Source organism: Xenorhabdus entomophaga, from assembly GCF_037996725.1.
GTDB lineage: Bacteria > Pseudomonadota > Gammaproteobacteria > Enterobacterales > Enterobacteriaceae > Xenorhabdus > Xenorhabdus khoisanae.
This window is the reverse complement of the sequence record NZ_JBBMXH010000024.1, coordinates 1-47,809: the sequence shown is the minus strand read 5'-3', so window position 1 is coordinate 47,809 and position 47,809 is coordinate 1. Positions and strand designations below refer to the sequence as shown.

The window sequence follows — 47,809 nt, the reverse complement described above, 5'->3', positions numbered from 1 at the left end:
AAAGTATCGATACTCATAAGAATACTTCCCGAAAAAAGAAGTATGAAATTATATTTTTTCTTATTCGTCAAACCTGAAATTTTTTAACAAAAAGTTCACGCTCTCGCCCTGGTCTCCCGAATGACACCGAAAAAATACGCCACATTTTCCGCGTTAATACTCGGATATTCACGAATAATGGTTTCTTCAATACATTGTAAATTGAAGGCTCCCATCAGGTTGATACGGGTGAGGCTGCCGGTAGTTTCGACCACTTTGACGTGCTTTTTCCCTGATTTCATCCAGCCGTAGCTTAATTTTGTGAATTGTGAGGGATGCACTGCATCAATAAACAGAATAGGCTCATTCTGACCAGATTGGTCTTTCAGGGCGTGGTAGGCCTTAATAAATTGTTGCTGTTTATTCGCATCGAGTTTATGAGGAACCCCGTCGGCTTTTTATAGCTGAAACCCTGACGGTGAAGCCATTTCGTCATCCCGGCCACGGTGAACGCAACCTGCCAGCGCGCCCAGACATAAACCACAATTTGTGCGGTGGTATGCATCAGATTAACCGTCAAATAATCAACCAGTTCAGCTGTATGCTCGGCAGACAAATGGCTTTCAGAACCGCCATTTCCAGGGGCGAGCTTTTCCTGGCTGAAGTAATCATTTCAAATGACGACTGACAGTGCTTTCATGAATACGCAAGGCCTGAGCAATATCTGTGCAGTCCAGCTCTCGGAAGCCAAAAAAGCCGTTTTGATGCGGTCGCGAACGCGTCCATCACAAGTGGTATCATGCATTAATTTGAGGACACGTTTTTGATCTGACGTCAAATGAATTTTCATGGTTGTTAACATGATCTAATTTGAGTGAAAAATCGAGCATCTTCAATGACTATGGGTATAGAATTGATGCGATTCTCAGTCACATAAAATCCGCTCTAAATCATCATCATGTTAATATGTTTAAATCGCAATAGAGTTATGCTGAAATAATTATCATTTTTTTTAAAAAAAAAGCGTCTAATTTTAAATCGTTTTTAAAATAAATATGTTTATAAAGAACCCATGGTTGTTTACTATAATAATAAATAAACACCCATGCTCTCTTTTTTTATCCAAAATAGGATGTGAATTTATTTTTGAATAATTTTAAAAGGGAGTCTCCAAAAAAATCATCTGGTTCGAGAATATTTCCTTCAGCCCATTCATTCCAAGATTTTATAACAATAAGGTCAATATTGCTTTTTATAACGTGAGATAATACATGATCTAAATGTTTTTCAAAATTAATTTCGTTGAAATTTTTAAGTATAGTACCACGTATTCCATGACGAGGAGTTGTGTCCCAACCAGTAAAGATTACTGGACTCTCACAAGTATCAAAGTTATCTTTACATGACACCATTTTTTCGTAGTCATAGACTAAAGGACCGATAAAGTTGAGTCCTAACCTTCTTATTAATTGTTCTTTTATAAATTCAACAGGATGTATTTTTTTTCTTTTTGAAAAATATGTTGAACTATTTACTATTGTATCAAATTTTGTAGAAAAAACATCGGAAACAGAGGTGTTTTCAGCTACCCAATATATTCCATCAAAACCATGAACTGTAGCTATTTCATTAAAAATATTTATAAATTCATTCAGGTCTGGTATATCATTAGGCATGAAAATACCAAAAACAGGGCGGTTATCTATTTTTATATAATTATCTTTTTTAAAATGAGTCATGCAATCTAGACAATATCTCTTATAATCTTGAATTCCTAGATATTCTTGCCGAATTAGCAGCTTACCAATTGCTTTATTATACCAGCTATGATTTGCCCATATAAGTGCGTATGGAAATGATAGATTGTTATCTCGAATATATTCCTTAGGTTTATTTAGCAAAGTTTTTCCTTTACCAAACCAATAATCCCATATAAAAAATCCGTCAATATTATGAGACAAAGCTACTTCAGCCTGCCATTCCATGATATTTTTATTTGGTAATTCATACTGAAAAAATGGTGTTGTTGGTTTTCTAATATTTTGTGTAAGAATATAATTTTTCGCGTTATTTAACGCTGTCCATTCAGTAAATCCATCTCCCCACCATTGACTATTTTCTTTAATAACATGAAATTGAGGAAGATAATATGCGAGTACTTTGGGCTTATTCATATTAAAAATTCAGTTTGAAGATTGAATGACTTTTGCTGGAATACCTACAGCAATAGAATAGGGTGGAATATCTTTTGTTACTACAGAATTAGATCCAATAATAGATCCTCTACCTATTTTCACATTTGGTAAAACGACAACTCCATCTCCAAGCCATACATTTTCATCAATAAAAACTGGGCCTTTGGAATAGAGTTGTCTATCATTAGGAGATAGAGAGTGTACAGATATATTTGTAGTCTTACCATGAAAGTGGTCAGTAATAAATACTTTACTTCCCATCAGACATCCGGAAGAAATTGTTACTCTATCTAGAGCAGCAATATGAACCCAGTCAGCAATAATTACATTATCACCAATTATTAATTTGGAATTATTATTAACAGCTTCTAACCAACAGCTTCTTCCGGTTTGAAAATTATTGCCAATTTCCATACGGAAATGATTTATTACCTTTATATTAGACCAGTAAAATGATACATTTTTCTTGTATACATATTTATAAAAGGAATTAAATATCTTATTTATAGCCCTAGAGCGAATTTTGTATATGAAGAAGACTAATCCATCACTTTTAAAGTGTGATTTTATTTTATTAAAAAGACTCATATTTCACCAGTAAATTAGAAGCTATTACTTAAAATAATTTAGGGTTTAGTTAGATCAAAATGGGAAGTAGTGTATTCGGTGCGTTAAGTCGAAATTAAAGTCATAGAAATAGATTAATGTAATACTTAGAGAATATTTATGAAATCAGTTTTCGTATCGAGAGAGATAGTTTGCAAGATTTCTTTTTTTTAGTTCATGATTTTTTTTATCTTTACTCATCATAATGAAATCGCTGGCTCGTAACATAGTTAAGGTTTGATTTCTATCATACACACCATTTCCCACCAAATTATATTCTTCTGCATTATATTTCAACCAAAAAAGATCAACAGTTTCTTTATCTATCAAATAGAAAAATTTAGTTATGAAATCATAATAGCTACTATGATCAATACCATCACATACACCAATATTCTTAGCTAAATTTCTATGAACGAATATTTCAGCTACATTTTCCTCAACTATGTCCCGAACTTTATACTTGGTTTGGGCAAATTCATATGCCGTTTGGGTTCTTTTATCATCAGGGAATGACCACATCTTAATCAAATCATCTGTCAACCCAAACTGAAACATATCACACATTGACCAAGGACGAAACTTACATACGGACATTGTAAGTTCGATTATTCTATTTTCTATAAAATTATTTGGGTATGGAGGATTATTAACAAGAATTTTTTTAAAAAATGATAGGGTTGTCCAAGAATAAAATCTTTGATCTGTTCTAGTCTTGAGAGCATACTTACACTTCAATTTTCTGGCTTGCATCAAACCTTCGAGTGTTGTTTTTTTTTGTAAGTTTATATTATGTGAGCCACTTATTTTAGGTTTTTCGTTTAAGATAACATAGGATTCATTCTGTAACTTACAAATAATATCTGTATTGGAATCATTCCAAGTTGATACAATTATATTTATATTTTTATAAAATTTTTTATAAAGTAGTACAGTCTCGTATGTGAAGTCTCGTTCAGAAGCTATTGGGCCTTGAATTATAATAGCGAAATCCGAAAAATCGACATTATCGGTATCCCATATATGTTCTACTGGAACATCTTTAGCTTTAACCGGTCTTTTATGATGAGAAAAAAAATATTTAGATTTTGATCTTTTATTAACAGAATAGATAACGAAATTTTGAAGTTTATCCAGAAAGAAAACAATTAACGGAGAGAAAAAACAAATAATAACTTCTAAAGATTTTTTAATATTTTGTTTTGTCTCGTATTTAATTTTCATTATATCTTTTACCTAGTGAATATAAACCAGAAATATAAGAAGTGGCAATGTATATAAGTAATGCTATACAGATTATAAATGCTTTATAAAAAGTGTTTGTAACAATTTCATATCTACTATCATCTAAAATAATAAATAAAAATGATGAAATAAAAATGATTCCTCCTCCAAGAGGGAGTAATTTAAAGATAAACCACTTATTGAATCTAAAAAACGTTAGTGCTCTCTTGATATTAAAAATTTCACAGGTTATTGATTGAGATAAGAGAACTCCGCCTATAGCACCCTCTAAACCATATAATTTAGCACCTAAAAAACTAAACAATACTGAGAATACACCAGCAATAGCTGTAATTTTAATATAATTTGTTTCTCGACAACTAAAACAAGCTGAAGTCAAAGTTGCTTGTATAGATTCAATATAGATGAGAATTGAAAATAATAGGAAGCAAATAAATCCAATAGTGCTGATATTAGGTTTTATAAAATGTATAATCTCATTGCCAAATGCATTTAAAGATAAACATCCCATTAGGGCTATAATAGACACTTCAAAAATAACGCTCATTATTTCTTTGTTAAATGAACCGACCCCATTTCTTGCAAAATTTTGAGACCATTTCGGTGAGTTCAGCTGTATAGGTATGTTACATACAGCGAGTATGCCAAAGAATAGTTGATAAATTATAGAATATTTTACAACATCCTCTGCTGCTAGCGAAAATGATATGACATAGATTGTCGAACTAAATACAAAAAGTGAAGGTATATAGGTCAATGTCCAATCTCGTAAATTTGGAAAAATTCTTTTTATGATTTTTTTGTTATAATGGTGATTACATGCTTGGTATAAATCTTTTTTACTTATAAAGCAACTTAAAACTATAATAATTATAGATTGCGAAAGAATAGAGAGATGCAGAGAGTAGATATTAAATTTTAAATATAAAAATGCATATATGCTGGATAGAAATATTAATGAAGACAGCAGCCTAATTGTCCTTTCTATTAAAGGACCTATATTGACAAATACGAGCGCTAAAAGAGAGTTTGAAAATATTCTTAAACAAGCTGAAGCTATAAATAGACACGTTATTGTGATTATTTTAGTAACGTCTATTAACCCTATTATTAGCAAGGGTACTGCAAGTAGAAGAATGACTGAACCTGAAAATGTAAGTAATGTTCTAACTAGAGTATACTCGTGGTTTTTTGGCTTAGATTCTTTACTCTTTTTCGCAATTGAAACCTCCCGAATGATAGCTTGTGATATACCAAAATCAAATATAGATATATAGGGTATTAACGCAGCAAGCAATACCCAAGTTTTCATCTCTGATATATTGAGAAATTGAGCTGCAATTTTTATTGTTAATATTCCCTGTAGTGCTTGAATAGCAATACACAGAAGAGACACAATGCGAGTTAACAATTTCTTTTACCTTATCGGTGAGACAAAAAATTGTAATACTCACTTGGTGTACCACAGAAAATAACTTTTTCTCGTTCAATTATATTGAATTTTATTTTTTTTCCTTCTTTTATTAAACAATTATACATAGGTGCAATATAAAGCTCGTTATTTATCCATTCTTGAGGATCTAAACTCGCCATGAATTCAAAAGCATTAATATAATCTGTCGCTTTAGAAAAATAGTATAATCCTGTTGAACATAGATTAGAAACAGGAATTTTTTCTGTTGTTCGCTCAACGAATTCAGATTCATTGTAAGATTTTACATATGACCAATTGTTACCACTACCTATGAAAACTTCAAGATAGCCATCTGCATCCAATTTATTCTTAGGATAAATGAAATTAGGCCTAAATGTGTCTATATTAAATATAGTAATTGAATCATTTAGATGGTGATTTGGTAAATTTTTAAGTGCTAATGCTACTGTTTCTGCTTGTCCTCTTGTTTCGTGTTTCAACACATGAATATAATAGTCTTTTATGCCAAGATATTTAACTTTATTGGTTACAAATTGAATAGTATCATATATGTCACGAACGATAAAAACGAACTTTTTTGACCCGAAGTAATTAGTAAAACTTAGGACAGAATGTTCAAAAAGCGTTTTACCATGAGCATCCAACATATATTTTGGTTTATCAAAGCCAGCTGAAAAAAAACGCGAGCTTAAACCAGCCATAGGGATTATTATCATATTTATGCCTTATCAAACTCTTTGAATAATCTAAATGCATTTGCCAAAAGTGCATATTGTCTTTTTTGATCATCATTATGTAGTGGTAACATAGATATAAAAAGATGAACTTGCATGGCACAAAGTGCTTTATAAGAAATATTATATTTTTTCTTTACTAAAGAAACAAAATTACTTTGTATTTGACTAACATCTTTATTTAGATTTATTTCAAAATCAATGATTCCGGACTCAATATCTACATTCAAATCATAAAGCCCTGAAATAATCCAATCATATAAACCAATAATTGAATGTGCTAATTTTGCTATATCATAATATATGTTTCCATATATTGTCAGATTACCTTTTGCGTCTACGCCTCTTGGGTCAAGAACTTTTATTCTATCGGTTCTAAAATCATATAGAATATTACTGAAGCAAAAATCTCCATGGATAACGGTTTCATTTTCAACTTGAATACTATCAATAAAAGCTTCTGTTTTATTGATTATTGTTTCTAATGATATTGAATCACCTAAATTTAGACTCCATCTTTTATCGATCAAAAATTGTTGTTCTTCTAGAAATATGTTTATTCTTGAACGAGTTTTATCGGAGAACAGGCTTTTTAAGCAAGTAAGATCTGAGATTTTTTTTTCAAATTCACGGCAATCGTCTATGAATGTAAGACATTTTATTATGATTTTATTCCAAATTGTAGGCTCGACTTCTGAGAAAATATACAATTCATTTAACGGAGTATTGTATAAATATTCTAGTTGATATGAATAATTACCAAGTTCATCAATATTATCACCTAGATATTGAGGTGTATATATTCTCAATTTAGGGGGGAGTGAGGAAAACCAATTAGCTTCTGCTTTAATTTTTAGGTTATTACTGCTTTTTTTTTCAATCCAATCTTTATTAATCTTTAAATCATTGAAAGCTCTCTGAGTGGTGAATTCGGCTTTTGATTTATAATAATTATTTATATGTCCGAAATCATACCAATCTAAATTATTTGCTATTTTTAGTGCTTTATTTTTATTATATATTTTTATTCCTTCAACAAAATTCCATCTTGCCTTTATTATCGATCTAACAAGTAATCCTGGATCAGATATGGAAAAATATCCTGCTATTATACTTTCATTCTCTTCATAGGCTCCCCATGAATATCCATCATTTTTTTCTGAAGTAGCAATAACATCTTCACCTGAGGGTATAGGTTTTATTAAAGTATCACCAAATAGTATTTTGAGAGATTTAGAATCTTTAAAAATCATACTGTTAATCGCAGTAACTAAGGATTCTCCTAAAGTTATACCATCAGGCAGGTAGATTACCTCTATATTATTTTTAATAAGCCACATTTTATCATCATGTGATAATTTATAACTTTCAGGAAGAGATATATAAATATTTTCATTCTTTTTTGCAAGTTTAATTTGATACTTATAGAGTCTCTTATTGCCAAGTGGTAATAGACAAGGAGGAATATCACCAAACTCAGCTTTTAGATCTTGCCCAACATAGGCTGCTGACATAATTAATAACATTTTAAAGTTCAATTAGCTTAGATATTTCACTTTCAGAAAGTTTAACAAACTCATCTGGTCTTATTGCTTTATCATCTACATAGAACCCATCAGTTCCACACCATGGTTTTCCTACGACAATTTCATCATATGGAACATTATGTTTGTCTAACCATTCTGTGATTATGGGTATTGTATGAATATTTATCTTTCCAATGTTACCAGCAAAAGAGTTCATATTTCTAGCTGTATGAATAACTATATAATATCCAAGTTTTTTAAAACTTATGAGCCTTTCAATTACATCAAATCTAGGTGAGACAGTACGATAGTCCTTTGTGTCAGCATTTGTTAATGTACCATCTAGATCAATTATAATTTTCTTCATATTACTACGAGACATAGTGCCCTCAAATTTGTGATAATTAGATATGGTTTGTTTAACTAAAAATCAAAATAAATCTGCTAAATTAAATGGAGAAGCCTTTTCGTCTTTTGAAGAAAGTTTTAATTTAGAGCTTTCTGGCCAGACGATAGATAATAAATGATCATTCCAGATGATACTTCTTTCATGGCTAGGAGTATAATAATTTGTTGTTTTATAAAGAAACTCAGCTGTGTTGCTGAGTGTTAAGAAACCATGTGCAAATCCTTCAGGGATCCAAAAATGGCGTTTATTGTCTGCACTCAAATGAACACCAACCCACTGACCAAACGTGGAAGAATTTTTGCGAATATCGACAGCCACGTCAAAAACCTCACCAGCAATACAGCGTACCAACTTTCCTTGAGTGTATGGAGCTAATTGATAATGAAGCCCACGCAATACACCTTTACTAGATTTAGAGTGGTTATCTTGAACAAATGTTACAGAACGACCAATAGCTTCTTCAAAGACTTTTTGATTGAAGCTTTCGAAGAAGAAACCGCGTTCGTCTCCAAATACCTTAGGTTCGAATATTAATACATCAGGAATTGCTGTTTTAATTACATTCATCGGGTAGCTCTTTAGATATAAGGACTGGAAAGAATTTTATTATTGATAATTTACTGATGATCTCTTTCCACCATTTTTAGCAGATATTGACCATAGTCATTCTTAGCCAGTGGAGCAGCCAGTTCTTTGAGCTGAGAAGCATTAATAAACTTTTTGCGATAGGCAATTTCTTCAGGGCAGGCAACTTTTAGCCCCTGACGTATCTCGATAGTTTGGATAAAGTTACTTGCCTCTATCAAGCTTTGGTGGGTACCCGTGTCTAGCCAGGCATAACCACGCCCCATCATAGCTACTGATAATTCGTCTTGTTCAAGGTAGAGACGGTTAATATCAGTGATTTCAAGCTCACCGCGTTTGGAAGGGGTTAGACCTTTAGCCATTTCTACCACACGATTGTCATAAAAATAGAGCCCGGTAACCGCATAGTTACTCTTGGGTTTCAGCGGCTTCTCTTCCAGAGAGATAGCTTTTCCTTCGGTATTAAACTCTACTACGCCATAACGTTCAGGATCATGTACATGATAAGCAAAAACTGTTGCACCATTGGTTTTTTCAGCAGCCTGTTCTAACTGCTTTTGCAGATCATGACCATAGAAAATATTATCTCCCAATACAAGAGCGCAGTTGTCTTCACCAATAAACTCTTCAGCAAGGATAAAGGCTTGCGCTAGACCATCAGGGCTTGGTTGTACTTTGTATTGAAGATTGAGTCCCCATTGAGAGCCATTCCCCAGTAATTGCTCAAATCGGGGAGTATCCTGAGGTGTACTGATAATAAGAATGTCTCTAATCCCAGCTAGCATTAGTGTGCTTAAAGGGTAGTAGATCATGGGCTTATCATAGATAGGGAGTAATTGTTTACTTACCGCCATGGTGACAGGATAAAGGCGAGTACCAGATCCTCCTGCCAGAATAATACCTTTACGTGTTGTCATTTTGTTTAATTTACGAGTGTAAAATGAAAATCGAGTTGAGTTCTAACTTATCGCCCCAGAATTTCGGCTAGCATGCGATCTACTCCAATTTTCCAATCAGGAAGTATTAGATCAAAAGATTTTTGAAATTTGTTGGTATTGAGCCGAGAATTGTATGGACGTGGTGCTGGGGTAGGGAATGCAGAAGTTGGCACTGGTTTAATCTCTTTGACAGCTAGTTCAGAACCCGCTTGTTGTGCCCGTTCAAATATGTATTGAGCATATTTGAACCAAGTGGTTTCACCTGACGCAATTAAATGATAGAGCCCAGCTAATTCTGGTTTCTGCTGCGCTACTCGGATCGCATGGGCTGTGCAATCAGCTAGTAACTCAGCTCCAGTCGGTGCACCAAATTGATCATTGATGATGGAAAGTGTTTCTCGTTCTTTGCCTAGTTTCAGCATTGTTTTGGCAAAGTTATCCCCACGTGCTGCATAAACCCAACTAGTTCGGAAGATAAGATGTTTTTCACAATGAGTTTGTACTGCAATTTCACCAGCTAGCTTAGTCTCTCCATAGACATTGAGGGGAGCAGGAAAATCATTTTCATGCCAAGGTTTCTCTCCGCTACCATCAAATACATAGTCAGTAGAGTAATGTACTAACCAAACCCCTAGTTTTTGGGCTTCTTTGGCAATAGCTTCTACACTGCGAGAATTTAACAGTTCGGCTAATTCTCGCTCTGATTCTGCTTTATCCACTGCCGTATGTGCAGCTGCGTTTACGATTACATCAGGCTTGAGTAACTGGACAGCTTTTGCAACGCCCTCTGGATTGCTGAAATCACCGCAGTAATCACTCGAAGTGAAGTCGAGTGCTGTAACTTTTCCCAAAGGTGCCAATGCACGTTGCAACTCCCATCCTACCTGTCCATTTTTACCAAACAAGAGAATATGCATTATTTGTTTTCTCCATACTGTTGGTTAACCCAAGACTTGTAAGCACCACTTTTCACATTTTGAACCCAAGCCTGATTATCTAAATACCAATGGATGGTTTTACGGATACCTTCTTCAAAGGTTTCTTGTGGCAGCCAACCTAAATCCCCGTTAATTTTGCTGACATCAATAGCATAACGACGGTCATGACCTGGGCGATCTGCTACATATGTAATCTGATCTTGGTAAGAGCCTTGAGATTTTGGCTTGAGTTCATCAAGGAGTTTGCAAATGGTATTTACTACTTCAATGTTCTTTTTCTCGTTGTGACCGCCTATATTGTAAGTTTTGCCAATTTTTCCCATAGTAACTACCTTGTAGAGCGCTTGAGCGTGATCTTCAACATATAACCAATCCCGAATTTGGTCTCCTTTTCCATAGATTGGTAAAGGCTTTCCTTCTAATGCATTCAGAATAACAAGAGGAATCAACTTTTCTGGAAAATGATAAGGACCATAATTGTTAGAGCAATTAGTTACTACAGTCGGTAGTCCATAAGTTCTGTGCCATGCTCTGACTAAGTGATCGCTGGATGCTTTTGATGCCGAATACGGGCTACTTGGAGCATAGGCCGTTTTTTCGGTAAATAAAGGAAGAGTAGCACTATCTTGGGATTGATCGGGGTGAGGCAAATCACCATATACTTCATCAGTTGAAATATGGTGAAAAACGAATTTGTTTTTTTTGTCTTCGGGTAGTTGTTGCCAATAATTTCTTGTGGCTTCCAGGAGAGTGTAAGTACCAATAATATTGGTCTCAATAAAATCACTAGGGCCACTGATTGATCGGTCTACGTGGCTTTCAGCAGCTAAATGCATTACTGCATCAGGTTGGTATTGTTCTAATATATTATCTAACCTATTTTGATCACAAATATCTGCTTTTTCAAAAGAATAACGTGGACTATTGTCAATTTCTTTAAGTGACTCTAGGTTGCCTGCATAAGTAAGTTTATCAACATTTATAACGTTATCATTTGTATGGTTGATAATATATCGAATTAATGCAGAGCCAATAAAGCCTGCACCACCAGTAACCAGAATTTTCATTTTGAGTTTTTCAGTTGATTTTATGATTGATGCAAAATTGGAAAGGGAGTTTTGTGGAATATTATGTTGCAACGCTTGATCAAAGCTACCGCACTAGGTTACGGCTCCCAGAGTGCCTGTTGTGTGTAACAAATTTGACTTATCCAATTAATATAAAAGGAATTTTATGCTTAACAAAAATTATCATATCAACGATTTGTGTTAAGCAGCGACGAGATTAGTCCCTTGATGCTTCTAGGTCAAGTAGAATAGCGTTTTTCTTTAATTGTTACAGTTCGTAACTAACTAAATCTCAAGGCGAAAGTTATTTATCTTCCATGCAACGGTAACCAAATCACCAACCGCAATCCGCCCAAGGGACTATCTTCTGCTTTCACCCAACCTCGGTGCTGACTTACTGCCGTTTCAACTATCGCCAACCCCAATCCAGTTCCGCCAGACTCTCTATCTCTTGCCTCATCTGTCCGATAAAAAGGCCGGAATATATGTTCACGATCTTCAGGGCTGACTCCTGGCCCATCGTCATCAACGGTAATCGTTACTCCTTGGTTATCTGCCTTAAATGCAACTGCAATATGGTTACTGGAGTAGCGAAGGGCGTTACGGACGATGTTTTCTAATGCGCTGCCAAGTGCTGCTGGATTGCAGTAAATGACCCAGTTTCCGGGAGGCGACACGATATCCAGTGTTTTGTTCATTTGTTCGACTTCGAATTTGGCATTCTCTAAAATGTCATGCCATATATCGTAGGCTTTGATATTTTCGCGCAGTAATTCGTTTTTATGTTGATTACGGGAAAGCACTAGCAGGTCATTAATCATTCCGTCCAAACGCTGAGTCTCTGTTTCGATGCGTTCCAGTTCTTTGCTTTCACCATGACGCCGGCGCAGTAGGGCGGTCGCTAATTGTAAACGGGTAAGTGGCGTGCGCAGTTCGTGGGAGATATCGGAAATCAGCCGTTGTTGGGCGGTCACCATTGTTTCAAGTGCGCTAATCATCTGGTTGAAGCTACTACCCGCCGCTAAAAACTCTTGTGGGCCGGATTCCAGTTCTGGGTGTTGCCGTAAGTTTCCTTTTGCGACTTCATCTGCTGCATTTTTTAATTTACGGGCGGGTTTTGCCAAACTCCATGCCAGCCATAGTAGTAATGGGGCGCTGATTAACATGGTTGCCGCAGGAAGTAAAAACGGCCGGTCAAACATTAAATTAATAAAGTCTGATTGTGGGCTGCCTGCAGGCCTAACAAGGTAGAGTTGATAATGATCCCCACCATCCCGGATAGAGAAAGGGCCAAGGATTTCGGAGCGGCCATATTTTTTCTTTTTAGGATGATCTGCGTTATCGGATTGTCCGATAAAGTTACGGACAACTTGTACCTGACGAGTTGGCGTATCAATGTCAATGATGCGTCCTTCACTGGTGACAAGGAGCAGGCGTTGGCCCGGTGGCGTTAATTGGACGAGCGCGCGATCTAATCGTAGCCACCAGAATAGATCATTGGTCGGGTAGCTTATTAGTTCTTCTTCTATCTGCTTTGCCAGATTCTTTCCTTGCTGATACTCACTGTCCAGAAGTGGGGTCAATTGCCGTGAATCCAGTTTGGGGGCCATTAAGGCCACCATCAGGACAAGTGCAAGAGTGAACCAGAAAATGGCGAATATGCGAGCTGTCAGGCTGTTTATCATTTTGCTGAGACCATTAAATATCCACGACCACGTAATGTTTTGAACCACGGAAGATCGTCAGTTCGGTTTGGTAATTTACGCCGTAAATTAGAAATGTGCATATCAATGGCGCGATCAAAAGGTGTTAAGCGTTTTCCTAATACTTCCTGGCTTAAATGTTCACGGGAAACAACTTGTCCTAAATGTTGCGCTAGTAAATATAGCAGAGTGAACTCCGTGCCGGTTAGATCCAAAATGGTACCGTCAAAGCTGGCTTCCTGACGCCCTGGGTTGAGTTGTAGTTTATCGATCTCAAGTATCGGTGTCCCAGCATCGGCTTGTTGCTCGCTCCAGTTGGAACGACGCAAGATTGCACGTATGCGGGCAACCAGTTCCCGGTCGTTAAAAGGTTTAGGGAGATAGTCATCCGCTCCCAGTTCTAATCCCAAAACGCGGTCTAAATCGCTCCCACGTGCCGTTAACATGATAACGGGGGTCTGATGGTATTGCCGTAGTTCTTTAAGCGTTTCAATGCCGTTTTTGCGTGGCATCATAATGTCCAGCAATAACAAATCAATTGAAGAATCGATATATTGTAAAGCCTGCTCACCATCGTAGGCGATAACAACATTGAATCCTTCCATCTCGAGCAATTCTTTTAATAGCGATGTCAGCTCGCGGTCATCATCAACTAATAAGATTTTATGCATTAATTCTTCCTCCAAGAGCAAAATACGATAACAAACTTTGCTATTCCATGACTTTACGTTCTTTTACATGCTCTGACGCTAGTTTGCAGCCGCAGGGTTATAGTTACCCTCACTGAATCGAATGGTTCTGTTCGAGAAAGCGGGGAATTTTAATGCGTAACATAGCAATATTGGCTTTAGCGTCAATGGTTGTTCTTGGAACAACGGTGGCTTTAGCTGAATCTGCTGATACGGATGATGCTCCTGAGACTGCAAGTTCCCTGCCGCACTGTATGCCATATGATCATCAGAGAGATTTTAGTCATTACCGCCATGATGAACATAATTACAACTATAGTTATGTCTTTGGTGGAATAACATTAACTGAGTACCAACGCCAGCAGATGTGGGATTTGGTGAAGATGCAGCATCTGCATGAGCAATCGCTGGTCGATATGCTAATTGAGCGCCGGAAGATGTTTGGGCTCCTGATAGCTAAAGATTTTGATGAAGCTGCGGTTCGGTCGCAGCTTGAAACAATAGCAAAAAAGAATGTTGAATTGGGTGTGGAAATTGCGCGTATTCGCAACCAGATGTACCAATTGTTAACGCCAGAGCAGAGAACGCTATTACAGAAACGTTATGAAAAGCGTATAGCTCTAGGAATGGACTAATTTTTTGCTAGTACTTTGATGCACAAATAGCATCAATAACGGTTTTCCTTGCCATAGACACCATCCCTGTCTTTCAGCCCCCTTGAGGGGCTTTTTTTTGTGTGTAAATTATAGCTCGCTTGCATAAATTGTTTTTTTTTTATCTAATTTCGGGAATGATTCTTACCGATTGCCTCTCTCATGAAAAAATTTGTTTTTGTTGCTCCTGAATTTCACTCCATCCCCCCAAACTACGCTGCTGCTGTAGAATGGTGGATTTATAATGTTGCTAAGATCAGTCAGGCTAATAATTTAATTGTCTGTAAAGGAGAAAAAACAGAGAAAACAGTAGAGAAAATCGGTGAGTACGCCACAATTCACAGGATCTACACCAGTGCGGTGTATAAACGTTTTTTCAGAAAATGGTCTCGTTTAGATCCTTATCCTTATGCCAAAAGAGTTATTGATACTGTTATGCGTTATCAACGTCAGGATGGTGATAAACCTGTCTTGATTATTCAAAACTCTATTCCACTCTATAGCGCAGTGAAGCAATTTTATCCCGAACAATTGATGGTGCTTCACTTACATAATAAACATGGAGCAACCAATTTAGGGGCAGGAACAAAGCTGATTACCCCCAGTCATTTTTTAGCCGATTTTTTTCGTTCTGAAGCAAAAGTTGAGAATATCAAAGTAGTGCCAAATGGCATTGATAAAGCACTGTATATACAACAAAGTCATTGGAAAAGAGAACGCTTCGACCTAAAAGAGGACGAAACTGTAATTTTGTATGCTGGTCGGTTAGATCAGGGCAAAGGTGTTATTGAACTCATGGATGCAGTCACTTTGCTGCGCAAAAAAGGCCAAAATATAAAGTTGTTTTTGATTGGGGATTATACAACGCTTAAAAAAGGTGACCGTGAGATTTACCGGAAAAGAGTGTTGGATAAAGCTGCTATCATGGCAGGTAGTTGTATTTTAGCGGGAAGTTTGCCTCCGGCAGATATGCATCAGGTATATTCACTGGCTGATTTAACTGTCGTTTCTTCATTAGGGGAGGAAGCCTTTTGTATGGTCGCCTTAGAATCGATGGCGTGTGGAGTGCCTGTTTTGGTCAGCCCAAGAGGAGGGATAAAAGAGTTTGTCATTCCTGAAAGTACGGGTTTCCTACTGCAAGAACCGTTGTCCCCAGAAAGTATAGCCCAAGATATCTCAGATACGCTGTTGAATGGTAAATTGAAAGCTATTGCCGAGCATGGCAGAGAAATGGCAATAAACCAATATGATTGGAGTCATGTCAGTACCTCCCTGTCCAAAGCATTGGATGAGTGGTTTTAGTCATTGATGGGCATGGGCTATCCAAACATGTTGAATAGCCCTTTGGATGGTTAATTCCCTGTTTCGGTTAATTGCTTTCTTTCATGCCATCTTTGTTGGCACAATGCAGCCAGTAAGCCAAGGTATATGCCTAATATGTTCAAATGAACACTTTCAAAGTTTCCTCTGACAATAAAATAGCCAAAGAAAGAGATAAGTAAGATTAATGCAGCTTGCTTATGGCTGTTAGCACTTGCGTTCCACTCCTGAGCTGATTGTTTCAGGTAAGAGAGCATTAATAATAAAAAGGCACCGAATCCCAATATTCCAGCAGAGAACCAAACTGTTAGGAAAATATTATGGGGACCAAGTGACGTTTTAAATGTCCAATCAGGGTGATTTTTGACATTATCGTTATAAATTTGGTCATAGATTTTATTGCCGGCACCATAACCTTTGATTGGATTTTCTAAAATTAAGGTGAGTGCGGTGCCTTGCGTTCCATTGCTATATCGATGACTGCTATCTGTTTGCTCTAACTTATAAGCCAAAGCAGAGCCTTTAATAAGGTAGTCAGATTTGATGGCAAATATGGTAGCGCAGATAATAACGATACTGGCAATTAAGGTTTTCCAATTTTTGTTCATGATTATCATCATGAAAAACATCACAAAAACGGCGAGCCAAGCCCCTCTGGAAAGAGTGCCAAGTAGTACAAATAATACGGATAAAATCAGCAAAATGGTCAGTGTTAAACGAACATAATTTTTGGCATTTTGAAAATGCCAGAGGGCAACGAGTGCCGGGAAGAAGAAAACAATGCCATCTGATACACTACGGTGGTTATAGTTGGTGAATGGCATGATATTGTTCTGATAATCCTGATAAAACAGGTACATTTCTTTCAGCGTGATGAATGACAATCCAAGCAGAAATGAACCGATGATCATTTTCTGGATTTTAATTGTACTTGTATGACTTAACGCTAAAGTGATGAGGATACTGGAAAGAACGACATCCCTAAAAAAAGGTGTTTTGATTTCACTGAAACTGAGTTTAGGATCAGGTGAAATAACAATCGAATAGAGGTAGGTTAACGTTAATATTCCTAAAGCCAGTATGATATTGTTTTTCAGCGCGGAAAGGCATCCTTTGGGGTTTTTAATAATGAAGTAGAGAGCAGTTAACGCTATTAGGGCAAAAAATAAGTTTTTATAGCGTGTGATGCCTGTTACGTAGACAAGCGCGATATAACCACCGACGAAAAAAGTACTCCAGGATAAATGATTTTTAATGGCTTCTTTAAACATGGCCTTACCAGAATGGGAAGTGGATTTCTGGTTGGTATTTTGTACCATTTTCGTGAGACAGGCACGAATAAAAATATGCTGTTATAACTTGATATACATTCCTGAGAATTTTTTCTTTTATCCTATAAAATCTAACGCCCCGTATCTGAACTCATAAAAATCTCTCTTACCCATTAATTCCCTCCCAACCTGTTGTTATCTTGACCAATCTTGATTATCTTACGCTCTGTCACGCCGTTACTTAAAAAGTCTTATCACTGTCATTCCACATCAAAGGGATAAGGATACCCAACATGGTTAACCCTCATAAAATCAGCCTATTGGCGAAAGGCATGGGTGCTACGCTATCCGGTTTATGCCGTCTTTTAACTGGTATACAGGCTCGATGGATTGGTTGTGAACCATCAATTGCAAGTCGTATTTATTATGCGAATCATTCCAGCCATCTTGATGGGTTGGTGATTTGGTCAGGGCTTCCGCCTAAGTTGCGTCACCTGGTTCATCCTGTCGCTGCCCGTGATTATTGGGGTAAAACCAAGCTGCGTCGTTATCTCATTCATAAGGTATTTCGGGCAGTTTTAGTTGAGCGCAATGGAGAAAATAGTTCGAAAGAAAGGGTTCTTGCACCATTGGAGACGGTTTTGGCGCAACAGGAATCTTTGATTATTTTTCCGGAAGGAACCCGGGGGAATGGGGAGCAAATCAATCCGTTCAAAAGTGGGTTGTATCATTTGGTGCGTAAATATCCTGATGCGGAAGTCGTGCCGGTTTATCTTGAAAATTTGAACCGTGCTTTGCCTAAGGGTAAGAAATTGCCGATACCCATTATTTGTTCCGTCACATTCGGTAAGCCGTTGGATAAATTAGGTGAGAATGAAAGTAATGACGAGTTCCTGCAACGTGCCCGGTCTGCATTAGAGGAGTTAGTGCTATGACGAATATGGATCATGATTTGATGTTGCTGCTGGGTGGGGTCTTTGGGATATTGATTATCGCCAGTGTGATGGGGGGCATTTTGGCCCTTTGGTATTCGGGAGAAAGGCGCAGCGCCACCATTGATAACCTGAATGCCCGAATCCGTGGCTGGTGGATGATGTGTATCATCTGTGTAGTCGCTATTGTTGTTGGGCCTGTGGGGTCAGTGATTTTGTTTGCGGTGATGTCATTTTTTGCCTTGCGCGAATTTATCACGCTAACGCCCACTCGCCGCAGTGATCATGAAGCCTTGTTTTGGTGTTTCTTTGTTTTTATGCCTGTGCAGTATGCCTTGGTTGGTGTGCAATGGTATGGGTTATTCTCGGTATTTATTCCTGTGTATGTATTCTTGTTTTTACCTGCCCGTATTGCTTTGGTGGGGGATACTACGCATTTTCTGGAGAGAACCGCCAAGATCCAGTGGGGGATGTTGGTGACGGTATTTGCCATCAGCCATGCGCCCGCTTTGTTGATGTTGGATATCCCGGAATATGAAGGGCAAAATATTAAGTTATTGCTGTTCCTGATGATTGTGGTGCAAATGTCTGATGTTTTGCAGTATGTATTCGGTAAATTATTTGGCAGGCACCCGATTGTGCCAAAACTCAGCCCCAATAAAACGGTTGAGGGGTTTGTTGGTGGAATTTTAGCTTCTGTGCTGTTGGGAATGTCGTTATTTTGGGTTACGCCATTTTCGCTGTGGGAAGCGGGCTTGATGTCGTTGGCTATCACTTTGATGGGGTTTATCGGCGGGTTGTGTATGTCGGCGATTAAACGGGACAGCGGAGTGAAGGATTTTGGTGGGATCATTGAAGGTCATGGTGGAATGCTGGATAGAATTGACTCGCTTTGTTTCGCTGCGCCTATATTTTTCCACCTTACGCGCTATTTTTATACCTGAGACTAACTCAATAACCAAAGGGTGGCAGTCAATGAGTATAAATTATGGGCGATGGGTCAGTACCGCTGCGTTGGCGGCAACGGTACTGGCGAGTGTGTTGCTGATTGTGAAAATTTTTGCATGGTGGTTTACGGGCTCGGTGAGCTTATTGGCGGCGCTGGTGGATTCTCTGGTCGATTTGGCGGCCTCTCTGACCAATTTTTTTGTCGTGCGTTATTCACTTCAACCTGCTGATAAAGAGCATACTTTTGGACATGGTAAGGCCGAATCACTGGCGGCTTTGGCACAAAGTATGTTTATTTCCGGTTCGGCTATTTTTCTGTTTTTGACGGGCTTTCAGCATCTGTTTTCCCCTAAGCCATTGGAACATGCGACAGTCGGTATTTGGGTCATTATTATTGCTCTGATTTCCACGCTGTGTCTGGTGACGTTTCAGAAGTGGGTGATTAATAAAACCCAAAGTCAGGCGATTCGGGCGGATATGCTGCATTATAAGTCTGACTTATTGATGAATGGCACAATTTTGGTGGCACTGCTTTTGAGCCTGTATGGCTTTAAACGTGCAGATGCGCTATTTGCTTTGGGGATTGGGATTTATATCCTCTATAGCGCGTTACGAATGGGGTATGATGCCGTACAATCTTTGCTTGATCGTGCCTTACCGGATACAGAACGGCAGGAGATTATTGCGGTTATCCAGAGTTATCCGGGGATCGCTGGTGGCCATGATCTGCGAACCCGTCAATCAGGGCCGACGCGTTTTATCCAGTTCCATCTGGAGATAAATGAAAATCTGCCGTTGGTACAGGCTCATGCTTTGGCTGAGGGAATTGAAAATAAATTGCGGAGTCGATTTCCGGATGCCGATATTATTATTCACCAAGATCCTTGCTCTGTTGTGTCCGAGGGGCACAAAAATCGTTGGGATTGGTGATGAATTTATTCATAATCAAAAGATCGTCAAAAAATAGACATAATCTTAATGCAGGCTGAGTGTTTTTCCGTATGATAGGTTCTGTTGAATCAATTCAGCAAATGCAGTGACAATCGGGTTTCTAAAAGTTGCCATCAATATTTCCCATTAGGAAAGCAGTCAGCAGATTGGCAAATACTTATACCTACAAATAACATACCTACAAATAATATATCTACAAGTCAGAGGTCATCATGATCAACAAGATTAAAAGAATCGGAGTCTTAACGAGTGGCGGTGATGCGCCTGGCATGAACGCCGCTATTCGTGGTGTTGTTCGTGCCGCTTTAACCGAAGGGTTGGAAGTTTACGGCATCTATGATGGCTATCTGGGGTTGTATGAAAACCGCATGAAGAAGCTCGACCGTTTTAGCGTTTCCGACATGATTAACCGCGGTGGTACGTTTTTGGGATCAGCCCGTTTCCCTGAATTCAGGGATGATAAAGTTCGGGAAACTGCCATTGAAAATATGCGCAAAAATGAGATTGATGCGCTGGTGGTGATTGGCGGTGACGGTTCTTATTTAGGGGCGAAGAAGTTAACTGAAGCGGGTTTCCCTTGTATTGGCCTGCCGGGAACGATTGACAATGATGTGGCGGGTACGGATTACACCATCGGTTATTTCACTGCGCTGGAAACGGTGGTAGAGGCGATTGATCGTCTGCGTGATACCTCAACTTCCCATAAGCGTATTTCTATTGTTGAAGTGATGGGACGTTATTGCGGTGACTTGACCTTATCGGCGGCAATTGCGGGTGGATGTGAGTTTATTGTTCTGCCTGAGAGTGAAACGCCATTCAGTCGTGAAGAGTTGTTGTCTGAAATTCAGGCGGGTATTCAAAAAGGCAAGCGCCACGCGATTGTTGCCATTACTGAGCATGTTTGTGATGTTGATGAGCTGGCGAAATATATTGAAGCAGAAACTCGCCATGAAACCCGTGCAACGGTATTAGGCCATATTCAGCGTGGCGGTGCGCCAGTGGCTTATGACCGTATTCTTGCTTCCCGCATGGGGGCTTATTCTGTCCAACTCCTGTTGGAAGGACACGGTGGCCGGTGTGTTGGTATCCAGAATGAGAAACTTGTTCATCACGATATCATTGATGCAGTACAAAATATGCAGCGTGTCTTTAAGAAAGACTGGCTGGAAACGGCGAAGAAGCTCTACTAATCCTGCCTTCTGATCTTGTCTTTTCTGCAAAATCCTCCTTCATAGGCAGTCACTTTATGTGGCTGTCTTATTTCTCATATTCTTCTTACGCATAAGCAGAAATTTTAAATTATTTCTGCGTCATAACGCTTTCTGTCAGTTTTTATGGTGAAAAATCATCGTAGTTTCTGGAAATAGTTTATGGGAGCATGGCACAGTGATTATGAATGCAATGATTAAAAATACAAAAGTAGTGAAATCAGGCGCAAGATGGGCAGTGGCGAGTGTTTATGCCGTGTTGTCAGCAGTTCTGATGTTATTGTTGGCAAACAGTGCATGGGCGAAAGAGGTTCAAATCTTAAATGTATCCTATGATCCGACTCGTGAGTTATACCAACAGTACGATAAAGCATTCAGCGAGTACTGGCATCAAAAAACGGGAGATGATGTGAAGATCCGCCAATCACATGGTGGCTCAGGCAAGCAGGCAACTTCTGTGATTAATGGTCTTCAGGCGGATGTCGTCACTCTGGCGCTGGCCTATGATGTGGATGCTATTGCAGAGCGTGGCCGGATTGATAAGCATTGGATTAAACGTCTGGCGGATAATTCGGCTCCTTATACATCAACGATTGTTTTTCTGGTAAGGAAAGGCAATCCCAAGCAGATAAAAGATTGGCCGGATTTAATCCGTCCTGATGTTTCTGTGGTAACACCGAATCCGAAAACTTCCGGTGGTGCGCGTTGGAATTATCTGGCTGCCTGGGGATATGGACTGGCAAGTCATCATCAGGATCAGGTTAAAGCCAAAGAATTCGTGAAAGCACTTTATAAGAATGTCGAAGTACTGGATTCCGGTGCGCGGGGTGCAACTAATACTTTTGTGGAGCGCGGGATTGGTGATGTACTGATTGCATGGGAAAATGAAGCGCTGCTGGCGATTAATACTTTGGATAAAGACAAATTTGAAGTCGTCACACCGAGCATTTCTATTCTGGCAGAACCCACAGTAGCTGTCGTTGATAAGGTGGTTGATAAACGGGGGACGCGCGAACTGGCCACGGAATATCTTAAGTATCTTTATTCCCCGGCAGGGCAGGAAATTGCAGCCAAAAATTATTATCGCCCGCGCGATAAGGTTGTTGCAGAAAAATACCACGCTATTTTCCCCGATCTGAAACTCTTTACGATTGATGAAGTTTTTGCTGGTTGGGATAAAGCACAGAAAGAACATTTTGCCACAGGCGGGACTTTTGATGAAATTATCCGCCGTTAATCATTGAGAAAAACCGCCGCGGGTATATTCCGTGGCGGTTAAGTCATTTTTGTTTGCAATCTATTGGGTATAAAAGATTACAAATTACGCTTTTTTCGCTTCGGCGGCGGCTTTTACAATCACAGCAAAAGCATCTGCTTTCAGTGATGCGCCACCGACCAATGCACCGTCGATATCCGGCTGAGTAAACAGTTCTGCTGCATTGCTGGCGTTAACGGAACCGCCGTATTGAATAATGACCTGTTCAGCGATAGCGGCATCCTGTTTCGCGATATGATCACGGATAAATTTATGAACAGCCTGTGCTTGTGCAGGAGTCGCTGATTTACCCGTACCGATTGCCCAAACAGGCTCGTAAGCAATAACTGTATCTTTGAATGCTTCGGCGCCTAGCGTGTTCAGAACCGCATCGATTTGTCGTGCACAAACCGCTTCGGTTTGACCCGCTTCGTTTTCCTGCTCGGTTTCACCAATGCACAGAACTGGGATCAGACCTTGCTCTTTCAGGATGGCAAATTTTCTGGCAATCAGTTCGTCGCTCTCTTTGTGATAAGTACGACGTTCAGAGTGGCCGATAATGATGTACTTCGCGCCAGCGTCTTTCAGCATTTCTGCGGAAGTTTCGCCAGTGAATGCGCCATAAAGGTTAACGCCAACATCTTGTGCACCCAGTGCGATGCGGCTGCCAGCCAGGGCATTGTTTGCCAGAGAAACATAAACTGTTGGTGGTGCAATAGCGACGCCACAGCCGTCAACGTTGCTCAGTTCTTTACGCAGACCTGCAATCAGGTCGTTAACCATGTGGGTACTGCCATTTAATTTCCAGTTACCCATAACTAATGGATGTCGCATGTTTTTCCCTCCAACCAGAAAATAATCAAATTGCGAACTGAATGAATATTCTTTCTTTGAATGACATCAATCGGATGTCATTCCCTGTAAGCGGAATCCCGACAGTATAAAGATCATCAGCGCGAATAGCTCTGCGCTGTGTCACTAATTTTCATTTGCTGAGGTGTCAGATAGCGATAGCTTAATCGGTTCAATTGCGAAGGTCATTATATTTTCGCTGCTGTTCACGATGATATAGCGTGTTGCTCCCATTTTCTGGCTGAAAGCAGGGTGTTTTTCCGCCGCTTGTAATAGTTTTTCTAATTGAGTTTTGGCCTGATCAGGGGAAAGAGTCGGCTCGAATTGGCCGATCAGCGCGGTGATATACTGTTTTACCAGAATGAAATTCTGCTCATCTTCTTGCCCATCTTGTGATGGTAATAGCGTAATTTGCAGGCTCTTAATCTTTTCGCTACCCCGCTCCAGCACTGCCGAAGAGTATATTTTTTCATTGATTTTACTGGCTGCGCGAATGAAAGGCAGAGAAATATCTTTGCTTGCAATTACCTTATATTCGTACAGGGGAATTTCAGGGTGTTTTTTGTTGTATTTTTCACGGAAGATAGGGATTGTATCTTCGAAAGTCGGCGAATTTGGCAGCAGATACATCAACTGTGGGGCCATTTCTGGTATGACGGCAGGCTTACCCGCAACGGCAGATAATGGCAAACTGATGCCAAAAGCGATTAATATTGTCACCAAAAGTTTATTCATGCCTGTTTTCATTTTGCTACTCACTGAGTTAAATACTGAAAAAACAGCATTCAAAATTTGGAAAAGAATACATGACATTACAACAATGGGGATTCTCATTCAAAGGCCGAATTGGACGTCGGGAATTCTGGATTGGCATTGGCATCTGCTTTGCCTTGATCTTTATGCTCCTGACACTGCATGGAATGAATGTCCTCCCCATAAATTATGCAGCAGTTGGGGTTGCCTTGCTACTGTACCCAACCGTTGCGATTTTTTCTAAGCGCCTGCATGATCGGAATAAACGTGGCGGCTGGGTATTACTGTTCGCATTGGCTTGGGTATTATTGTCCCTTGACTGGAGTGCAATGGCCCCAATATGGCAATGGGGTATTGGTCGTTTTGTCCCGACACTGATTTTCGTTATGGTGATGCTTGATTGTGGCGTATTCCGTGGTACGGAAGGGGCTAATCGCTTCGGGGAAACGGCAGAAATGGTTGATTACATTTCTGCCAAGTAATTTCTGCCAAATGGCCTGCTCTAAAACGTGTATAAGTTGATGAGGAACGCTGTGAATATCAATATGTTGATTACCAATATTGCTCACTGGTGATATGGCCTGGTTTACGGCGCAAGTGTTTTACCATGTTGCGCTGCTCTTTCAGCAGTTGTTGGGTATCCCTGACCATTTGGGGGTTCCCACACAACATAACATGACTGTTTTCCGCCTGTATGGGTAGGCCAACAGCCGATTCCAGTTCTCCGCTCTCAATTAGTGCGGGAATTCTTCCCATCAGTGAGTCGGGGTATTTTTCTCGACTAACGATGGTTTGTATTCTCAGCTTGCCTTGAAGCTTCTTCTCTAATTGCTGCATCATTGGCAAATAGCTCAAATCTTGCCCCCACCTCACTGCATGAACCAGCACGATGTTTTCAAATCTTTCCAGATTAACCCCCTGCTGGAGTATGGAAAGATAAGGCCCAATGGCAGTGCCGGTTGAAAGCATCCAAAGTGTTTGGCAATCAGGGATTTCATCAAGAACAAAAAAGCCTGCCGCTTGTTCTGTAACGAGCAGTTCATCTCCGGTTTTTAATGTTACCAGCCGAGAGCTAAGTTTACCTTCCGGCACGGTCACTAAATAAAACTCCAGATTATTGTCATCAGGGGAGTTGACGTAAGAGTATGCGCGTTGAATGCGCTCACCTTCAATTTCCAGTGCAAGTTTTGCAAATTGCCCGGCGGTAAATTTTTCTATCGGCGCATGTACCTTGATGCTAAAGAGTGAGCCTGTCCAATTGGTTATGTCGGTAACTTTTCCTGTAACCCAGTTTGCCATTACGATTAACCTCTCTACACAATATGATGCTAATTAATTTGATGGGAATAAATACTGCGTGAATTGGCGATTTTTTGTAACGATTCTACGTGATTACCTGAAATAGCATTATCGATTACGTGTTACAGTTCAATTAACTGTATTTTTGCCAATAATATGGATTGATATGTACATTTTTATTGACATATATGGATAATTTAACTGTAATTTTTTATTCATGCGAAATTGTATACTGCAATGAAAAAATATAGCTTTGTCAAGCGAGTCACTTTCAATGAAGTCAGTATCTTATAACGAATGACTGTTTGATAACGAATAATTGTATGTAAATGCGATGAGAAAAATAGAACACTTTAATTTATTGTTGATGCTGATTGCTTTGGCTGCTGTCGGGCAGATGACACAGACAATCTATGTTCCAGTTATTGCGGATATAGCGAGTGATTTTAGTGAACCCGCCGGTGAGGTTCAGCGGGTTATGGCGGCATATTTATTTTCTTATGGGCTTTCGCAGCTCTTTTATGGACCGTTATCCGATAAGGTGGGGCGTCGTCCAGTCATTTTGGCGGGAATGTCCATTTTTCTGGTGGCGACGACATGTGCACTGTTTGCCCCTAATTTGCTGATACTGGTTATTGCCAGTGCGTTTCAGGGGTTGGGTACGGGCGTTGCCGGTGTGATGATACGTACCATGCCACGGGATTTATACACGGGTACAACGCTGCGCTATGCTAATAGCTTACTGAATATGGCGGTATTGGTCAGCCCTTTGGCTGCCCCTATGATTGGCGGTCTGGTGGCTCATTATTTTGGGTGGCGTGCCTGCTATTGGTTTTTATTAATATTGGGCGCGATAGTGGTTTTCTTCCTGTTCCGGCATCTGCCGGAAACTCGCCCTACGCAGACTGAACATCGCACGATGTTGGTTGTTTTCCACCAGTTACTCTCTCATGGTTCTTTTGTGGCTTACTTGCTGATGTTGGTAGGTGGTCTGGCTGGGGTTGCTGTTTTTGAAGCAAGTAGCGGTGTGTTGATGGGCGCTGTTTTGGGGTTAGATAGCTTAACGGTTAGTATCCTGTTTATTTTGCCCATTCCTGCGGCGTTCTTTGGTGCATGGTATGCGGGACGCGAAGGTAAAACATTTTACCGGCTGATGTGGCATTCTGTGATTTGTTGCTTATTGGCCGGGGCCTTGATGTGGCTCCCCGGCTGGTTTGGCATCATGAATATCTGGACGTTGCTGATACCTGCCGCACTCTTCTTTTTTGGTGCAGGCATGTTGTTTTCTTTGGCGACCACAGGAGCGATGGAACCTTTTCCTTATCTGGCAGGCGCGGCAGGTGCTCTGGTAGGGGGATTTCAGAACGTGGGTTCGGGGGTAGCGACATGGCTGTCAGCAATGTTACCGCAAAATAGCCAATTCAGTGTCGGTCTTTTGATGTTTTCCATGGCCCTGTTGATTCTGTTTTGCTGGTTGCCGATTTCCCAACGGATCCAACGTCAGGAGCCGACGGCCTTATAAAGTCTTGACTGGTTAAAATCGAAGAAAACCGGAGCATCAGATAAAAATGCTCTGACATTGCTGTAATATTACATTACTACGATGCCAGAGCTTTTGGTTATCCGGTGGTTCGCGATTAAGCGCGATCTTCCCACTCTTGAGCACGGGCAACGGCTTTCTTCCAGCCATTGTATCTATGATTGCGCTCAGTCGTTTCGATACCTGGGCGGAATTCTTTTTCGATGACGGCCTTACTCTTCACTTCATCCAGATCTCGCCAGAACCCGACGGCTAAACCGGCAAGGAAAGCGGCTCCCAACGCGGTGCTTTCACGTACTTCCGGGCGTTCTACGCGCGTGCCGAGAATGTCGGATTGGAACTGCATCAGGAAGTTATTGGCAACAGCACCGCCATCTACACGCAAAGCTTGCAGGCGCGTACCCGAATCAGCTTGCATCGCATCCAATACATCACGGGTTTGGTAAGCGATGGATTCCAGCGTGGCGCGAATAATATGGTTGCTATTTGCACCACGGGTCAGGCCGAAAATAGCACCACGAGCATAAGGGTCCCAGTATGGTGCGCCAAGGCCGGTAAACGCCGGCACGACATAAACGCCATTGCTGTCTTTGACTTTCGTTGCGAAATATTCCGAATCTGTCGCATCGGCAATGAGTTTCAGCTCATCACGCAGCCATTGAATGGAAGCCCCGCCAACGAATACGGCACCTTCCAGTGCATAGTTGACTTCTCCGCGTGGGCCACAGGCGATGGTTGTCAGTAGGCCATGGCTGGAGCGAACGGCATCTTTGCCTGTGTTCATCAGCAGGAAGCAGCCGGTGCCGTAAGTATTTTTAGCCATGCCGGGATGGACACATAATTGTCCGTACAGGGCGGCCTGCTGGTCTCCTGCGATACCCGCGATAGGAATACGAGTGCCACCTTTGCCACCGATATTGGTTTGACCATAGACCTCTGAGGAAGCTGCGACTTTTGGCAGCATAACGCGAGGTATGCCCAATTCATCGAGAATCTTTTGATCCCATTCCAGATTATGAATATTGAACAACATGGTACGGGAAGCATTGGTATAGTCGGTCACATGTACACGTCCCTGAGTCATTTTCCAGACTAACCACGTATCGACTGTACCGAATAAAAGCTCTCCGTTTTCAGCGCGCTGACGAACGCCTTCAATGTTATCCAAAATCCATTTTATTTTTGTGCCGGAGAAATAGGGATCAACGACTAAGCCTGTATTGTGGCGGATATACTCTTCCAAACCATCTTTTTGTTTCAGTTTAGTACAGATATCTGCTGTCCGGCGGCATTGCCATACAATCGCGTTATAAACGGGTTTACCGGTTTCTTTTTCCCAGACAATGGTTGTTTCCCGTTGGTTAGTAATACCAATACTGGCAATTTGATCGGAACTGATATCTGCTTTTGCCAGTACTTCAACCAGTGTAGAACTCTGGCTTGCCCAGATTTCCATTGGGTCGTGCTCTACCCAACCTGGTTTAGGGTAAATTTGAGGAAATTCGCGTTGTGAGATGCAAACAATATTGGCATCGTGATCAAGCACAACAGCCCGTGAACTGGTTGTGCCCTGATCCAGAGCGACGATATATTTTTTTTCAGTGATATTTTCTGTTGTCATAACTATAACCTGGTTTCAATGACTCATTTTTTATTGTTTTATTGGATTGCCATCACTTAAGTATGGCAAGTTTAAATCTCGCGTGGTAAATGGCGAGCAATCAGTTTGCGGTAGCCAAAAGCGCCTAAAATCGCGCCAACGACAGGAGCTACCAAAGGAACAAGGCAATAAGGAATATCTCGGCCGCCTGTCAGGGCAATATCTCCCCAACCTGCTAAATAAGCAACCAATTTGGGGCCGAAGTCACGGGCCGGGTTCAGGGCAAATCCGGTCAGGGGGCCGAATGAACCACCGATAACCGCAATGAGGATACCAATCAGCAGAGGGGCTAAAGGCCCGCGTGGGATGCCATTGCCATCATCTGTCAGAGCCAGAATCAGACACAGCAGAACGGCGGCGATAATAACTTCGACGATAAATGCCTGTAGTACGGAGAGCTGTGCAGCAGGGTAAGTAGAGAAAACACCTGCCGTGAAGAGACTTTCCTGTGAACCACGAACCGTGTTGTGAACTTGTTCATAATCCAGGAAAAGATTGTAATACATCATATAGATGATGAGGGCTGCAACAAAGCCCCCGAGCATCTGGGCAATGATGTAAGGCAGCACTTTTTTTCTGTCAAAGTTAGCGAATAAACATAGTGCAATGGTGACTGCGGGATTGAGGTGTGCCCCTGAGATCCCTGCGGTCAGGTAAACTGCCAAGGCAACACCAAGGCCCCAGATAATACTGATTTCCCATAAACCCAGTTGTGCCCCTGCAAGCCGGGCGGCAGCAACACAGCCTAAGCCAAAGAAAACGAGTAATGCAGTACCCAGAAATTCTGAAATGCATTGACCTGATAATGTTGGATTAGTGGTTTGGCTCATTTCTATATCCTATAAAAAAAGTACAGGGGAAGATTAATGATTAGTCATTTCTTATATATTAAGAGAAAAGTGCCTGTGAATTTATCGTTAATGCGCGTAAACGAGAAATAGCGAAATTGAAATATGCGTGTTGCGTCAACAAAATGAGCGAATTCGCATTTGATTATGGCTTTCTTCCGCTTGGAAATGTGATCTTGTATACATTTTGCTTTAGTCGCTATATTTCTCGTTATAACGCACATTGAAAGGATGAAACTAGACAGGCGTTGATAGGCTAAATACAATCAAGAGATTGCTTACAAGAGGGCCCGAGAATGTCATTTGAAGTTTTTGAAAAGCTAGAATCTAAAGTTCAGCAGGCGATTGATACCATCACTTTGCTGCAAATGGAAATTGAAGAATTAAAAGAACAGAATGCGGCGTTATCTCAGAATGTTCAGAATGTGACAGACAACCGTGATTCACTGGCACGTGAAAATGAGCAGCTCAAACAAGAACAATCTGCATGGCAAGAGCGCTTACGTACCCTGTTGGGTAAGATGGAAGATGTACAATAGGTATCTAAAGGCTTAGCTGAAAAAGGGCGATGATTGCGCCCTTTTTTTTACACCCAATAAAGATAATGGTATTACACTTCATCATCGTCACTGTCTTCGTCAATATCCAGTGGTACATCTGATAACACAATGCCGGTATTGTCTGCGTAGAGATAATCACCAGAGAAGAAAGTTACGCCACCGAAGTTCACTCTGATATCACTTTCACCCACGCCTTCGCTATTGGAACCGGCAGGGATGGCGGCCATTGCCTGAATACCAATATCAAGTTCGGCAAGGTGATCAACCTGACGTACCGCGCCATAGACGACAATGCCTTCCCACTCATTATTGGCGGCAAGTTGAGCCAGTTCGGCGTCAACGAGTGCCTTGCGTACCGATCCACCACCATCGACGAGCAGAATACGGCCAAGCCCATTTTCTTCAAGTAAATCATAAAGCAGGCCATTGTCTTCAAAGCATTTCACCGTGATGATCTGACCACCAAATGAAGTACGCCCACCAAAGTTGGAAAATAGTGGTTCTACCACGTTTATATCTTCTTGATAGATATCACAAAGTTCGGAAGTATCATATTTCATGGGATTTACGTCTGGTTTATGCAAGGAACGGACAGTATATCCTTTTAAAGCCAATGTTGGCAAAATCATCAATCTTAAAACTTATGTATAAAATTGATGCTTACTCGCTTAATTAAGTACCAACCCGATGGAAAACAGCACATTGGTCAGTAATGCCGCTTTGACCATTTGTACCAGCTTAGGGCGCATACCTTCAGGTGTCGGATCACGCAGTACTTGCAACATGTGTTTCAATAATAGAGGAAAGGCAAGTAAAAATAGCCAGCTAGTCCAGCTGGTTAGATACTGGAGCGTAAAGGTGATAAGGCAAGACATGGCACCTATTATCAGGGCAGCATGGTAGTAACGTGCTTTTTTTCCACCCAATCTGACAGCCAGTGTATTTTTGCCGTTTTGCCGATCATTTTCGATATCGCGCAAATTATTAATATTCAAAACTGCAACGGAAAGTAAACCACAGGCGGTTGCAGGCAGGATCGTATTCAGGGAAAAGGTATTGGCTTGCAGGTAATAGGTACCAAGAACACTCAACCAGCCAAAGAAAATCAGGACAGAAATATCACCCAGCCCAAGATAGCCGTAAGGTTTGGCTCCCACGGTATATGTGATAGCCGCGATAATCGCCAATAATCCCAGAACCAGGAAACCGATAACATCGCTCAGGCTATTACAGGCCACGACGATGAGAGAAATACCTGACAGGCAAGAGAGCAGCACCGTGATCTTCAATGCGTTTTTCATCTGCTTTGCCGTAATCAAACCTTTTTGCATGCCACGCATTGGGCCGATACGTTTTTCTGCATCACTGCCTTTGGCAACATCGCCATAGTCATTGGCGAGATTGGAAAGAATTTGCAGTATGGCGGCAGTTAATAAAGCCAGCAACGCCACAGGCCATTTGAAATGTCCCGTCCATGATGCAAGGGCTGAACCAGTTATGACGGCCGCTATGGCCAAAGGTAACGTTTTGGGGCGTAAGCTTTCCAGCCATGCCTGTATCTGACTGATAGACGTTGTTGAGCTCATATTGTCACTATTTGTCATTACGTGATTATACCCGTCGCCTTTCAAGTTGCCTCTTTGTTGGCTGCGCTCGCTCACCCCCGATCACATAGTCATCTATGCTCCCGGGGATTCACTCTCTTGCCGCCGCGATGCATCTTGAAATTCATAGGGTATAGTGGATGATAAATTTTATATCATCGAAAATAGAGAAATGGGAGGCTAAAAGCCTCCCATTTTACGATTTCTTTCACTGTCTTCGCGTTTTTCTTCACATTGAATTGCTTGCGTGAATAAGACCGGCGAACCAGATTAAATCAGGTCAATATTACCGATTATAAAATAAACCGGCTCAGGTCTTCATCCGCAACCAGCTCATCTAAATGTTCTTTGACATAATCGGCATTGATTTCAACCGACTGTCCTTGGCTCTCGCTGGCGTCGAAAGAGATATCTTCCATCATACGCTCAAGCACGGTATGAAGACGACGGGCACCGATGTTTTCGGTGGTTTCATTCACTTTCCATGCTGCTTCCGCGATTTTGCGGATACCATCAGTAGTGAATTCAATACCCATACCTTCGGTCGCCATCAGAGCCTTATACTGTTCAGTCAGTGAGGCATTAGGTTCAGTCAGAATACGTTCAAAGTCTTCAGTTGTCAGTGCCTGTAATTCAACGCGGATTGGCAAACGGCCCTGAAGTTCAGGGATCAGATCGGAAGGGCTGGAAACCTGGAAAGCGCCGGAGGCGATGAACAGAATGTGATCGGTTTTGACCATGCCGTGTTTGGTGGAAACGGTACAGCCTTCTACCAGTGGCAGCAGATCGCGCTGAACACCTTCACGTGAAACATCCGGGCCGGAAGTCTGGCCGCGTTTACAGATTTTATCGATCTCATCAATGAAGACGATACCGTGCTGTTCAACCGCATCAATCGCCTGCTGCTTCAATTCTTCAGGATTAACCAGTTTTGCGGCTTCTTCTTCTACCAGCAGCTTGAACGCATCTTTGATTTTCATTTTGCGGTTTTTCTGGCGCTGGCCTGCCAGATTCTGGAACATGGATTGCAACTGATTAGTCATCTCTTCCATGCCCGGAGGTGCCATGATTTCAACGCCAACTGGCGCGGCTGAAACTTCGATTTCAATTTCTTTGTCGTCTAACTGGCCTTCACGCAGTTTTTTGCGGAATGCCTGACGGGTTGAAGATGGCTCGGACTGAGTTTCTGCCTGTCCCCAGTTATTTTTGGCCGGTGGCAGCAGGACATCCAGAATACGCTCTTCTGCCAGCTCTTCGGCGCGATAGCGGTTTTTCTCAATGGATTGCAGACGAACCATTTTCACTGCGGCATCAGTCAGATCACGGATAATGGAATCAACTTCTTTGCCAACATAACCCACTTCGGTGAATTTGGTTGCTTCAACCTTGATAAAGGGAGCGTTAGCCAGCTTTGCCAGACGACGGGCGATTTCGGTTTTACCTACACCGGTTGGGCCTATCATCAAAATATTTTTTGGCGTGACTTCTTGACGCAGTGATTCATCCAACTGCATACGACGCCAGCGGTTGCGCAGAGCAATGGCAACAGCGCGTTTTGCTTTGTCTTGACCGATGATGTGATTGTCGAGTTCGCTGACAATTTCGCGAGGAGTCATTTCAGACATACTATCTATCCTTACGCTTTCGAAGGCAGTTCTTCGAAGTTGTGATTATGGTTGGTGTAGATGCAGATATCGCCAGCGATGGACAGGGCGCGTTCGGTAATTTCTCTGGCACCGAGTTCCGTGGTTTCCAGCATTGCACGGGCGGCAGCCTGGGCGTATGAGCCTCCGGAACCAATGGCAATAAGATCATTCTCTGGCTGAATCACATCACCGTTACCTGTAATAATCAGAGAAGCATTCTCATCTGCAACTGCAAGCAGGGCTTCCAGCTTGCGTAGCATGCGATCTGTTCGCCAGTCTTTGGCCAGTTCAACAGCCGCTTTGGTCAGATGCCCTTGATGCATTTCGAGTTTACGTTCAAACAGTTCGAACAGTGTGAAGGCATCGGCAGTACCGCCGGCAAAACCCGCGATGACTTTGTCATTGTAAAGGCGGCGCACTTTGCGGACATTGCCTTTCATCACGGTATGACCCATGGTTGCTTGTCCATCACCACCGATGACGACTTTGCCATTACGGCGAACACTTACGATTGTAGTCACGAGTTAGCCCCTGGTTACAAAATAGAAGATGGTACACACGGGATGTTGGCTGGTTATTCTGCAATTGCCTGTGGTATTGCTGATAAAAGCACCGTGCGTATGTTATTAACGACTAAGATGGGGGAATTTTCTGACTTTTCAACCCCCAATCGGGCGAGGAATACAGTCAGATACACCTGCACCAGCAACCTTTTCACGCATTTTTTCAGCACTGGCCTTATTTTTATAAGGACCGAGTACAACACGGTTCCAATTGTCTTTCGTGGTAATCTGGCTTTCAATGCCTGCGAATGCAAGGCTGGCACGGACAGATTCAGCTTGCTCCATCGTGCGGAAGGAGCCGCATTGTAGCATCAATCTGGTGTCATTTGTTGCAGGTTTTGGTTTAGTTTCTCCGGAATATTGGGAGGAAGCTGATGACTTGCTTTCCTGAGCAACCGTTGTTTTTTGCTCTGGTGAATATTGCTGAGATTGCTGCTGCATATATTCTTCTGAAGGTGGATTGATCACAACGCGCGTACGTGGAACAGGCTCACTATTATAGGGAACTTCTTTCAACGAGATAGGAGGCTGGCGCATATCCGCCTGCATTTGTTCAAGCAACTGCTTCTGTTCTGGTGTCAATTGAGGGGCACGGTTTAGCGGTTGATTCAATATGGCCGTGGGGTCCTGTATTGAAGATTCATTAACAGGCCGGTTTTCCAACTCTTTGATGTAGCTCCAGCGCTCTTCTGGTTTCGGGGGCAGGCCATGACTTTTGGTTTGGTGAGAAGGCTGGGTGGCATTTTGTACACTTTCTTTTTTGTTGTGCACGATGAAATAAAGGCCACCAATAAACATGACCACTAAGGCCACAGCAACGGCTAATGTAGTTTTGGGTAATCCTTGAGACTGGTTTTTCTTTTTACCAGTACTTTTCCGACGGGGATTGCTCTGCCCGCGACTCACATAATCTCGTTGTGCCACTGTTTAATTCGCTGATTTATTAAAAATTAAGGAATAGATAACCAATGTTACTTAACCTACTGTTATTTGGCTAGCTTTTAGGCGAACAAGTACTCGAGCGAATGATCAGTTCTGCATCCAGTAACCTTGAGCCTTTGGAAACCCATCGGCCTTGAAGCTGTTCCAGCAACAAAAGCATAGAATGGCGCCCAATCTCATAACGAGGTTGTTTCACTGTGGTTAGAGCCGGTTCACTGTATTGAGCCAGATTCAAATTATCGAAACCAATAACAGAGAGTTCTTCTGGTAATTTTAACCCCATTTTCTTGGCTTGCCACATTGCGCCCAAGGCCATGACATCGCTATGGCAGAAAATCGCACTCGGAGGCTCCGGTAGAGTCAGTAGGATTTCCGCCAATTCAGCGCCGCTTTCATGGGTAAAATCGCCCTGGACAATATATTCTTCCAGAATTTCTCCTCCTGTGCGCCGCAGGGCTTGAATGTACCCCTGCAATCGGTAGTGGCACAGTGGCATGTTATCCGGCCCTGTAATGCAGGCAATGCGTTTGTGCCCCAGTTTTTGCAGATGATGGGTGGCATTGAATGCGGCTGTCAGGTTATCAATATGGACAGTCGGAAGTTCCAGCTCCGGGGCGAACTCATTAGCCATGACCATTGGCGGCAGGTTTTTTTGCTCTTCTTTGGAAACATCGAAAGGAATATTGGAACCCAACAGCACCATGCCATCAATGCGTTTGGTGATCAGCAGATTGATAAACGCATGCTCCTGTTGCTGCTGGTGTTTACAGTCACCAATCAGAACCAGATAGCCATGTTCGGCTGCGGTTTCTTCAATGCCACGAATGACTTCGGTGAAGAAAGGATCGCTGATATTGGGTACAATAACTAAAATCGCCCTGGATTCATTGCGTCGTAGATTTTTGGCAAGATTGTGCGGATAGTAACCCACTTCCAGTACGGCATTTTCTACTTTTTGACGTGTACGAGCAGAAACCTTATCAGGATTCATAAGTGTTCTTGATACAGTTGCAGTAGAAACACCAGCCACTTTGGCAACATCTTTCATGGTTGCCAATGTGCAATTCTTTTTTTCCATAGCTCACTCCTCGCTTTCTACAGGCAGCAAAACGATTGCTCTCAATCTGCTAAAAAACGCCGGTTATTCCTAAGAAAGAAGTTCTGGCGGATCGTTTTCTACAGTCATATTAATAAGTTCATTTTAAACTGATTAATAAGCCAATCCGTTACTTTGTTTGCATAAAAAGTGTGATATGAATCATTTCTTAGAGATACTTCGCAAATTAAGGAAATAATTACCTCTATTTCTGTTATTGGTTAATGATTTTCTGTTATCAACCTTCGGTCGGGTCAACGTCAATGTTCCATTTCACCTTCCGTGCCTGTGGCAGCGCAGTGATTTGCGGATAAATCCCTGCCATCATTTTCTGTAGGAAGATACGTGAAGGATGCTGAACCATTAATTGCCAGCGATAACGACCGCCGCGTTTGGCTTGTAATGCCGGTACAGGGCCCATGATCCATAGTTGGTTATCATACAGTGGATGATGTTCAAGCAATTGACGCATTTGCTGCAAAAAAGCGGGCGCTTGTTGATTGTCATGATCTTCTGAGCGGAGCAAGATGTGGCTGGCAAAAGGTGGCAGATGCACTTGTTGCCGTTCTTCCATCGCTTGCTGCGCAAAGGCATCGTAGCCCTTTTCCAGTAATACCTGTAATAGCGGGTGCTCAGGATGGTGGGTTTGCAGGACAACTTCACCTCGCTTGCCCGCTCGTCCTGCCCGACCGGAGACTTGAGTATACAGTTGGGCAAAACGCTCTGCTGCCCGAAAATCGGCAGAGAACAGGGCTCCATCAACATCAAGTAAGGAAACCAAAGTCACGTCGGGGAAGTGATGGCCTTTCGCCAGCATTTGAGTACCAATCAGAATACGGGCCCCGCCTTGATGTACTTCAGCCAGTTGTTGTTCCAATGCCCCTTTGCGGCTGGTGGTATCACGATCAATGCGGGTGACAGGAATATTGGGAAACAGTTGAGTGATGCCATCTTCAAGCTGTTCCGTGCCCATCCCGACAGGGATTAGGTTAGTGGAACCACATTGTGGGCATTGGCGTGGGATCGGTCGTTGGCTGTCACAGTGGTGGCAACGTAGGTGGCGGTGGTTTTGGTGCAGCGTGTAATAATGATCACAGCGCTGGCATTCCGCTATCCAGCCGCATTCATGGCAAAGCAGGGCGGGAGAATAGCCACGACGGTTCAAAAACAGGATAACCTGATTGTCCGCCTTGAGGTGCTCTTTGATGCGGTTGATGAGCGGTTGTGATAACCCGACAGTCAACGGTAATCCTTTCAAATCCAGCAAATGCTGAGTCGCTGGCTGGGCATGGCCCGCTCGTTTAGTTAATGTGAGTTGGCGGTATTTCCCCTGTTGAACGTTATATAGTGTTTCCAGTGCTGGCGTGGCGGTTCCCATAATGATCGGAATCCGCTCTTTTTTGGCACGAAACACCGCCAAATCACGGGCATGATAGCGCCAGCCTTCCTGTTGTTTGTAGGAACTGTCATGCTCTTCATCAATAATGATGACTCCCAAGTGGGCAAAGGGAGTAAACAAGGCAGAGCGTGTACCGATGACGATAGCATTTTCTCCCCGCTTCGCCCGCAGCCAAACGGTTAATCGTTCGCTGTCATTCAATGCTGAGTGAAGGATATCAACAGGCGCATCGAAACGTTCCCGGAATCGGCGAATAGTTTGTGGTGTCAGCCCAATTTCAGGTACCAAAATCAGCGCTTGTTTACCTTGCTCAAGAATGTTTTCCAATACGCTGAGATAGACTTCCGTTTTACCTGAACCCGTGATACCTGCAAGCAGCCATGGGGAGAAAGTGTTATCTTCTGCGCGAATGGCGCCTATAGCGGTGGCCTGTTCTGTATTCAGCTTTAGCCGTTCCCCGATGATTTTAAAATCTTCATGCCAATTTTCAGCTTCCGGCTGTATTGGACAAAGCTCAATCAGTGACTTCTTTTTCAGTGATTGCAATGCGTTTTCACTTAATTCCAATTCAGCGACTTGATGGCGGTAAACAGGTTTTTGGCGCAAAGTGGCTAGAGCCTGCTGCTGTTTGGTAGAACGCTTGAGTTGTTCGAGTGGGAGCCCGCGTCCAGTCTCAGTGACATGCCATTGCCAGAGTGGAGAAAACTCTGCTGGTTTTCCCTGCCGTAGCAAAACGGGCAGAGCATGGAACAAAACCTCCCCCAGCGGATGGTGATAATAGCTGGCTGACCACAAGAGCAATTGCCAAAGGTCGTCGGGAAAAAGTGGCTGGACATCAAGAATGCCGGAAATAGACTTGAGCTGTTCGGGAGAGAATTCGCTGTTGTCTGTAATGCCTGTGACTATGCCTATTGCATTACGTTTGCCAAACGGCACGTTTACGCGAACACCGATAGCCGGCAAAGGTAGCCCTTCGGGTAATAGATAATCAAAAGCGCGGGTTAAGGGGACAGGCAACACAACCTGAACAACTGTCATAAGGCGTTTCCGGATAATTAATGACCAGACAAAAGAAAGTATAGCGATAAGGGTATCATAGCAAATCAGCAGATTTCATTGCGTGATGAGCAGATTTTCTGTATGATCCGCCGCCTTTGGTATAGAAATTACCGATACTGATTTTTATCAACACGACATTTTTATCAACATGACGTGTGGTGTCTGGCGGCAACAGGGCTGGATAGCGACACGGCCTGAACAGAGGTTTCCCATGAAACAAGGTATCCATCCTAAGTACGAAGAAATTACTGCATCTTGCTCTTGCGGTAACGTTATCAAAATCAACTCTACCGTAGGTCACAACCTGAACCTGGACGTTTGTGGTGCATGCCACCCATTCTACACTGGTAAGCAGCGTGACGTTGCGACCGGTGGTCGTGTTGATCGCTTTAACAAACGTTTCAGCGTTCCAGGTGCTAAGAAGTAATGACTTTTTCCTGTCTGTATTCAATACAGGCAGAATAGTTGAAACAAAAACGCCCGATGTTCTGCATCGGGCGTTTTTGTTATCAATATTCCCATGTTTCAGGATCAATACCGAGCTCACGCATCATGATTTTCGCCGCTTCAGGGATTTCATCATGACGTTCTTTGCGCAAATCATCATCATCAGGCAGAGGCTGTCCAGTGAACGCATGGAGAAAAGCTTCACACAGCAATTCGCTATTTGTTGCATGACGCAGATTGTTCACCTGACGACGGGTACGCTCATCAGTCAGGATTTTCAGCACCTTTAACGGGATTGAAACCGTAATTTTTTTGACCTGTTCACTTTTTTTGCCATGTTCAGCATAAGGGCTGACATACTCACCATTCCACTCAGCCATGAGATACCTTAAATAATTTTTAAATCAAGTAATTGAAATCAGAAGTTGGAGGGTACTTCTGATCTGTTTTCATGTCGGTAATTCGGTAGTCTAGCATAATTCGCTTATCGACTATATCGCTCCAGTCTCACTGACTTATAAAGTATAACCAGAAGAAATATAAAGCATAAGAATAATCGCCTAATTGTAGTATTAGACCGTCGTATTTAACCGCAAATGATTTTGGATGTCTAGATGTGTTGACGTCTATGCTTCCGATCGTTATCCTTGCATGACGCCAATAATAACAATGATGGGTAAAGTTTATGGGATGTAAGCAAGCGACAGTTGCGGTTCATAGTGGCTTAAATATTGATGAACAATATGGCTGTGTGGTTCCACCTATTTATCTTTCCAGCACATATAACTTTACTGGTTTCAACGAACCCAGAACGCATGATTATTCCCGACGTGGTAATCCAGGTCGCGATGTTGTCCAACAGGTTTTGGCAGAGCTGGAAAGTGGTGCCGGTGCAGTAATGACCAGCAGCGGTATGTCAGCCATTCATCTGTTATGCACTGTATTTCTGAAACCGGGAGATTTATTAGTGGCTCCCCATGATTGTTATGGTGGAAGTTACCGTCTGTTTGATAGCTTGAGCAAACGTGGTGCATATAATGTGCTCTTTGTTGATCAGTCAGATGATCAGGCTCTGAAACAGGCATTGGCACAAAAGCCTAAACTGGTGTTGATTGAAACGCCGAGCAATCCTCTGTTGCGAATTGTCGATATTCAATATATTTGCGAGCTGGCCCATGAGGTAGGGGCATTGGCTATCGTAGATAACACCTTCCTGAGTCCTGTACTGCAAAAGCCATTGGATTTGGGGGCGGACTTAGTGGTGCATTCCTGCACGAAATATCTGAATGGGCATTCTGACCTGATTGCAGGGGCGATCATTGCCAAAGATCCGGAAATTGCCAAAGATTTGGCATGGTGGGCGAACAATATCGGCGTGACAGGGGCCGCTTTTGACAGCTATTTGTTGCTGCGCGGCATTCGTACCTTATCTGCCCGTGTGCTGCTTCAACAGAATAATGCTGCTGTTATTGCAGATTATTTACAACAGCAGCGACAAGTGAAAAAGCTTTATTATCCTGCGCTGAAAAGCCATCCCGGACATGAAATTGCCGTTAAACAGCAAAAGGGTTTTGGGGCGATGCTGAGTTTCGAATTGGATGGTGATGAATTCACCATGCGTCGCTTTTTATCTGCATTAAAATTATTTACTCTGGCTGAATCTCTCGGTGGTGTGGAATCGTTGATTTCTCATACCGCAACAATGACACACGCGGGAATGTCGGCAGAAGCAAGGGCTCAGGCAGGGATTACGGATTTGCTTCTTCGTGTCTCTGTAGGAATTGAAGATAGTCAGGATTTAATTGCTGATCTGGACAGCGCGTTTCAGGCAGCGGCAACGAGGTAATCATTAATCATGAGTGCACTGGCAACAGCGGGGGCGGAATCTGGCCGCCAATTACATAAATTTGGCGGCAGCAGCCTGGCCGATGTGAAGTGTTATCAGCGGGTTGCAGACATTATGGCGAACTATAGCCAGCCGGGTGATTTAATGGTGGTATCGGCGGCAGGGAGCACAACGAATCAGCTTATTGATTGGCTGAAATTGAGCCAGAGTGACCGGATATCAGCGCATCAAGTCCAGCAATCGCTACGGCGCTATCAGCAAGAGTTGATCCGTGGTTTGTTGCCTGAAGTGGTAGCAGAAGAGCTGGTCACAAAGTTTATCGCTGATCTGGAGAGATTGAGTGCACTGTTAGATAAGCCCGTTACAGATATCACCTATGCAGAAGTTGTCGGTCATGGTGAGATTTGGTCTGCACGTTTGATGGCGGCATTACTTGAGCATCAGGGTCTCCCCAGTGCATGGCTGGATGCACGCCAATTTCTGCGGGCAGAACGAGCGGCTCAGCCACAGGTTGATGTGAGTCTGTCCCAACCCTTGCTCAGCCAGTTATTGATCCAAAACCCTCATAAGCGTTTGGTTGTCACGGGGTTCATCTCCAGTAACCAAAATGGTGAAACCGTCCTGTTGGGGCGCAATGGCAGTGACTATTCTGCCACACAGGTTGGTGCATTGGCGGGAACCCAAAAAGTCACTATATGGAGTGATGTTGCAGGGGTTTATAGTGCCGATCCGCGTAAAGTCAAAGATGCGTGCCTGCTACCTTTGCTGCGCTTGGATGAAGCCAGTGAATTGGCCCGTTTGGCGGCACCTGTGCTTCATACCCGCACATTGCAGCCTGTGTCCACCAGCGATATTGATCTGCAATTGCGTTGCAGCTACCAGCCTGAGCAAGGTTCGACTCGCATTGAACGGGTTCTGGCAACAGGGACTGGAGCGAAAATTGTTACCAGTCATGATGATGTTTGCCTGATTGAATTGCATGTATCGTCAGCCCACGATTTTAAGCAAATCTACAAAGATATTGATTCATTGTTGAAACGCGCCCAAATTCGGCCGTTGGCGACAGGGCTGCATGCGGATTGTAACCTTATTCAGCTTTGCTATACCTCTGAGATTGTGAACAGTGCCCTTGATGTTTTGCAGGATGCTGTTTTGCCCGGAAAACTTTCCCTGCGTGAAGGCCTGGCGCTGGTGGCATTGGTGGGGGCTGGTGTCTGTAAAAATCCGCTGCATAGCCATCGTTTCTATCAACAACTAAAAGATCAGCCTGTTGAATTTGTCTGGCATGCGGAAGATGGCATTAGCCTTGTTGCTGTTCTGCGCCTGAACCAAACTTCGCATCTGATTCAGGGTTTGCACCAAAGTCTGTTTCGGGCAGAAAAGCGTATCGGTTTGGTGCTGTTTGGCAAAGGGAACATTGGCTCACGTTGGTTAGAACTCTTTGCTCGTGAACAGAAGAATATTTCAGCCCGCAGTGATTTTGAGTTTATTCTGGCGGGCGTTGTGGATAGTTGCCGAAGTTTACTGAATTATCAAGGGATTGATGCCAGCCGTGCGTTGGCGTTCTTTGATGATGAAGCGACGAAACATGAAGACGATGCACTGTTTTTATGGATGAGAGCACATCCTTATGATGATTTGGTGGTACTGGATGTGACGGCAAGTGAAGAGCTGGCCAAAGAATATATCGATTTTGCCAGCTATGGATTTCACGTTATCAGTGCCAACAAAGTTGCCGGTTCTTCCGATAGCAACACTTATCGTATGATCCGCGATGCCTTTGCAAAAACGGGCCGCCACTGGTTATACAACGCCACAGTTGGCGCTGGACTGCCGATTAATCACTCGGTCAGGGATTTACGGGAAAGTGGAGATACCATTTTGTCCATCAGCGGGATTTTTTCCGGAACGTTATCATGGCTATTCCTGCAATTTGATGGTTCTGTCCCTTTCAGTGACTTGGTCGAACAGGCATGGCAGCAAGGATTGACGGAACCTGATCCGCGTATCGATCTTTCTGGTCAGGATGTGATGCGTAAGCTGGTTATTTTAGCCAGAGAAGCGGGTTACGAGATAGAACCTGATCAAGTGCGTGTTGAATCACTGGTGCCGGAAGAGGCACGAATCGGTTCCATTGAAGAATTTTTTGAAAACAGTGCTGCTATTAATGCCCAGATGCTTCAACGATTGGAAGCGGCACGGGAAATGGGTATGGTACTGCGGTATGTCGCGCGCTTTGATGCCAGTGGTAAAGCTAAAGTGGGGGTGGAAGCAGTACGTAATGACCATCCGATGGCTTCATTGCTGCCGGCGGATAACGTATTTGCGATAGAAAGCCGTTGGTATCGCGATAATCCTCTGGTGATCCGTGGCCCAGGCGCCGGGCGGGATGTTACCGCAGGAGCAATCCAATCAGATTTAAATCGCCTCTCACAGCTTCTCTAATTTAAGGTTTTTGGCAGGGATATGATGAACTATCCCTGCCTGTATCATCATCCCGCCAATCAAAAGCATCTTATTACTCTCTATATTGAAAAAACAATTTATTGAAAATAACAAGTTTATTGAGAACAAACAAGGCAAGCCATCGGATTGTCTTATAAAAAAGAAATCTTGATTAAATTTCATAAAATCCGCCCAAATTGTTTGTTTTCTGATATGAATAGAGCGTTAGAGATAAACAAAAGAACAGCTCTAATCTTGACAGATACAGGGTAGATGCCGATTGAACCAGCCATCTGGTGAAATGGGTGACATACAGCAACACAGGGCCAGAAACCACATGAATCAACAATATTCCGCAATGCGAAGTAATGTCAGTATGCTCGGTAAGTTGCTGGGCGACACGATTAAAGAGGCTTTGGGAGAAGACATTCTTGATAAGGTTGAAATGATCAGGAAACTATCCAAATCATCCCGCGCAGGTAACGAGGCTCATCGTCAGCAGCTTTTATCGACACTGGAAAATTTATCCAATGATGAATTACTCCCTGTCGCTCGTGCCTTTAACCAGTTTTTAAATCTGGCTAACGTTGCCGAACAATATCACAGCATTTCGCCTCATGGTGAAGCTGCGAGTAATCCGGTAGCGCTGGCAGCATTATTCAATCGTCTGAAAGATAAACAATTCAGTAATGATGATTTGATCAAAGCAGTGAATGACTTAGCGATTGAACTAGTCTTGACGGCACACCCGACAGAAATTGCCCGCCGAACATTGATTCATAAACTCGTTGAAGTGAATGGTTGTTTGGCACAGCTTGACCATGATGATTTGGCCGATTATGAGCGCAATAATATCATGCGTCGCCTGCGCCAGTTGATTGCCCAATCATGGCATACCGATGAAATTCGCAAAATCCGCCCAACGCCAATTGATGAAGCAAAATGGGGGTTTGCGGTAGTTGAAAACAGTCTGTGGGAAGGTGTGCCAGCGTTCCTGCGTGAATTCAATGAACAACTGGAAGAATCCATCGGATATAGCTTGCCAGTGGAAGCCGTGCCAGTTCGTTTCACTTCCTGGATGGGAGGAGATCGTGATGGTAACCCTAATGTTACCGCCGAAATTACCCGCCATGTCCTGTTGCTCAGCCGTTGGAAGGCCGCAGATCTGTTTTTGAAAGATATTCAGATTCTCGTTTCTGAACTCTCCATGTCGGAATGTACACCTGAACTGCGCCAAATGGCGGGTGGTGAGCATGTTTTAGAGCCTTACCGTGAAATTGCCAAACAATTGCGAACGCAATTAAGCAACACTCTGGCTTATTTGGAGAAATGTCTTAAAGGTGAACAAGCCTTGCCACCAGCGGATTTGTTGCTGCATAACGAACAGCTATGGCAACCCTTGTATGCTTGTTATCAATCCCTGAAAGCCTGCGGGATGGAGATTATCGCCAATGGGCAATTGTTGGATACTCTGCGCCGAATTCGCTGCTTTGGTCTCTCTTTGGTACGTATCGATGTTCGTCAGGAAAGTACCCGCCATACTGACGCCATTGCGGAGTTAACGCAATATTTGGAAATGGGAGATTATGCGAGCTGGCCTGAGGCCGAGAAACAGGCATTTCTGCTGCGTGAATTAAACTCAAAACGGCCTCTGATCCCGCGTGACTGGCAGCCAAGTGCCGACACCCAAGAGGTTTTTGCAACTTGCAAAGTCATTGCCGAATCGCCACAAGATGCGATTGCCGCTTATGTTATTTCCATGGCGAAAGTGCCTTCTGATGTGTTGGCTGTGAAATTATTGCTGAAAGAGGCAGGTTGTTCATTGTCATTACCCGTAGCGCCGTTGTTCGAAACCCTTGATGACCTGAATAACGCAGAAAGTGTGATTCGGCAATTGTTGGGAATAACCTGGTATCGCGATCTGATTAAGAATAAACAGATGGTGATGATCGGTTATTCAGATTCAGCGAAAGATGCCGGGGTGATGGCGGCATCTTGGGCACAATACCGGGCACAGGATGCGTTGATCAAATTGTGTGAACAAGAAGGTGTGACATTAACCTTGTTCCACGGACGCGGCGGCACGATTGGTCGTGGTGGTGCGCCAGCACACTCAGCTCTGCTCTCTCAGCCACCGGGCAGTCTGAAAGGGGGATTGCGTGTCACCGAGCAGGGAGAAATGATCCGCTTTAAGTTCGGCTTGCCGCAAGTGACGATCAGCAGTCTGGCTTTGTATGCCAGTGCGATACTGGAAGCAAACTTATTGCCACCGCCGGAACCCAAACCAGAATGGCATCAGATCATGGATACGCTCTCGGATGTTTCCTGCGATATGTATCGTGATTATGTGCGTGAACAACCGGAGTTTGTGCCTTATTTCAGGGCAGCAACGCCTGAGCAAGAATTAGCAAAATTACCGTTGGGTTCGCGACCGGCTAAACGTCGTCCGACTGGCGGTGTAGAAAGTCTGCGAGCTATACCGTGGATATTCGCATGGACACAGAACCGCCTGATGTTGCCGGCATGGTTGGGAGCGGGCGCAGCACTGCAATGCATCATCGATGAAGGAAAACTATCGGTTTTAACGGATATGTGCCGCGACTGGCCATTCTTCAATACACGTATCGCCATGTTGGAGATGGTGTTTGCCAAAGCGGATTTATGGCTGGCGGAGTATTACGACCAACGTTTGGTGGAGCCAAAACTGTGGCCTTTGGGAGTAAAGTTGCGCAATCAGCTTGCAGAGAATATCAAAACGGTACTCGCCATTGCGCAGGATGAGCAATTGATGGCGGATTTACCGTGGATTGCAGAATCCATCGCTTTGCGTAACGTATATACCGATCCATTGAACGTACTACAAGCGGAATTGCTCCAACGCTCCCGTCAGCAGGAAACTCCTGATCCGCATCTTGAACAGGCGCTGATGGTGACCATTGCAGGTGTTGCGGCAGGAATGCGCAATACGGGATAGTTTTTTAAGAATTTTCAAATCATCAAAGCCGAATGGGGAACCGTTCGGCTTTAATTTGAAATCATTAAGAAGGCCGGACGCCTAGCGTATGGCAAATGGCATAACTCAGCTCTGCCCGGTTCAGGGTATAAAAATGAAAATCTTTCACTCCTTCACGACTGAGAATTTTCACCATGTCCATTGCGATAGAAGCACCGACTAAGTTGCGACTTTCCGGATCATCCTCCAGCCCTTCAAACATTCTTGTCATCCAACTTGGGATACGAACATTGGTTATGGTGGCAAATCGTTGTAACTGACGGAAGTTCGATACAGGCAAAATGCCCGGTACAATTTCTACATCAATTCCCGTTGCGACGCAGCGATCGCGAAAACGCAGGTAACTTTCCACATCAAAAAAGAATTGGGTAATGGCACGATTGGCTCCCGCGTCAATTTTGCGCTTTAGATTAATCAGATCAGCCTGCGCGCTTTTTGCTTCTGGATGTACTTCCGGGTAAGCAGCCACAGAGATATCAAAATCGGCCTCTTTTTTTAAAAGCTCTACTAAATCAGCGCCATACATTTCTGGTTTGCCGCTGTCATTAGGCAAATCGCCACGTAATGCCACGATATGGCGAATGCCATTTTGCCAATAATCATGGGCAATGTCGCGTAGCTCTTCACGGCTGGCATCAATGCAGGTCAGGTGTGGTGCTGCATCCAACCCCGTTTTTTCTTTGATTCCCTTGATGATGCTATGGGTACGATTACGTTCACCTGAGTTGGCCCCATAAGTGACGGAGACAAATTTGGGTTTCAGCTTGCTCAAACGGTCAATGGATTTCCACAGGGTTTGTTCCATCTCAGGAGTACTGGGTGGAAAGAATTCAAAGGAAACTCGAATTTGCCCATCAAGCTCAGCTAAATTCTGATTCAGCGCTTCTCGCTGATTAGCGTGAAAAAAACTCATACCCTGTGCCCTCTTGAACAAGCGGAGTTTTTGGCTATATCCGCTTATTTTTGGATGTTTAAATGTTTATATGTCTATCCGTTTAGATGTCTAAATAGAATGGGCGAAGCGGGATTTTTAGTCAATTGAGAAATAGCTTATTTCCGATGAGTAATATTCAAAGTGATCAGGAAATAAATTCATGTTTGGGGGGGGAACTGGATGATTTAGTGAATTTTATTTTTTATTGGTTATTTTTGCGTGATTAACTAATGGACTTATCATTAATCCCACTATTAAACAGTAGGATTAATTAATGACGATATATCAAATCATAGAGCGAAAACGTAAACGAATATCGGTGTCGACTTGAATATGTTCGACTAGTCTGAGGAATGGAGAAAGTTCCAAAGATTCTGAATGTATATTGGCCATCATAGGACGAGCTTGCTCACCAAGTAGTCTTGGAGATACATAAACAAGTAGTTCATCAATTAACCCTTCTTTTAATAGCGCTCCAGTCAAAATGGGGCCAGCTTCGACAAAAATATCATTTAACCCTCTATTCCCTAATTCTTCTAATAATGTTTTTAGATTGATTTGATTATTACTAGCATTAACGCTCATTCTATTGATATAGGGTGGTAATTTTAACGCGATGCTCGACTTTAACATCCTATGACGTTGGCTTGTTGAAGCCAGTCGCGTTGACTTTTACCTTGTTTAAAATTGGCAAAAATGCCCAACGTATGAGAAAG

At 42.6% G+C, this 47,809-nt stretch carries 45 protein-coding genes; 14 read left to right on the top strand and 31 right to left on the bottom strand.

Translation table 11 applies throughout. The features are described 5' to 3' along the window. Positions 1–95: 95 nt before the first annotated feature. The 15 genes from AAC854_RS07300 to cpxR all read right to left on the bottom strand — a co-directional run bounded on the left by AAC854_RS07300 (position 96) and on the right by cpxR (position 14,031). Complete coding sequence (locus AAC854_RS07300) at positions 96–281, bottom strand: hypothetical protein (RefSeq protein ID WP_340616515.1); 186 nt, start codon at positions 279–281, stop codon at positions 96–98. A gap of 83 nt (positions 282–364) precedes the next feature. Beyond that, positions 365–544, bottom strand: a complete 180-nt coding sequence (locus AAC854_RS07295; RefSeq protein WP_340616519.1) for a helix-turn-helix domain-containing protein — start codon at positions 542–544, stop codon at positions 365–367. Between the two features lie 553 nt (positions 545–1,097). Further along, the gene (locus tag AAC854_RS07290) at positions 1,098–2,153 is read right to left on the bottom strand and encodes a glycosyltransferase WbsX family protein (RefSeq protein ID WP_340616514.1); all 1,056 of its coding nucleotides are present in this window, start codon (positions 2,151–2,153) and stop codon (positions 1,098–1,100) included. Positions 2,154–2,162: 9 nt separating this feature from the next. Next, positions 2,163–2,762, bottom strand: coding sequence for an acyltransferase (locus AAC854_RS07285; RefSeq protein ID WP_340616513.1), 600 nt, complete (start codon positions 2,760–2,762; stop codon positions 2,163–2,165). 144 nt (positions 2,763–2,906) lie between these two features. Beyond that, entirely contained in the window at positions 2,907–4,004 is a 1,098-nt protein-coding gene (locus AAC854_RS07280) for a WavE lipopolysaccharide synthesis family protein (RefSeq protein ID WP_340616512.1), read from the bottom strand. Then, positions 3,994–5,436 (bottom strand): lipopolysaccharide biosynthesis protein, encoded by a 1,443-nt coding sequence (locus AAC854_RS07275; RefSeq protein ID WP_340616511.1) that lies wholly within the window; start codon positions 5,434–5,436, stop codon positions 3,994–3,996. The genes AAC854_RS07280 and AAC854_RS07275 overlap by 11 nt, the downstream gene beginning before the upstream one ends. An 11-nt stretch (positions 5,437–5,447) precedes the next feature. Beyond that, positions 5,448–6,161 (bottom strand): glycosyltransferase family 2 protein, encoded by a 714-nt coding sequence (locus tag AAC854_RS07270; protein WP_340616510.1) that lies wholly within the window; start codon positions 6,159–6,161, stop codon positions 5,448–5,450. Positions 6,162–6,178: 17 nt separating this feature from the next. After that, positions 6,179–7,708: a capsular biosynthesis protein gene (locus tag AAC854_RS07265; RefSeq protein ID WP_340616509.1), complete on the bottom strand. Its 1,530-nt coding sequence runs from the start codon at positions 7,706–7,708 to the stop codon at positions 6,179–6,181. A gap of 13 nt (positions 7,709–7,721) precedes the next feature. Then, complete coding sequence (locus tag AAC854_RS07260; RefSeq protein ID WP_422824061.1) at positions 7,722–8,102, bottom strand: HAD hydrolase family protein; 381 nt, start codon at positions 8,100–8,102, stop codon at positions 7,722–7,724. A gap of 48 nt (positions 8,103–8,150) precedes the next feature. Beyond that, positions 8,151–8,696, bottom strand: coding sequence for a dTDP-4-dehydrorhamnose 3,5-epimerase (gene rfbC / locus AAC854_RS07255; RefSeq protein WP_340616508.1), 546 nt, complete (start codon positions 8,694–8,696; stop codon positions 8,151–8,153). A 50-nt stretch (positions 8,697–8,746) separates the two neighbouring features. Beyond that, a complete protein-coding gene (gene rfbA / locus AAC854_RS07250; RefSeq protein ID WP_340616507.1) occupies positions 8,747–9,631 on the bottom strand; it encodes a glucose-1-phosphate thymidylyltransferase RfbA in 885 nt (294 codons plus the stop codon). A 47-nt stretch (positions 9,632–9,678) separates the two neighbouring features. Continuing rightward, positions 9,679–10,569: a dTDP-4-dehydrorhamnose reductase gene (rfbD, locus tag AAC854_RS07245; protein ID WP_340616506.1), complete on the bottom strand. Its 891-nt coding sequence runs from the start codon at positions 10,567–10,569 to the stop codon at positions 9,679–9,681. After that, positions 10,569–11,657 (bottom strand): dTDP-glucose 4,6-dehydratase, encoded by a 1,089-nt coding sequence (gene rfbB, locus AAC854_RS07240; RefSeq protein ID WP_340616517.1) that lies wholly within the window; start codon positions 11,655–11,657, stop codon positions 10,569–10,571. Before rfbB ends, rfbD begins: the two co-directional genes overlap by 1 nt. Positions 11,658–11,965: 308 nt before the next feature. Further along, positions 11,966–13,342, bottom strand: coding sequence for an envelope stress sensor histidine kinase CpxA (cpxA, locus tag AAC854_RS07235; RefSeq protein ID WP_340616505.1), 1,377 nt, complete (start codon positions 13,340–13,342; stop codon positions 11,966–11,968). After that, positions 13,339–14,031: an envelope stress response regulator transcription factor CpxR gene (cpxR, locus tag AAC854_RS07230; RefSeq protein WP_340616504.1), complete on the bottom strand. Its 693-nt coding sequence runs from the start codon at positions 14,029–14,031 to the stop codon at positions 13,339–13,341. The genes cpxA and cpxR overlap by 4 nt, the downstream gene beginning before the upstream one ends. Before the next feature lie 152 nt (positions 14,032–14,183). On the opposite strand from cpxR, the gene AAC854_RS07225 reads away from it, so the two are divergent. Further along, positions 14,184–14,684: a Spy/CpxP family protein refolding chaperone gene (locus AAC854_RS07225; protein WP_340616503.1), complete on the top strand. Its 501-nt coding sequence runs from the start codon at positions 14,184–14,186 to the stop codon at positions 14,682–14,684. Between the two features lie 180 nt (positions 14,685–14,864). Further along, positions 14,865–16,004 (top strand): glycosyltransferase, encoded by a 1,140-nt coding sequence (locus AAC854_RS07220; protein ID WP_340616502.1) that lies wholly within the window; start codon positions 14,865–14,867, stop codon positions 16,002–16,004. Between the two features lie 50 nt (positions 16,005–16,054). On the opposite strand, the gene rfaL is transcribed toward AAC854_RS07220, so the two are convergent. Beyond that, on the bottom strand, positions 16,055–17,293 hold the full coding sequence (gene rfaL / locus AAC854_RS07215) for an O-antigen ligase RfaL (protein WP_340616501.1): 1,239 nt from the start codon (positions 17,291–17,293) through the stop codon (positions 16,055–16,057). Positions 17,294–17,586: 293 nt separating this feature from the next. Between rfaL and AAC854_RS07210 the strand changes: the two genes are divergently transcribed. The 5 genes from AAC854_RS07210 (at position 17,587) to AAC854_RS07190 (ending at position 22,569) form a co-directional block, all read left to right on the top strand. After that, positions 17,587–18,228 (top strand): lysophospholipid acyltransferase family protein, encoded by a 642-nt coding sequence (locus AAC854_RS07210; protein WP_340616500.1) that lies wholly within the window; start codon positions 17,587–17,589, stop codon positions 18,226–18,228. After that, complete coding sequence (locus tag AAC854_RS07205) at positions 18,225–19,169, top strand: phosphatidate cytidylyltransferase (protein ID WP_340616499.1); 945 nt, start codon at positions 18,225–18,227, stop codon at positions 19,167–19,169. The genes AAC854_RS07210 and AAC854_RS07205 overlap by 4 nt, the downstream gene beginning before the upstream one ends. 31 nt (positions 19,170–19,200) lie before the next feature. Then, positions 19,201–20,103: a CDF family cation-efflux transporter FieF gene (gene fieF, locus AAC854_RS07200; RefSeq protein WP_340616498.1), complete on the top strand. Its 903-nt coding sequence runs from the start codon at positions 19,201–19,203 to the stop codon at positions 20,101–20,103. A 233-nt stretch (positions 20,104–20,336) separates the two neighbouring features. Then, on the top strand, positions 20,337–21,314 hold the full coding sequence (gene pfkA, locus AAC854_RS07195) for a 6-phosphofructokinase (protein ID WP_047962244.1): 978 nt from the start codon (positions 20,337–20,339) through the stop codon (positions 21,312–21,314). Positions 21,315–21,516: 202 nt separating this feature from the next. After that, positions 21,517–22,569: a sulfate ABC transporter substrate-binding protein gene (locus AAC854_RS07190; RefSeq protein ID WP_422824060.1), complete on the top strand. Its 1,053-nt coding sequence runs from the start codon at positions 21,517–21,519 to the stop codon at positions 22,567–22,569. Positions 22,570–22,653: 84 nt separating this feature from the next. Here the strand turns inward: AAC854_RS07190 and tpiA are convergent, their stop codons facing one another. Continuing rightward, positions 22,654–23,421 (bottom strand): triose-phosphate isomerase, encoded by a 768-nt coding sequence (gene tpiA, locus AAC854_RS07185; RefSeq protein WP_340616497.1) that lies wholly within the window; start codon positions 23,419–23,421, stop codon positions 22,654–22,656. Positions 23,422–23,565: 144 nt separating this feature from the next. Further along, positions 23,566–24,186 (bottom strand): DUF1454 family protein, encoded by a 621-nt coding sequence (locus AAC854_RS07180; protein WP_422824059.1) that lies wholly within the window; start codon positions 24,184–24,186, stop codon positions 23,566–23,568. Positions 24,187–24,245: 59 nt separating this feature from the next. Here AAC854_RS07180 and AAC854_RS07175 point away from each other — a divergent pair, with 59 nt between their 5' ends. Beyond that, positions 24,246–24,674 (top strand): DUF805 domain-containing protein, encoded by a 429-nt coding sequence (locus tag AAC854_RS07175; protein ID WP_099115370.1) that lies wholly within the window; start codon positions 24,246–24,248, stop codon positions 24,672–24,674. A gap of 70 nt (positions 24,675–24,744) precedes the next feature. Here the strand turns inward: AAC854_RS07175 and fpr are convergent, their stop codons facing one another. Further along, positions 24,745–25,491 carry a ferredoxin--NADP(+) reductase gene (gene fpr, locus AAC854_RS07170; RefSeq protein WP_340616495.1) on the bottom strand — a complete coding sequence of 249 codons (747 nt, stop codon included), beginning with the start codon at positions 25,489–25,491 and terminating at the stop codon, positions 24,745–24,747. Between the two features lie 334 nt (positions 25,492–25,825). Here fpr and emrD point away from each other — a divergent pair, with 334 nt between their 5' ends. Then, positions 25,826–27,013 (top strand): multidrug efflux MFS transporter EmrD, encoded by a 1,188-nt coding sequence (gene emrD, locus AAC854_RS07165; RefSeq protein ID WP_340616494.1) that lies wholly within the window; start codon positions 25,826–25,828, stop codon positions 27,011–27,013. A 115-nt stretch (positions 27,014–27,128) separates the two neighbouring features. Here emrD and glpK read toward each other — a convergent pair whose 3' ends face one another. Both glpK and AAC854_RS07155 read right to left on the bottom strand, forming a co-directional pair. Beyond that, positions 27,129–28,652, bottom strand: coding sequence for a glycerol kinase GlpK (gene glpK / locus AAC854_RS07160; RefSeq protein ID WP_340616493.1), 1,524 nt, complete (start codon positions 28,650–28,652; stop codon positions 27,129–27,131). A gap of 71 nt (positions 28,653–28,723) precedes the next feature. Next, positions 28,724–29,521, bottom strand: coding sequence for an MIP/aquaporin family protein (locus AAC854_RS07155; protein WP_340616492.1), 798 nt, complete (start codon positions 29,519–29,521; stop codon positions 28,724–28,726). A gap of 314 nt (positions 29,522–29,835) precedes the next feature. Between AAC854_RS07155 and zapB the strand changes: the two genes are divergently transcribed. Continuing rightward, positions 29,836–30,078 carry a cell division protein ZapB gene (gene zapB / locus AAC854_RS07150; RefSeq protein ID WP_340616491.1) on the top strand — a complete coding sequence of 81 codons (243 nt, stop codon included), beginning with the start codon at positions 29,836–29,838 and terminating at the stop codon, positions 30,076–30,078. A gap of 71 nt (positions 30,079–30,149) precedes the next feature. Here zapB and rraA read toward each other — a convergent pair whose 3' ends face one another. From rraA to priA, 7 genes are all read right to left on the bottom strand, one after another. Beyond that, the gene (gene rraA, locus AAC854_RS07145; protein WP_340616490.1) at positions 30,150–30,659 is read right to left on the bottom strand and encodes a ribonuclease E activity regulator RraA; all 510 of its coding nucleotides are present in this window, start codon (positions 30,657–30,659) and stop codon (positions 30,150–30,152) included. Positions 30,660–30,767: 108 nt separating this feature from the next. Continuing rightward, complete coding sequence (locus tag AAC854_RS07140; RefSeq protein ID WP_340616489.1) at positions 30,768–31,685, bottom strand: 1,4-dihydroxy-2-naphthoate polyprenyltransferase; 918 nt, start codon at positions 31,683–31,685, stop codon at positions 30,768–30,770. Between the two features lie 311 nt (positions 31,686–31,996). After that, positions 31,997–33,328 (bottom strand): HslU--HslV peptidase ATPase subunit, encoded by a 1,332-nt coding sequence (hslU, locus tag AAC854_RS07135; RefSeq protein WP_047962234.1) that lies wholly within the window; start codon positions 33,326–33,328, stop codon positions 31,997–31,999. Between the two features lie 11 nt (positions 33,329–33,339). Then, entirely contained in the window at positions 33,340–33,870 is a 531-nt protein-coding gene (hslV, locus tag AAC854_RS07130) for an ATP-dependent protease subunit HslV (protein WP_047962233.1), read from the bottom strand. Between the two features lie 138 nt (positions 33,871–34,008). Next, positions 34,009–34,836 (bottom strand): cell division protein FtsN, encoded by an 828-nt coding sequence (ftsN, locus tag AAC854_RS07125; protein WP_340616488.1) that lies wholly within the window; start codon positions 34,834–34,836, stop codon positions 34,009–34,011. A gap of 70 nt (positions 34,837–34,906) precedes the next feature. Continuing rightward, a complete protein-coding gene (cytR, locus tag AAC854_RS07120) occupies positions 34,907–35,932 on the bottom strand; it encodes a DNA-binding transcriptional regulator CytR (RefSeq protein ID WP_340616487.1) in 1,026 nt (341 codons plus the stop codon). Positions 35,933–36,188: 256 nt separating this feature from the next. Beyond that, positions 36,189–38,387: a primosomal protein N' gene (priA, locus tag AAC854_RS07115; protein WP_340616486.1), complete on the bottom strand. Its 2,199-nt coding sequence runs from the start codon at positions 38,385–38,387 to the stop codon at positions 36,189–36,191. A gap of 232 nt (positions 38,388–38,619) precedes the next feature. Here priA and rpmE point away from each other — a divergent pair, with 232 nt between their 5' ends. Next, positions 38,620–38,835: a 50S ribosomal protein L31 gene (rpmE, locus tag AAC854_RS07110; RefSeq protein ID WP_072061389.1), complete on the top strand. Its 216-nt coding sequence runs from the start codon at positions 38,620–38,622 to the stop codon at positions 38,833–38,835. 82 nt (positions 38,836–38,917) lie between these two features. On the opposite strand, the gene metJ is transcribed toward rpmE, so the two are convergent. Then, positions 38,918–39,235, bottom strand: coding sequence for a met regulon transcriptional regulator MetJ (metJ, locus tag AAC854_RS07105; RefSeq protein WP_047962228.1), 318 nt, complete (start codon positions 39,233–39,235; stop codon positions 38,918–38,920). A gap of 305 nt (positions 39,236–39,540) precedes the next feature. Between metJ and metB the strand changes: the two genes are divergently transcribed. The 3 genes from metB to ppc all read left to right on the top strand — a co-directional run bounded on the left by metB (position 39,541) and on the right by ppc (position 46,120). Beyond that, positions 39,541–40,701: a cystathionine gamma-synthase gene (gene metB / locus AAC854_RS07100; RefSeq protein WP_340616485.1), complete on the top strand. Its 1,161-nt coding sequence runs from the start codon at positions 39,541–39,543 to the stop codon at positions 40,699–40,701. Positions 40,702–40,710: 9 nt separating this feature from the next. After that, on the top strand, positions 40,711–43,146 hold the full coding sequence (locus tag AAC854_RS07095; RefSeq protein WP_340616484.1) for a bifunctional aspartate kinase/homoserine dehydrogenase II: 2,436 nt from the start codon (positions 40,711–40,713) through the stop codon (positions 43,144–43,146). A 337-nt stretch (positions 43,147–43,483) separates the two neighbouring features. Continuing rightward, positions 43,484–46,120, top strand: a complete 2,637-nt coding sequence (gene ppc / locus AAC854_RS07090) for a phosphoenolpyruvate carboxylase (protein ID WP_340616483.1) — start codon at positions 43,484–43,486, stop codon at positions 46,118–46,120. 64 nt (positions 46,121–46,184) lie between these two features. On the opposite strand, the gene metF is transcribed toward ppc, so the two are convergent. Beyond that, entirely contained in the window at positions 46,185–47,072 is an 888-nt protein-coding gene (gene metF, locus AAC854_RS07085) for a methylenetetrahydrofolate reductase (RefSeq protein ID WP_340616482.1), read from the bottom strand. A 306-nt stretch (positions 47,073–47,378) separates the two neighbouring features. Further along, complete coding sequence (locus AAC854_RS07080) at positions 47,379–47,678, bottom strand: RibD family protein (RefSeq protein ID WP_422824058.1); 300 nt, start codon at positions 47,676–47,678, stop codon at positions 47,379–47,381. Between the last annotated feature and the right edge of the window lie 131 nt (positions 47,679–47,809).

Bases quoted from the DNA above. Each gene is read 5' to 3' on its own strand.
- rfbA (WP_340616507.1), bottom strand. From the start codon at position 9,631: ATGACAACACGTAAAGGTATTATTCTGGCAGGAGGATCTGGTACTCGC.
- AAC854_RS07095 (WP_340616484.1), top strand. From the start codon at position 40,711: ATGAGTGCACTGGCAACAGCGGGGGCGGAATCTGGCCGCCAATTACAT.
- rpmE (WP_072061389.1), top strand. From the start codon at position 38,620: ATGAAACAAGGTATCCATCCTAAGTACGAAGAAATTACTGCATCTTGC.
- AAC854_RS07080 (WP_422824058.1), bottom strand. From the start codon at position 47,678: ATGAGCGTTAATGCTAGTAATAATCAAATCAATCTAAAAACATTATTA.
- AAC854_RS07225 (WP_340616503.1), top strand. From the start codon at position 14,184: ATGCGTAACATAGCAATATTGGCTTTAGCGTCAATGGTTGTTCTTGGA.
- zapB (WP_340616491.1), top strand. From the start codon at position 29,836: ATGTCATTTGAAGTTTTTGAAAAGCTAGAATCTAAAGTTCAGCAGGCG.
- cpxA (WP_340616505.1), bottom strand. From the start codon at position 13,342: ATGATAAACAGCCTGACAGCTCGCATATTCGCCATTTTCTGGTTCACT.
- AAC854_RS07210 (WP_340616500.1), top strand. From the start codon at position 17,587: ATGGTTAACCCTCATAAAATCAGCCTATTGGCGAAAGGCATGGGTGCT.
- tpiA (WP_340616497.1), bottom strand. From the start codon at position 23,421: ATGCGACATCCATTAGTTATGGGTAACTGGAAATTAAATGGCAGTACC.
- metF (WP_340616482.1), bottom strand. From the start codon at position 47,072: ATGAGTTTTTTTCACGCTAATCAGCGAGAAGCGCTGAATCAGAATTTA.
- AAC854_RS07190 (WP_422824060.1), top strand. From the start codon at position 21,517: ATGAATGCAATGATTAAAAATACAAAAGTAGTGAAATCAGGCGCAAGA.
- AAC854_RS07270 (WP_340616510.1), bottom strand. From the start codon at position 6,161: ATGGCTGGTTTAAGCTCGCGTTTTTTTTCAGCTGGCTTTGATAAACCA.
- AAC854_RS07155 (WP_340616492.1), bottom strand. From the start codon at position 29,521: ATGAGCCAAACCACTAATCCAACATTATCAGGTCAATGCATTTCAGAA.
- AAC854_RS07260 (WP_422824061.1), bottom strand. From the start codon at position 8,102: ATGTCTCGTAGTAATATGAAGAAAATTATAATTGATCTAGATGGTACA.
- ppc (WP_340616483.1), top strand. From the start codon at position 43,484: ATGAATCAACAATATTCCGCAATGCGAAGTAATGTCAGTATGCTCGGT.
- priA (WP_340616486.1), bottom strand. From the start codon at position 38,387: ATGACAGTTGTTCAGGTTGTGTTGCCTGTCCCCTTAACCCGCGCTTTT.
- rfbC (WP_340616508.1), bottom strand. From the start codon at position 8,696: ATGAATGTAATTAAAACAGCAATTCCTGATGTATTAATATTCGAACCT.
- fpr (WP_340616495.1), bottom strand. From the start codon at position 25,491: ATGGCAAACTGGGTTACAGGAAAAGTTACCGACATAACCAATTGGACA.
- AAC854_RS07295 (WP_340616519.1), bottom strand. From the start codon at position 544: ATGCATACCACCGCACAAATTGTGGTTTATGTCTGGGCGCGCTGGCAG.
- glpK (WP_340616493.1), bottom strand. From the start codon at position 28,652: ATGACAACAGAAAATATCACTGAAAAAAAATATATCGTCGCTCTGGAT.
- metJ (WP_047962228.1), bottom strand. From the start codon at position 39,235: ATGGCTGAGTGGAATGGTGAGTATGTCAGCCCTTATGCTGAACATGGC.
- rraA (WP_340616490.1), bottom strand. From the start codon at position 30,659: ATGAAATATGATACTTCCGAACTTTGTGATATCTATCAAGAAGATATA.
- pfkA (WP_047962244.1), top strand. From the start codon at position 20,337: ATGATCAACAAGATTAAAAGAATCGGAGTCTTAACGAGTGGCGGTGAT.
- AAC854_RS07265 (WP_340616509.1), bottom strand. From the start codon at position 7,708: ATGTCAGCAGCCTATGTTGGGCAAGATCTAAAAGCTGAGTTTGGTGAT.
- rfbB (WP_340616517.1), bottom strand. From the start codon at position 11,657: ATGAAAATTCTGGTTACTGGTGGTGCAGGCTTTATTGGCTCTGCATTA.
- rfbD (WP_340616506.1), bottom strand. From the start codon at position 10,569: ATGCATATTCTCTTGTTTGGTAAAAATGGACAGGTAGGATGGGAGTTG.
- fieF (WP_340616498.1), top strand. From the start codon at position 19,201: ATGAGTATAAATTATGGGCGATGGGTCAGTACCGCTGCGTTGGCGGCA.
- emrD (WP_340616494.1), top strand. From the start codon at position 25,826: ATGAGAAAAATAGAACACTTTAATTTATTGTTGATGCTGATTGCTTTG.
- AAC854_RS07285 (WP_340616513.1), bottom strand. From the start codon at position 2,762: ATGAGTCTTTTTAATAAAATAAAATCACACTTTAAAAGTGATGGATTA.
- AAC854_RS07220 (WP_340616502.1), top strand. From the start codon at position 14,865: ATGAAAAAATTTGTTTTTGTTGCTCCTGAATTTCACTCCATCCCCCCA.
- AAC854_RS07180 (WP_422824059.1), bottom strand. From the start codon at position 24,186: ATGAAAACAGGCATGAATAAACTTTTGGTGACAATATTAATCGCTTTT.
- AAC854_RS07140 (WP_340616489.1), bottom strand. From the start codon at position 31,685: ATGAGCTCAACAACGTCTATCAGTCAGATACAGGCATGGCTGGAAAGC.
- AAC854_RS07300 (WP_340616515.1), bottom strand. From the start codon at position 281: ATGAAATCAGGGAAAAAGCACGTCAAAGTGGTCGAAACTACCGGCAGC.
- metB (WP_340616485.1), top strand. From the start codon at position 39,541: ATGGGATGTAAGCAAGCGACAGTTGCGGTTCATAGTGGCTTAAATATT.
- AAC854_RS07290 (WP_340616514.1), bottom strand. From the start codon at position 2,153: ATGAATAAGCCCAAAGTACTCGCATATTATCTTCCTCAATTTCATGTT.
- AAC854_RS07280 (WP_340616512.1), bottom strand. From the start codon at position 4,004: ATGAAAATTAAATACGAGACAAAACAAAATATTAAAAAATCTTTAGAA.
- rfaL (WP_340616501.1), bottom strand. From the start codon at position 17,293: ATGTTTAAAGAAGCCATTAAAAATCATTTATCCTGGAGTACTTTTTTC.
- cpxR (WP_340616504.1), bottom strand. From the start codon at position 14,031: ATGCATAAAATCTTATTAGTTGATGATGACCGCGAGCTGACATCGCTA.
- AAC854_RS07205 (WP_340616499.1), top strand. From the start codon at position 18,225: ATGACGAATATGGATCATGATTTGATGTTGCTGCTGGGTGGGGTCTTT.
- cytR (WP_340616487.1), bottom strand. From the start codon at position 35,932: ATGGAAAAAAAGAATTGCACATTGGCAACCATGAAAGATGTTGCCAAA.
- AAC854_RS07175 (WP_099115370.1), top strand. From the start codon at position 24,246: ATGACATTACAACAATGGGGATTCTCATTCAAAGGCCGAATTGGACGT.
- hslU (WP_047962234.1), bottom strand. From the start codon at position 33,328: ATGTCTGAAATGACTCCTCGCGAAATTGTCAGCGAACTCGACAATCAC.